Source organism: Nocardioides sp. (genome assembly GCF_030149505.1).
GTDB lineage: Bacteria > Actinomycetota > Actinomycetes > Propionibacteriales > Nocardioidaceae > Nocardioides.
Window position 1 is genome coordinate 1 of sequence record NZ_JASBRN010000074.1, and the last position, 56,658, is coordinate 56,658.

Annotated in this window: 54 protein-coding genes; 29 read left to right on the top strand and 25 right to left on the bottom strand. The window is 72.6% G+C overall.

What is annotated here, in order from left to right; all coding sequences use genetic code 11:
* Positions 1–137: excisionase family DNA-binding protein (locus tag Q1V71_RS16795; RefSeq protein WP_300645380.1), on the bottom strand; the 137-nt coding region annotated here is incomplete at its 3' end.
* An 86-nt stretch (positions 138–223) separates the two neighbouring features.
* Between Q1V71_RS16795 and Q1V71_RS16800 the strand changes: the two genes are divergently transcribed.
* Positions 224–769 (top strand): DUF4245 domain-containing protein, encoded by a 546-nt coding sequence (locus Q1V71_RS16800; RefSeq protein WP_300645280.1) that lies wholly within the window; start codon positions 224–226, stop codon positions 767–769.
* Positions 770–814: 45 nt separating this feature from the next.
* Here the strand turns inward: Q1V71_RS16800 and Q1V71_RS16805 are convergent, their stop codons facing one another.
* Together Q1V71_RS16805 and xseA are read right to left on the bottom strand one after the other, a co-directional pair.
* Positions 815–1,051, bottom strand: coding sequence for an exodeoxyribonuclease VII small subunit (locus Q1V71_RS16805; protein WP_300645282.1), 237 nt, complete (start codon positions 1,049–1,051; stop codon positions 815–817).
* Positions 1,048–2,340, bottom strand: coding sequence for an exodeoxyribonuclease VII large subunit (gene xseA, locus Q1V71_RS16810; protein ID WP_300645283.1), 1,293 nt, complete (start codon positions 2,338–2,340; stop codon positions 1,048–1,050). Before xseA ends, Q1V71_RS16805 begins: the two co-directional genes overlap by 4 nt.
* A 45-nt stretch (positions 2,341–2,385) precedes the next feature.
* Here xseA and Q1V71_RS16815 point away from each other — a divergent pair, with 45 nt between their 5' ends.
* Positions 2,386–3,393, top strand: coding sequence for a 4-hydroxy-3-methylbut-2-enyl diphosphate reductase (locus Q1V71_RS16815; RefSeq protein ID WP_300645284.1), 1,008 nt, complete (start codon positions 2,386–2,388; stop codon positions 3,391–3,393).
* 51 nt (positions 3,394–3,444) lie between these two features.
* On the opposite strand, the gene Q1V71_RS16820 is transcribed toward Q1V71_RS16815, so the two are convergent.
* Positions 3,445–5,445 (bottom strand): hypothetical protein, encoded by a 2,001-nt coding sequence (locus Q1V71_RS16820; protein WP_300645285.1) that lies wholly within the window; start codon positions 5,443–5,445, stop codon positions 3,445–3,447.
* 88 nt (positions 5,446–5,533) lie between these two features.
* Between Q1V71_RS16820 and Q1V71_RS16825 the strand changes: the two genes are divergently transcribed.
* Both Q1V71_RS16825 and Q1V71_RS16830 read left to right on the top strand, forming a co-directional pair.
* On the top strand, positions 5,534–6,157 hold the full coding sequence (locus Q1V71_RS16825; RefSeq protein WP_300645287.1) for an L-threonylcarbamoyladenylate synthase: 624 nt from the start codon (positions 5,534–5,536) through the stop codon (positions 6,155–6,157).
* Positions 6,158–6,182: 25 nt separating this feature from the next.
* Positions 6,183–7,334: a hypothetical protein gene (locus Q1V71_RS16830; protein ID WP_300645289.1), complete on the top strand. Its 1,152-nt coding sequence runs from the start codon at positions 6,183–6,185 to the stop codon at positions 7,332–7,334.
* Between the two features lie 6 nt (positions 7,335–7,340).
* Here the strand turns inward: Q1V71_RS16830 and Q1V71_RS16835 are convergent, their stop codons facing one another.
* Together Q1V71_RS16835 and Q1V71_RS16840 are read right to left on the bottom strand one after the other, a co-directional pair.
* Entirely contained in the window at positions 7,341–8,405 is a 1,065-nt protein-coding gene (locus tag Q1V71_RS16835) for a DNA recombination protein RmuC (RefSeq protein ID WP_300645291.1), read from the bottom strand.
* 85 nt (positions 8,406–8,490) lie between these two features.
* Positions 8,491–9,291, bottom strand: coding sequence for an exodeoxyribonuclease III (locus tag Q1V71_RS16840; protein WP_367280157.1), 801 nt, complete (start codon positions 9,289–9,291; stop codon positions 8,491–8,493).
* Between the two features lie 89 nt (positions 9,292–9,380).
* On the opposite strand from Q1V71_RS16840, the gene Q1V71_RS16845 reads away from it, so the two are divergent.
* The 10 genes from Q1V71_RS16845 to Q1V71_RS16890 all read left to right on the top strand — a co-directional run bounded on the left by Q1V71_RS16845 (position 9,381) and on the right by Q1V71_RS16890 (position 17,806).
* A complete protein-coding gene (locus tag Q1V71_RS16845; protein ID WP_300645292.1) occupies positions 9,381–10,208 on the top strand; it encodes a M57 family metalloprotease in 828 nt (275 codons plus the stop codon).
* An 87-nt stretch (positions 10,209–10,295) separates the two neighbouring features.
* Complete coding sequence (gene ychF / locus Q1V71_RS16850; protein ID WP_300645293.1) at positions 10,296–11,387, top strand: redox-regulated ATPase YchF; 1,092 nt, start codon at positions 10,296–10,298, stop codon at positions 11,385–11,387.
* A 392-nt stretch (positions 11,388–11,779) separates the two neighbouring features.
* The gene (locus Q1V71_RS16855; protein ID WP_300645383.1) at positions 11,780–12,043 is read left to right on the top strand and encodes a metal-sensitive transcriptional regulator; all 264 of its coding nucleotides are present in this window, start codon (positions 11,780–11,782) and stop codon (positions 12,041–12,043) included.
* Between the two features lie 31 nt (positions 12,044–12,074).
* The gene (locus tag Q1V71_RS16860; protein WP_300645295.1) at positions 12,075–13,079 is read left to right on the top strand and encodes an SGNH/GDSL hydrolase family protein; all 1,005 of its coding nucleotides are present in this window, start codon (positions 12,075–12,077) and stop codon (positions 13,077–13,079) included.
* 42 nt (positions 13,080–13,121) lie between these two features.
* On the top strand, positions 13,122–13,829 hold the full coding sequence (locus tag Q1V71_RS16865; protein WP_292607207.1) for a YoaK family protein: 708 nt from the start codon (positions 13,122–13,124) through the stop codon (positions 13,827–13,829).
* Between the two features lie 75 nt (positions 13,830–13,904).
* Positions 13,905–15,011 carry an ABC transporter substrate-binding protein gene (locus Q1V71_RS16870; protein WP_300645296.1) on the top strand — a complete coding sequence of 369 codons (1,107 nt, stop codon included), beginning with the start codon at positions 13,905–13,907 and terminating at the stop codon, positions 15,009–15,011.
* A 10-nt stretch (positions 15,012–15,021) separates the two neighbouring features.
* On the top strand, positions 15,022–15,849 hold the full coding sequence (locus Q1V71_RS16875) for an ABC transporter ATP-binding protein (protein WP_300645298.1): 828 nt from the start codon (positions 15,022–15,024) through the stop codon (positions 15,847–15,849).
* 13 nt (positions 15,850–15,862) lie between these two features.
* A complete protein-coding gene (locus Q1V71_RS16880) occupies positions 15,863–16,663 on the top strand; it encodes an ABC transporter permease (protein WP_300645300.1) in 801 nt (266 codons plus the stop codon).
* Positions 16,660–17,526: an ABC transporter permease gene (locus Q1V71_RS16885; protein ID WP_300645303.1), complete on the top strand. Its 867-nt coding sequence runs from the start codon at positions 16,660–16,662 to the stop codon at positions 17,524–17,526. Before Q1V71_RS16880 ends, Q1V71_RS16885 begins: the two co-directional genes overlap by 4 nt.
* A gap of 70 nt (positions 17,527–17,596) precedes the next feature.
* A complete protein-coding gene (locus tag Q1V71_RS16890) occupies positions 17,597–17,806 on the top strand; it encodes a hypothetical protein (RefSeq protein WP_292607219.1) in 210 nt (69 codons plus the stop codon).
* A 165-nt stretch (positions 17,807–17,971) separates the two neighbouring features.
* On the opposite strand, the gene Q1V71_RS16895 is transcribed toward Q1V71_RS16890, so the two are convergent.
* The 12 genes from Q1V71_RS16895 to Q1V71_RS16950 all read right to left on the bottom strand — a co-directional run bounded on the left by Q1V71_RS16895 (position 17,972) and on the right by Q1V71_RS16950 (position 30,944).
* A complete protein-coding gene (locus Q1V71_RS16895) occupies positions 17,972–18,466 on the bottom strand; it encodes a nucleoside deaminase (protein WP_300645305.1) in 495 nt (164 codons plus the stop codon).
* Positions 18,451–21,141, bottom strand: a complete 2,691-nt coding sequence (locus Q1V71_RS16900) for a molybdopterin cofactor-binding domain-containing protein (protein WP_300645306.1) — start codon at positions 21,139–21,141, stop codon at positions 18,451–18,453. The genes Q1V71_RS16895 and Q1V71_RS16900 overlap by 16 nt, the downstream gene beginning before the upstream one ends.
* Entirely contained in the window at positions 21,138–21,887 is a 750-nt protein-coding gene (locus tag Q1V71_RS16905) for an FAD binding domain-containing protein (RefSeq protein WP_300645308.1), read from the bottom strand. The genes Q1V71_RS16900 and Q1V71_RS16905 overlap by 4 nt, the downstream gene beginning before the upstream one ends.
* A complete protein-coding gene (locus tag Q1V71_RS16910) occupies positions 21,887–22,741 on the bottom strand; it encodes a MurR/RpiR family transcriptional regulator (protein WP_300645310.1) in 855 nt (284 codons plus the stop codon). The genes Q1V71_RS16905 and Q1V71_RS16910 overlap by 1 nt, the downstream gene beginning before the upstream one ends.
* Complete coding sequence (locus Q1V71_RS16915) at positions 22,738–24,024, bottom strand: allantoate amidohydrolase (RefSeq protein WP_300645311.1); 1,287 nt, start codon at positions 24,022–24,024, stop codon at positions 22,738–22,740. The genes Q1V71_RS16910 and Q1V71_RS16915 overlap by 4 nt, the downstream gene beginning before the upstream one ends.
* Positions 24,021–25,244: an alanine--glyoxylate aminotransferase family protein gene (locus tag Q1V71_RS16920; RefSeq protein ID WP_300645313.1), complete on the bottom strand. Its 1,224-nt coding sequence runs from the start codon at positions 25,242–25,244 to the stop codon at positions 24,021–24,023. The genes Q1V71_RS16915 and Q1V71_RS16920 overlap by 4 nt, the downstream gene beginning before the upstream one ends.
* On the bottom strand, positions 25,223–26,569 hold the full coding sequence (gene allB / locus Q1V71_RS16925) for an allantoinase AllB (RefSeq protein WP_300645314.1): 1,347 nt from the start codon (positions 26,567–26,569) through the stop codon (positions 25,223–25,225). Before allB ends, Q1V71_RS16920 begins: the two co-directional genes overlap by 22 nt.
* 2 nt (positions 26,570–26,571) lie before the next feature.
* Positions 26,572–27,402, bottom strand: a complete 831-nt coding sequence (gene pucL, locus Q1V71_RS16930) for a factor-independent urate hydroxylase (RefSeq protein WP_300645315.1) — start codon at positions 27,400–27,402, stop codon at positions 26,572–26,574.
* A 3-nt stretch (positions 27,403–27,405) separates the two neighbouring features.
* Positions 27,406–27,702 (bottom strand): hydroxyisourate hydrolase, encoded by a 297-nt coding sequence (locus Q1V71_RS16935; protein ID WP_300645317.1) that lies wholly within the window; start codon positions 27,700–27,702, stop codon positions 27,406–27,408.
* A complete protein-coding gene (gene uraD, locus Q1V71_RS16940) occupies positions 27,699–28,220 on the bottom strand; it encodes a 2-oxo-4-hydroxy-4-carboxy-5-ureidoimidazoline decarboxylase (RefSeq protein WP_300645318.1) in 522 nt (173 codons plus the stop codon). The genes Q1V71_RS16935 and uraD overlap by 4 nt, the downstream gene beginning before the upstream one ends.
* Positions 28,221–28,353: 133 nt before the next feature.
* Entirely contained in the window at positions 28,354–29,871 is a 1,518-nt protein-coding gene (locus Q1V71_RS16945; protein ID WP_300645320.1) for an AtzH-like domain-containing protein, read from the bottom strand.
* Positions 29,868–30,944, bottom strand: coding sequence for an acetamidase/formamidase family protein (locus Q1V71_RS16950; RefSeq protein WP_300645321.1), 1,077 nt, complete (start codon positions 30,942–30,944; stop codon positions 29,868–29,870). The genes Q1V71_RS16945 and Q1V71_RS16950 overlap by 4 nt, the downstream gene beginning before the upstream one ends.
* A gap of 583 nt (positions 30,945–31,527) precedes the next feature.
* Between Q1V71_RS16950 and Q1V71_RS16955 the strand changes: the two genes are divergently transcribed.
* The 3 genes from Q1V71_RS16955 to Q1V71_RS16965 all read left to right on the top strand — a co-directional run bounded on the left by Q1V71_RS16955 (position 31,528) and on the right by Q1V71_RS16965 (position 33,231).
* Positions 31,528–32,490, top strand: coding sequence for an alpha/beta fold hydrolase (locus tag Q1V71_RS16955; protein ID WP_300645323.1), 963 nt, complete (start codon positions 31,528–31,530; stop codon positions 32,488–32,490).
* Between the two features lie 167 nt (positions 32,491–32,657).
* A complete protein-coding gene (locus Q1V71_RS16960; protein ID WP_300645324.1) occupies positions 32,658–32,939 on the top strand; it encodes a type II toxin-antitoxin system RelE/ParE family toxin in 282 nt (93 codons plus the stop codon).
* On the top strand, positions 32,914–33,231 hold the full coding sequence (locus Q1V71_RS16965; RefSeq protein ID WP_300645326.1) for a HigA family addiction module antitoxin: 318 nt from the start codon (positions 32,914–32,916) through the stop codon (positions 33,229–33,231). The genes Q1V71_RS16960 and Q1V71_RS16965 overlap by 26 nt, the downstream gene beginning before the upstream one ends.
* 20 nt (positions 33,232–33,251) lie before the next feature.
* Here the strand turns inward: Q1V71_RS16965 and Q1V71_RS16970 are convergent, their stop codons facing one another.
* Together Q1V71_RS16970 and Q1V71_RS16975 are read right to left on the bottom strand one after the other, a co-directional pair.
* Complete coding sequence (locus Q1V71_RS16970) at positions 33,252–33,440, bottom strand: hypothetical protein (protein WP_300645328.1); 189 nt, start codon at positions 33,438–33,440, stop codon at positions 33,252–33,254.
* 61 nt (positions 33,441–33,501) lie between these two features.
* Positions 33,502–36,042 carry a response regulator gene (locus Q1V71_RS16975; protein ID WP_300645329.1) on the bottom strand — a complete coding sequence of 847 codons (2,541 nt, stop codon included), beginning with the start codon at positions 36,040–36,042 and terminating at the stop codon, positions 33,502–33,504.
* A 176-nt stretch (positions 36,043–36,218) separates the two neighbouring features.
* On the opposite strand from Q1V71_RS16975, the gene Q1V71_RS16980 reads away from it, so the two are divergent.
* From Q1V71_RS16980 to Q1V71_RS16990, 3 genes are all read left to right on the top strand, one after another.
* Positions 36,219–36,479, top strand: coding sequence for a metal-sensitive transcriptional regulator (locus Q1V71_RS16980; RefSeq protein WP_300645331.1), 261 nt, complete (start codon positions 36,219–36,221; stop codon positions 36,477–36,479).
* 59 nt (positions 36,480–36,538) lie between these two features.
* Entirely contained in the window at positions 36,539–37,543 is a 1,005-nt protein-coding gene (locus Q1V71_RS16985; RefSeq protein WP_300645332.1) for an SGNH/GDSL hydrolase family protein, read from the top strand.
* Between the two features lie 189 nt (positions 37,544–37,732).
* Positions 37,733–38,452, top strand: a complete 720-nt coding sequence (locus Q1V71_RS16990) for a DUF1275 family protein (RefSeq protein WP_300645333.1) — start codon at positions 37,733–37,735, stop codon at positions 38,450–38,452.
* 23 nt (positions 38,453–38,475) lie between these two features.
* Here Q1V71_RS16990 and Q1V71_RS16995 read toward each other — a convergent pair whose 3' ends face one another.
* Positions 38,476–39,978 (bottom strand): AtzH-like domain-containing protein, encoded by a 1,503-nt coding sequence (locus tag Q1V71_RS16995; RefSeq protein ID WP_300645334.1) that lies wholly within the window; start codon positions 39,976–39,978, stop codon positions 38,476–38,478.
* 49 nt (positions 39,979–40,027) lie between these two features.
* Positions 40,028–40,609 carry a hypothetical protein gene (locus tag Q1V71_RS17000; protein WP_300645335.1) on the bottom strand — a complete coding sequence of 194 codons (582 nt, stop codon included), beginning with the start codon at positions 40,607–40,609 and terminating at the stop codon, positions 40,028–40,030.
* A 155-nt stretch (positions 40,610–40,764) separates the two neighbouring features.
* On the opposite strand from Q1V71_RS17000, the gene Q1V71_RS17005 reads away from it, so the two are divergent.
* Complete coding sequence (locus Q1V71_RS17005; RefSeq protein ID WP_300645336.1) at positions 40,765–44,001, top strand: hypothetical protein; 3,237 nt, start codon at positions 40,765–40,767, stop codon at positions 43,999–44,001.
* A 226-nt stretch (positions 44,002–44,227) separates the two neighbouring features.
* Complete coding sequence (locus Q1V71_RS17010; protein ID WP_300645338.1) at positions 44,228–45,037, top strand: thioesterase family protein; 810 nt, start codon at positions 44,228–44,230, stop codon at positions 45,035–45,037.
* A 13-nt stretch (positions 45,038–45,050) separates the two neighbouring features.
* Here Q1V71_RS17010 and Q1V71_RS17015 read toward each other — a convergent pair whose 3' ends face one another.
* The gene (locus tag Q1V71_RS17015; protein WP_300645340.1) at positions 45,051–46,748 is read right to left on the bottom strand and encodes a hypothetical protein; all 1,698 of its coding nucleotides are present in this window, start codon (positions 46,746–46,748) and stop codon (positions 45,051–45,053) included.
* 54 nt (positions 46,749–46,802) lie between these two features.
* Here Q1V71_RS17015 and Q1V71_RS17020 point away from each other — a divergent pair, with 54 nt between their 5' ends.
* A complete protein-coding gene (locus tag Q1V71_RS17020) occupies positions 46,803–49,715 on the top strand; it encodes an Ig-like domain-containing protein (protein ID WP_300645341.1) in 2,913 nt (970 codons plus the stop codon).
* Between the two features lie 271 nt (positions 49,716–49,986).
* On the opposite strand, the gene Q1V71_RS17025 is transcribed toward Q1V71_RS17020, so the two are convergent.
* On the bottom strand, positions 49,987–50,934 hold the full coding sequence (locus Q1V71_RS17025) for a hypothetical protein (protein ID WP_300645342.1): 948 nt from the start codon (positions 50,932–50,934) through the stop codon (positions 49,987–49,989).
* A complete protein-coding gene (locus Q1V71_RS17030) occupies positions 50,931–51,833 on the bottom strand; it encodes a DMT family transporter (protein WP_300645344.1) in 903 nt (300 codons plus the stop codon). Before Q1V71_RS17030 ends, Q1V71_RS17025 begins: the two co-directional genes overlap by 4 nt.
* Before the next feature lie 160 nt (positions 51,834–51,993).
* On the opposite strand from Q1V71_RS17030, the gene Q1V71_RS17035 reads away from it, so the two are divergent.
* From Q1V71_RS17035 to Q1V71_RS17060, 6 genes are all read left to right on the top strand, one after another.
* Positions 51,994–52,278 carry a type II toxin-antitoxin system Phd/YefM family antitoxin gene (locus Q1V71_RS17035; protein WP_300645346.1) on the top strand — a complete coding sequence of 95 codons (285 nt, stop codon included), beginning with the start codon at positions 51,994–51,996 and terminating at the stop codon, positions 52,276–52,278.
* Positions 52,275–52,544, top strand: a complete 270-nt coding sequence (locus Q1V71_RS17040; RefSeq protein ID WP_300645347.1) for a type II toxin-antitoxin system RelE/ParE family toxin — start codon at positions 52,275–52,277, stop codon at positions 52,542–52,544. Before Q1V71_RS17035 ends, Q1V71_RS17040 begins: the two co-directional genes overlap by 4 nt.
* Before the next feature lie 307 nt (positions 52,545–52,851).
* Entirely contained in the window at positions 52,852–53,574 is a 723-nt protein-coding gene (locus Q1V71_RS17045) for an NUDIX domain-containing protein (protein WP_300645348.1), read from the top strand.
* On the top strand, positions 53,571–54,488 hold the full coding sequence (gene mshB / locus Q1V71_RS17050) for an N-acetyl-1-D-myo-inositol-2-amino-2-deoxy-alpha-D-glucopyranoside deacetylase (RefSeq protein WP_300645350.1): 918 nt from the start codon (positions 53,571–53,573) through the stop codon (positions 54,486–54,488). The genes Q1V71_RS17045 and mshB overlap by 4 nt, the downstream gene beginning before the upstream one ends.
* Positions 54,489–54,495: 7 nt before the next feature.
* Positions 54,496–54,843 (top strand): hypothetical protein, encoded by a 348-nt coding sequence (locus tag Q1V71_RS17055; protein WP_300645352.1) that lies wholly within the window; start codon positions 54,496–54,498, stop codon positions 54,841–54,843.
* Positions 54,844–54,852: 9 nt separating this feature from the next.
* Positions 54,853–56,610, top strand: a complete 1,758-nt coding sequence (locus Q1V71_RS17060) for a VanW family protein (RefSeq protein ID WP_300645353.1) — start codon at positions 54,853–54,855, stop codon at positions 56,608–56,610.
* Positions 56,611–56,658: the final 48 nt, after the last annotated feature.

Consider the following 56,658-nt stretch of genomic DNA (forward strand, 5'->3'; position numbering starts at 1 on the left):
ATCACGGTCCGGCCGGACTCGCGGGAGGCTTCGATCCGGCCGGCGTCGATCCAGCGCCGAAGGGTGTCGGTGCTCACGCCCAGCAGTTCCGCCGCCTCAGCAATTCGGAAGGTGCTCACGCTCCAAGTGTGCCGCATCTGCGGCTGAAACACCCATCTGATGTCGCATGTGCGTCTCCGGCCCTGGTTGCGGCCTGCCTGGATCGCCCTGCGACGATAGGAGGGTGAGTCAGCAAGCAGGGCGGTACCAGCGCTCCGCCTCGGGCATGGTCGGAGCGATGATCGTGCTGCTCGCGATCATCGCCGTCTTCGTGGTGTTCCGGGCGGTCAACCGGACCGAGCCGGAGAGCGCCGTCCGGACCGTCGACTACCAGCCCGTCGTCGCGGCGGCTCGCGAACAGGTCGACTTCCCGCTGCTGGCGCCACCGGAGCTGCCCGCGGGTTGGCGCGCGACGGTCGCCGAGTTCACGGTCACCCCGCCGTCGTGGCACCTGCGCGTGCTGACCGAGGAGCAGCGCTACCTCGGTCTCGAGCAGTCGCGCTCGTCGGTCCGTGACATGGTCGCGACGTACGTCGACCGCGACGCGGTCCGCGGCGAGGCCGTCGACGTGGGCGGGGAGTCGTGGCGGACGTGGACCGACTCCGGCGGCGACACCGCACTGGTCAAGACGGACCGGGAGGTCACCACCCTGCTCGTCACGACCGGCGACGTAGACCTGCTGATGCGCTACCTCGGGCTGCTGCAGGAGCAGCCGGCTGCCCTGCAGTAGCGACGGGTCGGCGCGGTCCGCGGTGCAGTAGCGCCGGGTCGGCGGTCACTCGGTGGGGGTGTCGCGCTCCTCGATGGCGGCGTCGAGCCGGCGCCGGGCGCCGTCGAGCCAGGCCTGGCAGATCCGGGCGAGCTTCTCGCCGCGCTCCCAGAGCGCCAACGACTCCTCGAGGTCGGTCCCGCCGGCCTCGAGGCGCCGGACGACGTCCACCAGCTCCTCGCGGGCCTCCTCATAGCTGAGCCCCTCGGTCGGGTCCTCGGCCTCGGTGCTCTTGTCGCTCATGCCGTGCGCTCCTCGGAGTCGTCGTCGGGTGGGCCGGGGTCGGCCGGCGCGCCGGAGGGCTTCGCGGCCGGGTCGGGCAGGACCTCGCTGACGACCGCGGCGAACCGGCCGTCGTGCACGCGGACCGAGACCGGGTCGTCCCGCTCCACCTGGGCCGCTGCCGTCACGACGTGGCCGTCGCCGTCCTGCACGACCGCGTAGCCGCGCTCCAGCGTGGCCAGCGGGGACAGGCTGCGCACCCGTGCCAACCGGTGCTCCAGGTCCCCGTGCGAACGGTCGAGCTGGTGGCCGAGCGTGCGGCGTGCCCGGTCACGCAGCTCGAGAACCTGGCCCGTCTGGTCGGCCAGCCCGCGATGGGGGTCCGCCAGGCTGGGCCGCTGCCGGACCGCGTCCAGTCGGGACTGCTCCTGGTCGACCCAGCCGACGATCACGCGGCGGCCCTGCTCGCGGAGCGCGGCCACGCGCTGGGTCTCCTCGGCGACGTCGGGAACGACCAGCTTCGCCGCGTCGGTGGGGGTCGAGGCGCGATGGTCGGCCACCAGGTCCAGCAGGGGACTGTCCTGCTCGTGTCCGATCGCGGAGACCACCGGCGTTCTCGTGGTGTGCACGGCACGGACCAGGCCCTCGTCGGAGAACGGCAGCAGGTCCTCGACCGAGCCGCCGCCGCGGGCGACGACGATGACGTCGACCTCGTCGTCGCGGTCCAGCGAGGCAAGACCCTCCATCACCTCGCGGGCGGCGTTCTGGCCCTGCATCGCCGCGTAGCGGACCGCGAACCGGACCGCCGGCCACCTCCGGCGGGCGTTCTCGAGGACGTCGCGCTCGGCCGCGGAGTTGGGGGCCGTGACGAGACCGACCGTCCCGGGCAGGAACGGCAGCGACTTCTTCAGCTCCCGGACGAACAACCCTTCCGCCGCCAGCAGCTGCCGCCGGCGTTCCAGCCGGGCGAGCAGCTCCCCGAGCCCGACCATCCGGATCTCGGTCGCGTAGAGGCTGAACGTGCCGCGGTTCGCGTAGTACGACGGCTTGGCGAGGACGACCACGCTGGCTCCCTCGACCACCGGCGGGTTCAGCGAGTCGAACACCTGCCGGCTGCACGTCACCCGGACGGAGATGTCCGCGACGGAGTCGCGCAGCGTGAGGAAGACGGTGTTGGTGCCCTGCCTCCGGTTGAGCTGCGCGACCTGCCCCTCGACCCAGACCGCGCCGAGCCGGTCGATCCACCCGCCGATGGCGTTGGCGACCGTGCGCACCGCGACGGGCGCGGCGGGGGAGGTCTCCAGGGCCATGCGGCGAGGTTAGAGGGTGGTGCCGACGCCCGTACGATGGCAGGCATGACGACCGACATGGGCATGCCGCCGGTGCTGACCCCCGACGAGGCCGACAAGGCGGTGCTGCTCGCAGCTCCCCGGGGCTACTGCGCCGGTGTCGACCGGGCCGTCGTCACCGTCGAGAAGGCGCTCGACCTCTACGGCGCCCCGGTCTACGTCCGCAAGCAGATCGTGCACAACAAGCACGTCGTCTCCGACCTCGAGGCCCGCGGCGCGATCTTCGTCGAGGAGCTCGACGAGGTCCCGGAGGGCCAGACCGTCGTCTTCTCCGCGCACGGCGTCAGCCCCGCGGTGCACGACCAGGCCGCCGAGCGGCAGCTGAAGACCATCGACGCCACCTGCCCGCTGGTGACCAAGGTCCACCACGAGGCCCGTCGCTTCGCCTCCGACGACTACGACATCCTGCTGATCGGCCACGCCGGGCACGAGGAGGTCGAGGGCACCGCGGGCGAGGCGCCCGAGCACATCCAGCTGGTCGAGGGCCCCTGGGACGTCGACAAGATCGAGGTCCGCGACCCCGCCAAGGTCGCCTGGCTGTCGCAGACCACGCTCTCGGTCGACGAGACCCTGGAGACGGTCGCCGCGATCCGCGAGAAGTTCCCGCTGCTGCTCGACCCGCCCAGCGACGACATCTGCTACGCCACCCAGAACCGCCAGCTCGCGGTCAAGGAGATCGCCAAGGACGCCGACCTCGTGATCGTCGTCGGCTCCGGCAACTCCTCCAACTCCGTGCGCCTGGTCGAGGTGGCGCTCGAGGCCGGGGCCAAGGCCTCCTACCGCGTCGACGACGCCAGCGAGATCGACGAGGCCTGGCTCGACGGCGTGCGCACCGTCTCGGTAACCTCCGGCGCCAGCGTGCCCGAGGCACTGGTCGACGGCGTGCTGGAGTTCCTCGCCGAGCGCGGCTACCCCGACGCGAAGGCCGTGCAGACCGCCGAGGAGTCGCTCATCTTCGCCCTGCCCAAGGAGCTGCGCCGCGACCTCAAGGCCGCGGCCGCAGCCCAGGGCTGAGCCCGGGCCCCTGCCCGACCCCGCGGTACGCCGCCGGGCGGTCGTCCCGCATCAGCGGCTCCCGCTCGCACCGGTCGCCGTCGTGGCACGTCGGCGGCGCTCGCGGCGCACCATGGCGACGACCTGCGTGACCAGCAGCAGCCCGAGGACCACCGCGGCGGCGACGAGGTAGGGCGCGTAGGTGTTCTCCCGCTCGGGCTCGGTGGTCGGGTCCGAGGGCGGGGCCGGGTCCGTGGTGATCGGGTCGCCGGAGCCGGGCAGGACGAGCGCGCCGCCGGCCCAGGCGGCCGCGCCGCGGTCGGTGACCCGGTCGAGCAGCAGGTCGACGAGCGGTCCGACGTCGGCCTGCGCCTCCCGGGGCGCCCAGGCTCCCAGCAGCAGCAGGTCGCGGTCGCGGTGCCGCACGGCCTGGAGCGCGGCGAACGGCTCGTCCAGGGGCAGCGCGTCCAGCCCGCCGCCGGCCTCGAGCGCCACCGGTGCCTGCACGGCCAGGGTGTCCTGGTCGTCGGCGCCGACGAGGAGGCCGGGCCGGTCGTCGGCGAGCAGGTCGTCGGCGTCCACCAGCTCGATCGCGAGCGGCAGGCCGGCGAGGCGCTGGAGCGCGGCGACGAGCCGGGCGGCCCGCATCGTCTCCGTGACACGCGAGCGGCCGTCGGTCGCCACCCCGACGGGCAGCCTCCCGTTGAGGGCTGCGGGGAACCGGTCGAGCCCGGCGCGCGGGGTGGCGTCCGGCTCGTCCGGGGCGACCGGGGTGACGGTGCTGCGCGCACCGTCGAGCTCCACGGAGACCGGGAGCGTCGAGGTCGCCTCGGCGCAGCCGCCCGCCGGCGCCGCGGTGAGGGAGATCTCGAGCGTGCTGCCGGGGCCGACCCGGTCGGCCGGCACCGTGATGGGGAGGTCGAGCGTGCTCCCCTCGTCGGCTGCGAGGTCGCGGGACTCCAGCAGCACACCGTCGACCCGCACGTCCACCCGCGCGGTCGTGCCGTCGGCCACTGCCGTGCGGGACCCGACCAGCCGCACGTCGAGGTCGATCCCCGGGCCGCCGAGCAGGTCCCGGGGGAGCGGCACCTCCAGGACGGTGGTGCCCCAGCCGGCCAGGGTGGCGGCGGGCGTGCCGAGCTCGTCGAGGGTCAGGGGCTCGCCGCCCGTGGAGGTCGCCGGACCGCGCGCTGCAGCTGGCTCGCGCACGGCGTCGCGCACGACCTCGACCAGCTCGGGACCGGGTCCGCGCAGCGCGAGGGTCCACAGCCCGAACCGCTGCTCGATGCCGCGGCTGAGGGTCCCCCCGGGCTCGAGCCGCACGACCCGCTGGCCCGCACCGACGCGGGGCAGCACGGCGTCGGCGGTCGACATCGCGACGGGCACGTCCTCGCCGTACCTCCTGCTGAGCAGCGCGACCACCTGCAGGCCTGCCTCGAGCAGGTCGTCGCGAGCCGAGCCCGGCACCACGACGTCGACCCGGCTGACGGCCTCGCCGAGGAAGGCACGCTCGGTGCTGGGAGGCCGCTCCGTGCCGCCGTGGAGCAGGCGCAGGTCGGTGAGGGTGGCGGCCACGCCGGGCGGGGCGCACCCACCGGTCCACTGCAGGGTCACGGGGAGCCGCCCGTCCCGGTCGAGGTCCGAGCGGCGCACGACCGTGCGCAGCGGCTGCCTCGGCTGGGCGGGGAGGGTCGCGGCGACGCGGTCGCCGACCAGCACCTGGAGCCGTCCGGCGCCGGTCGGGGCGGGAACCCCCGGCTCGACGGCGGCCACGCGGACCGTGCCGACGAGCCGCCGAAGCACCACGCCCTCGGGCACCGGCACCAGCACGGTGCGGCGCTCGGCCTGCGTGGTCGACAGCGCGCCGGGCAGCCGTGCCTCGGCGGCGTACGCCGCCGCCGGCCCGCCCGGGAAGTCACCCGGTCCGGGCACCAGCCCGACGCCGACGACCAGTGCCGCCGCCGCGGCGACGAGGGCCGCGACGGGTCGGCTGCGTCGTGGGCGAGCGCCTCCGGCCGAGCCCCGGCGTGCGGACCGTCGATCGTCCGGCCGCGTGACGGCACCCTGCTCCACTGCTGCACCCCCCAGTGCTGGCGCCGGCCCGGTGCGCGACGTCCTCGGGTGAGAGAAGTACCCGTTGCGGGCTTAGGATCACACCCTTGTGGCGCGTTACCTGGATCTCCATCCCATCGACCCCCAGCCCCGGCTCGTGGGGCAGGTGGTCGCGGCCCTGCGCGACGACGACGCCCTGATCGCCTACCCGACCGACTCGGGCTACGCGCTGGGTTGTCGGGTGGGCAACCGCGACGGCCGAGACCGGATCCTGCGGATCCGCGGCCTCGACGACCGGCACCACTTCACCCTGGTCTGCGCCGACTTCGGCCAGCTCGGCCAGCTCGTGCACGTCGACAACGCCGCCTTCCGGGCGATCCGCTCCTGCACGCCCGGGCCCTACACCTTCATCCTCCCCGGCACCCCGGAGGTTCCGCGGCGACTGCTGCACCCGAAGAAGAAGACCGTCGGCGTGCGCATCCCCGACCACCCGGTCGTGGCCGCGATCCTCGCCGAGCTGGGGGAGCCGCTGCTCTCGAGCTCGCTGATCCTGCCCGGCGAGACCGAGCCGCGCACGATGGGCTGGGAGGTCAAGGAGGACCTCGACCACCAGGTCGACATCGTCCTCGAGGCCGGCGAGGTCCCGGCCGAGCCGACGACCGTCGTGGACTGGTCCGCCGGCGCCCCCGAGGTGCTGCGCCACGGTGCGGGAGACCCGTCTCGGTTTGAGTAGACGAGACGGGTGGGAGGAACGCCCTGTGACCTGGAACACCCGCGCCCGTACCCGCACGCTCGCCCCCGTCCTCCTGACTGCTGTCACCGCCTGCGCCGTCGCCGCCGTGCCGATGCAGGCGGCCTCGGCCTCCGACTCCTCGCCGACCACTTCCACGGTGACGGGCGCTGGGACAGGGGCTCAACCGGCGTTGACCGCCGAGAACCAGGCCGTGGTCGATGCCTTCGAAGAGCGTCTGCGGGCGGCGAGCGACGAGACCGCGGCTGCCGCGCAGGTCGGTTGGGAGGCGACCCGCACCGACGACTTCAGCGGCGAGGTGCTGACCTACACCACCGCCCTCGACCCGGTGGCCAAGGTCGCGCGGGAGCAGGCTCCGGCCGAGCTGGGGTCGGGAGTCACCCTGTTCGACCTCCGACGCTTCCGGGCGTTCGAGGACCTGCCTGCGCTGACCGACAAGGTCGACATTCGTCGCGTGCGCAGCGTGCTGCCGGACCAGCGGGTGTGGGTGCGTGACGAGTTCGAGCCTGACCGGTACAGCATCGAGCACCCCAGCCGCTTCCTGCTGCTGCTCGCCGGTGACCTGGGTGCCAGCGGGGTGGCGGCGATGGCCCGGACAGCCGAGGCCGAAGGACTCCCCCTGACCTCGACCAGCGCGCCCACCGAGACGGGTGGTGAGCAGCTGCGGCTCGAGGCCGGTGAGTCCGGTGAGGCGGGTCTGCTGGTCTTCACCTTCGACGCCGACGGCGCGCTGGTGTCCTACGAGGAGGAGTTCACGAGCCCGGCCGTCGACGGTGGGCGGGTGACGACGACCCTGACGCATACCTGGGAGTACGGCGACCAGCAGCTGGCCCTGCCCGAGAAGGGCACGAGCGTGCGCCAGGAACGCGTCGTCGACCTGCTGCGTGCCCAGTCACGTGCCGACGTGGCCGACGAGGTCATCCTGTTGGCCCTCGGCACGTCGAGCACCCCCCGGCAGCTGGTCCGGCGCGCTCGTGGCGGCGACGTCCCGACCTACACCCGGCTCACGGCGCGGGTCCTGCCCGGCCGCCTGGTCTCGCTGCGGTACCGCGACGCGGAAGCGGGGCTGACCCACACGATCCTGTTCCGGGTGGAGCGGGGCGAGGTCAGCATCGTGGACCGCACCACGGAGGCCTTCCAGCCCCTGTGGGTCGGCTGACCCCGGTCAGCCGACCTCCGGCACCGGGTCCTCGCCCGCCCGGCGCTCCTCGCCTCTACGTTCCACGGCCCGCAGGTCCACCGGCCTCGGGGCCGGCAGCTCCTCGTCGGTGACGGCGAGCTCGCTGAAGCGTCGCGCCGAGACCAGCACCCGCGAGTCCAGCGAGCCCATGGCGGCGTTGTAGGAGCCCACGGCGGCGTTGAGGCTGCGCCCGACCCGGTCGAGGTGGCCGTCGAGGGTCTGCAGCCGCCCGTGCAGCTCGCGTCCGAGCCGGTGGATCTCCTGCGCCTGGGCGGCGAGCGCCTCGTGCTGCCAGCCGTGGGCCACGGTGCGGAGCAGGGCGATGAGCGTCGTGGGGGAGGCGAGCACGACCTGGCGGGTGGCGGCGTGCTCGAGCAGGCCGGGATCGGCGTCGAGCGCGGCGGAGAGGAAGGACTCGGCGGGCACGAACAGCACGACGAACTCCGGTGTCGCCTCCAGCGCCCGCCAGTAGGCCTTCGACCCGAGCTGGTCGACGTGCGTGCGCACCTGGCGGGCGTGGCGCTGCAGGTGCTGGTCGCGCTCGGCGTCATCGCCGGCCGCCGTGGCGTCGAGGTAGGCGTCCAGCGGGACCTTGGCGTCCACGACCACGTCGCGCCCGCCCGCGAGGTGCACCACCAGGTCGGGCCGCAGCGCGCCCTGCTCCAGGCGAACCTGCTCGGAGAAGTCGCACCGGTCCACCAGGCCGGCGAGCTCGACGGTGCGCCGCAGGTGCAGCTCGCCCCAGCGCCCGCGCACCTGCGGGCGGCGCAGCGCGGTCGTGAGCTGGTGGGTCTCGCGCCGCAGGCCCTCGGCGCTGCGGCGTACGTCGTCGACCTGCTGGTGCAGCTGGCCCTGCCACGAGGACCGCGCGTGCTCGAGGTCGCGCAGGTGGTCGTGGAGTCGGTCCAGGCCCTCCAGCACGTCGTGCACCTCCGGGTCCACCGCGGAGGCCGGGCGCCGCAGCACGCCGAGGGCCAGCCCCAGCGCGAGGCCGAGGCCGATCCCGACGAGCAGCACCAGGAGGAGCGCGAGGGTGGTGGAGAGGCTCATGGCGCCATGGTGGCGGCGGCCACCGACAACGGCGCCCGCGCGGCTCCCGTGCGTGTCGCGACGACCGCGGGGAGGCGCAGTCGGGTCAGTCGGCCAGGTCGACGACCACCGGCGCGTGGTCCGAGGGGTTGCCGGTGCCCTGGGCCGGGTCGCGCTCGTCGCGGTCGACGAAGGCGCCGGTCACCCGCGCGGCGACCTCCGGCGACCCGAGCACGAAGTCGATCTTCAGGCCCCGGTCGCGCTCGAAGCGCTGCCGGTAGTAGTCCCAGTAGGTGTAGCCCGGTGCGTGCTCGCGGGTGACCTCGGCCCAGCCGTCGTCGAGGAAGCGCTGGAACGCCTCCCGCTCGGGCGGCGTGACATGGGTGCTGTTCCTGAACTGGCTGACGTCGAAGACGTCGTCGTCGGTCGGGCAGATGTTCCAGTCGCCGACCATCGCCGTCGGGGTGCCCAGCCAGTCGCCGGCGGCCTCGCGCAGCCGCGCCAGCCAGTCGAGCTTGTAGACGTAGTGCGGGTCGGCCGGCTTGCGGCCGTTGGGGACGTACAGGCTCCACACCCGTACGCCGCCGCAGACCGCCCCCAGCGCCCGGGCCTCCGCGGCGACCGGCTCGCCGTACCCCGGCATCCCGGGGAAGCCCACCGTGACGTCGTCGAGGCCGACCCGGCTCACGATCGCCACACCGTTCCACTGGTCGTGCCCGACGGCCGCGACGTCGTACCCGCGCGACTGCAGCCCCATCAGCGGGAGCTGGTCCTCGCGGGCCTTGGTCTCCTGCAGGGCCAGGACGTCGACCTCGTGCCGGTCGAGGAAGGCCTCCACGCGGTCGATGCGGGTGCGGAGGGAGTTGACGTTCCAGGTGGCCAGGCGCACTGGCTCATCTTCCTGCATTGCAGAAAGGTGGTGCGGCCGGGCCCTTCCTGGCCGGGGACGCAGCGGGTTGGACTGCACGGCACACCGACCCTGGAGGGAACACACCCATGAAGCACCGCACCACCGGCGCCCTGGTCGCGGCCACCGCCGCCCTGGCCGCCACCGCCTCGATGCTCGGCTCCACGACCGCGAGCGCCGCCACCGAGGACAGCGCCCCCACCTACCAGCAGTTCAAGGCCGAGACCTTCGTCGACAGCGACCGCCAGTACATCGTCAACGGCGACGAGCCGGTGATGAGCGACGGCGGGCTGCGCCAGTTCTACGACGACCTGGTGCGCGACAAGCACACCGGCCGGAAGATCGACGACGGCCTCGTGGTCAACACCGTCAGCGGCCGCGACGACAAGTGGAGCCAGGCGCAGGTCGGCAACCTGACCTACTGCGTGTCCACGAAGTTCGGCTCCGACTACACCCGCACCGTGCAGGCGATGGCCGACGGTGCGGCGCAGTGGGAGGCCGCCTCGTCGGCGATCGACTTCGTCCACGTGCCCAGCCAGGACAGCAGCTGCTCGACGCGCAACAACAGCGTGCTCTTCTCCGTCGAGCCGGTGCGCACCTCGCAGTACATCGCACGCGCGTTCTTCCCCAGCACCCCGAAGCGCTCGCGCAACGTGCTGGTCGACGACTCGATCTGGACCTCCGGGTCCTGGACGCCGTCCAACATCATGGCCCACGAGCTCGGGCACACCCTGGGCTTCCGCCACGAGCACACGCGGCCCGAGTCCGGCACCTGCTTCGAGGACAACAACTGGCGTCCGCTGACCGCCTACGACTCGGCCTCGATCATGCACTACCCGCAGTGCAACGGGTCCTCGGACGACCTGAGCATGACCGCGACCGACCGCCAGGGCGCGGCGGCGCTGTACGGCGCGTGAGGCCCTGCTCTTGAGGGGCTGACCGAGCCGGCGTACGCCGGCCTGTGATTGGGAGGGCCACGGGCGCGAGACCTAGACTCGCCGCCCGTGGCCCTCACCATCGGCATCGTCGGACTGCCCAACGCCGGCAAGTCCACCCTCTTCAACGCCCTGACCAAGAACGACGTGCTCGCGGCGAACTACCCGTTCGCCACCATCGAGCCCAACGTCGGCGTGGTCGGCGTGCCGGACCCCCGGCTCCCGGTGCTGGCCGAGATCTTCGGCTCCGAGCGGCAGCTCCCGGCGACCGTGGAGTTCGTCGACATCGCCGGCATCGTCCGCGGCGCCTCCCAGGGCGAGGGCCTGGGCAACAAGTTCCTCGCCCACATCCGCGAGTCCGCGGCGATCTGCCAGGTGACCCGGGTCTTCCGCGACGAGGACGTCACCCACGTCGACGGCGAGGTCAACCCCGCCAACGACATCTCGACCATCCAGACCGAGCTGATCTTCGCCGACCTCGAGACCGTGGACCGAGCGATCGCCCGCCTGGAGAAGGAGTCGCGCAAGGTCAAGGACCTCGTGGCCAACCTCGACGCGGCCCGCGAGGCCAAGGAGGCGCTGGAGTCGGGCACCCCGATCATCAGCACCTCGATCGACCGCTCCCTGCTGCGCGAGCTGTCGCTGCTGACGGCCAAGCCGTTCATCTACGTCTTCAACTGCGACTCCGACGAGCTGGCCGACGAGGAGCTCAAGGCCCGGATGCGCGAGATCGTCGCGCCCGCCGAGGCGATCTTCCTCGACGCCAAGTTCGAGTCCGAGCTGGTCGAGCTCGACGACGAGGAGGCCGCGGAGTTCCTGGCCGAGGCCGGTGTCACCGAGCCCGGACTGGAGGTGCTGGCCCGCGTCGGGTTCGCCACGCTGGGCCTGCAGACCTACCTCACCGCCGGCCCCAAGGAGTCGCGCGCCTGGACCATCAAGCAGGGCGCCACCGCCCCGCAGGCCGCCGGCGTGATCCACACCGACTTCGAGAAGGGCTTCATCAAGGCCGAGGTCGTCTCCTTCGACGACCTCGTCGCCGCGGGCTCGATGGCCAAGGCCAAGGAGGCCGGCAAGGTCCGCATGGAGGGCAAGGACTACGTCATGGCCGACGGCGACGTGGTGGAGTTCCGATTCTCTGCAACAGGTTCTGGCAACAAGTGAGCCCGACCGCTAGGCAGGCCCTTGGGTCGCGCGGAGAACTGGTTGTCGCCAAGAACGTCACCTGTCCCGGTTGCAAGACCGCCAGTCGGACACTGCGTGTGCTGCCCGCCAACTTCAAGTGCGCTGATGTCGTCTGCGACTTCTGCGGCTACCTCGCGCAGGTAAAAACGAAGACCGCACGCGGCTCCCAAGTCGATGTCGTGCAGTCCGTGGGCCGGGTCATGCGACGAGCCCCCGGCAAAGAACTCGGATACATCGTGCTGCCCATCGTCGTGCCCTCCGGCCAAGCACCCGAGGAAGCCCTGAGGGACAACCAGAAGTACAAGGTCGTCTGGCAGGTCCTCCAGGCACTGCGGTCCCACGACGACCGCTTCCACGCGATGATCAACCAGATCGAGCTGAACAAGACACAGGACATCCGCGCGATCATCCTGCGCATGAAGCGTGCCCACGGGCACCTGGCCAGCGTGATCCGGATGATGGAGGAGGGGTCGGACTGCGAGTCGGTCCTGACCCAGCTCGCGGCGGTCAACAAGGCGATCGCGCGCAGCGGCTTCGCCATCGTGGCCACCGGGCTGCAGGACTGCATGGCCGACGGCACCCCGGCCGAGGAGGACCTGAAGAAGATGGAGAAGCTTTTCCTCTCCCTCGCGTGACCTCGAGGCGGGGTGTGGCGTTGGTCACTACGTGTCCGACCTCCGCCGCCACCGCTCGCGCCGAGTCGCAGGGCTGACCGCCGCGGTCGCGCTGCCGCTGTCCCTCGCCACCACCCTGCTCCCGGCCCCCGGAGCCGCTGCGCCCACCCCCGAGCGTCGCCTGCCGCCGGCCGGGATGGAGTACGTCGCACTCGGCGACTCCTGGACCGCCGACGTCGTCATCCTCAACCGCGACGGGGTGCCCGACACCACCCACGCACCCATCGACTGCGCCCAGTCGCACCGCAACTACCCCAAGATCCTCGCCGAGGCCCTCAGCGTCGGGGAGTTCCGCGACGCCTCGTGCGGCTCGGCCACGACCGACGACTTCTACGAGCCGCAGACGGGTCTCCCGCTGGGCGGCACCAACCCGCCGCAGTTCGACCGGCTCAGCCCCACCACCGACCTGGTCACCGTCGGCATCGGCGGCAACGACGCCGGGGTCGCCAGTGCGGGCCTGGACTGCCTGGGTCTGATCCCCGTGGACAACCCGATCACCGACTCCGGTGCCGGCCTGCCGTTCGGCGGGTGCAAGGCGAAGTACACCGCCGACGGCTACGACCAGATCGGCCGCAACATCCGGCAGTCGACCAAGAAGCTCGTACGCGCCTTCCGCACCATCCACGACATCTCGCCCGGTGCACGCATCCTGGCCATCGACTACATCGACGTCGTGCCCGACCACGGGTGCTACCCCACGGTCCCGGCCTCCGACGAGGACATGGCCTGGATCTCCCAGAAGTTCCGTCAGCTCAACAAGATGGTCAAGCGCGCGGCCCGCCGCGGCGGCGCGGAGTACGTCAACACCTACCGCCGTACGCCGGAGGGCGTCGACCTGTGCGGTGACCCCAACGTCCGCTGGGCCGAGGTCTACGGTCCCTCGGCCAACGACCCGGCGATGGGCGTCCCGGCCCACCCCAACGCGGCCGGCGCCCGCGGTCAGGCCGCCGCGATCCTCGACCACCTCCGCCAGCGGGACCCCGACATCTTCGACTGACCGGCCACCGCCTCGGAGCGGCCCTGCCCCCACAATGGGAGCGTGACGAACCGACTCGCCGCCGTCCCCGCCGATCGGCTGCACCTGGTGCTGATGCTGGTGCTCACCTTCACGACCGGCATCGTGGACGCGGTGGGCTTCCTGGGCCTGGACCGGGTCTTCACCGGCAACATGACCGGCAACGTCGTGATCCTCGGCATGGCGGTCGTCGGCGCCGAGGACCTGCCGGTGGTCGGCCCGGTGCTGGCGCTGGTCGGCTTCATGGCGGGGGCCGCGCTGGGTGGCCGGGTGCTCAAGCGCGCCGCCGGCAAGTGGACCGGCCTGACCACCGCGCTCTTCCTCACCGTCGGACTGGTCTGCCTGGGGCTCGCCGTGGTGCTGCTGGTGGTCGGGGACCACCCCGACCCCGCGGTGGGGCTGCCGGTCACGACGCTGCTCGGTGCGGCGATGGGGCTCCAGGCCGCCACCGCGCGCTTCGTCGCGGTCAAGGACGTCACCACCGTGGTCGTCACCTCCACGATCACCGGCCTGGCCGCCGACTCCCGCCTGGGCTCGGGGAAGTCGCGCACCGACGGGGGTGGCTCGGGACGTCGCTTCCTGGCCGTGGTGCTGATCCTGGCCGGCGCGGCCGTCGGTGCCGCGCTGCTGAAGATCCACGTCGGCGCGGGGCTCATGCTCGCCGCGGTGCTCATCCTGGCGGCCACGCTGGTGGGCTCCACGCACGGGCGGCTGCACATTTCACAACCCTGAAACGAACGTGCCAGTGCGTGAAACGCGCCCTGGATACGTTGCGGCGAACCCGAGACCACACCCGGAGGGAACGCCATGTCCATCACCCCCCGCTCGCGCTCGATGCGCGGGCTCGCCGCGGTATCCGCGGCCCTCGTCCTGAGCCTCTCGGCCTGCGGGTCCGACGACGGCGAGATCGCCGGGACCGGATCCGACGGGGAGGCGTCGTACGGCGAGATCTCCATGCAGTACTCCTGGATCAAGAACGAGGAGTTCGCCGGGGAGTTCTACGCCTACGAGAACGGCTACTACGACGAGGCCGGCTTCGACGAGGTGTTCGGCATCTCCGGCCCCGACACCGGTGTGGCCAAGCTGCTCAGCGGCACGGTCCAGGTCGCGCTCTCCGACGCAGCGTCCGTGGGCGCCGCGATCGCCGAGCAGGACGCCCCGCTGAAGATCATCGCCGCGACCTTCCAGAAGAACCCCTTCACGATCCTTTCGCTGGCCGACGGCGCCGACATCGCGACGCCCGAGGACCTGGTCGGCAAGAAGATCGGCGTGCAGGACTCCAACGCCAGCGTCTTCGCCGCGATCCTCAACGCCAACGGCATCGACCCCGACGACGTCGAGGTCGTGCCCGTGGACTTCGACCCCACCCCGCTGATGGAGGGCGAGGTCGACGGCTTCATGGCCTACCTCACCAACGAGGCCATCACGGTCGAGAACGCCGGCTTCGACATCACGAACCTGCCGTACGCCGACAACGGCGTGCCCTACGTCGCGGAGACCTACACCGTCACCGACCAGTACCTCGCCGAGAACCCCGACCTCCTCGAGGCGCTGCTCGTCGCGGAGATCAAGGGCTGGAGCGACACCTTCACCGAGCCCACCGACGACACCGTCGCGCTCGTCATGAAGTACTACGACCAGGCGGCCTCGGAGAACGAGGAGGGCCTCGAGGCGGTCTTCGGCGCCCTCGACCCGGCCAAGACGGCCCAGGGCCTGGCGGCGCAGGCGGACCTGATCTCCACTCCCGACACCGAGGCCAACGGCCTGTTCACGATCACCGACGAGCTCAAGCAGCAGACCGTCGACTCGCTGGCCGCGGCCGGCTGGGAGGTCAGCGTCGACGAGCTCTTCGACACCACGATCATCGACGGCATCTACGAGGAGTACCCCGAGCTCCTGGACTACCTCGACTGATCGACCACCGATGACCGCTGAGCACACACCCGGTGCCGGTGCCGCCCGTCGGGGCGGCACCGGCATCCAGGTCGACGGACTGGGCAAGACCTTCAAGGTCGGCGCGGGCAGGAGCGTGACCGCGCTGGAGGACGCGCACCTGCACACCGAGCAGGGGTCGTTCCTGGCGCTGCTGGGGCCCTCGGGCTGCGGCAAGTCGACGATCCTGCGGGTGCTGGCCGGGCTCGAGGAGCCCACCAGCGGCCAGGCCCTGGTCGACGGGCGCACCCCCGCGGAGCTGCGCAAGGACAGCGAGCTCGGCATCGCCTTCCAGGACCACGCGCTGCTGCCGTGGCGCAGCGTCGTGAAGAACATCGCGCTGCCCTTCGAGGTCGCCGGCCGCCCGGTCGACAAGGAGTACGTCGCCGAGCTGATCGCCCTGGTGGGGCTCACCGGCTTCGAGAACGCCAAGCCCGCCCAGCTCTCCGGCGGTATGCGGCAGCGGGTCTCGATCGCCCGCGCGCTGGCGCTCAAGCCGTCGGTGCTGCTGCTCGACGAGCCCTTCGGTGCCCTCGACGACATGACCCGGCAGAACCTCAACCTGGAGCTGCTGCGGATCTGGACCGAGAAGCCGGCGACCACGCTGCTGGTCACCCACGGCGTCTCCGAGGCGATCTTCCTCTCCGACCAGGTCGCGGTGATGAGCCCGCGCCCGGGCCGGATCAAGGAGGTCATCGACATCGACCTCCCGCGTCCGCGCACGCCGGAGATGATGCGGACCCCGGAGTTCCACCACTTCGTGGACCGGGCCTCCGAGCTGCTCTTCGGCGCCGACGGCCGCGCGGCGGCCGAGGCCTGAGGGCGGGGGAGGGATGGGCGAGCGTCGGATCCCCGGCTGGCTCTCCGGCGTCATCGGCGTCGGGGTGCTGCTGGCGGCGTGGTGGCTCTTCGCACTGGCCTTCCGCCCCGACACCGGGACCTACACGCCGGTGCCGTCACCGGGCGCCGTGCTGGGCCAGCTGGTCGAGGACGGCTTCTCGGCGTACTGGGGCTCCTTCCGGGTCACCATCACCGAGGCCGCCTGGGGCTTCCTGTGGGGCAACCTGGGGGCGCTGCTGCTCGCGGCGACCGTCCTGCTCGCGCCGCGGCTGGAGCCGATCATCGTGCAGGTCGCGGTCGTGTCGTACTGCCTGCCGCTGGTGGCGGTCGGCGGCATCTCGATCGTGGTGCTGGGCGGGGCGACCCGGCCCGGGGACCCGTCGACGACGGCGATCTTCCTGGCCGCGCTCGCGGTCTTCTTCACCACCGTGGTCGGCGCGCTGCTGGGCTTCAAGGCCGCCGACCGGGCCAGCCTCGACGTGATCCGCGTCTTCGGCGGCGGGAGGTTCACCCAGCTGCGCAAGGTGCGCCTGGTCGCCGCGCTCCCGGGCATCCTCAACGCGCTGCAGATCGCGGTGCCCACGGCGTTCCTCGGGGCGGTGCTGGGGGAGTACATGGGCGCCACCGACCGCAGCGTCGGCATCCTGCTGATCCGGTTGCAGGGCAACCTCGACTCCGAGCGGGTGTGGGCGGTGTTCCTGCTGTGCGCGCTGGTCGCGATGGCCGGGTACGGCGCGCTCGGGCTGGTCTCGCGCCTGATCACGCCCTGGGTCTCCGGACGGAGCACGCCATGAGCGGCGGGACCGGCCCCGCGGTCGCGACGGGGAGCGTCGCCGGCACGTCGCGTGCCGTGCTGACCGCTGTGGGCAAGGGCCTGCTCAACGCCGCGATCACCGTCGGCATCGTGCTGGCCGCGTGGCAGGCCCTGATCATGAGCGGCAAGATCTCGCCGTACGTCGCCAAGGGCCCGCTCGACGTGTGGCGCTTCCTCTTCGTCACCGACCCCGACGCCCGGGCGACCGCGGAGGAGCGCCGCGAGCTGCTCTTCGACCTGGCGGCCGTGTCGCTGAAGGACGCAGCGATCGGCTTCGTCGTCGGCATGGCGATCGCGATCGTGCTGGCGGTGCTGTTCACGCTGTCGAAGACCGTCGAGGCGGGCGTGATGCCGCTGGCGCTGCTGTTGCGCTCGATCCCACTGGTCTCGATCGCACCGGTGATCATCCTGCTCACCGGTCGCGGCACCACCGCCTCGGTCGCGGTGATCGGCTCGATCGTGGTGCTGTTCCCCGCGCTGGCGTCGGTGCTCTTCGGGCTCTCACGAGCCAACAAGGAGAGCCTGGACCTGGTGCGCGTCTACGGCGGCGGCAACCTCGCGGCGCTGCTGAAGGTCGCCATCCCGGGCGCCCTGCCCTCGCTCTTCGCCGCGGCGCGCGTCTCGGTGCCGGGCGCGGTCACCGGGGCGCTGCTGGCCGAGTGGCTCTCGACCGGCAAGGGGGTGGGCGGTCAGATCGTGAAGTTCAACGCGGCCGCCCAGTTCGACAACCTGTGGGCCTCGGTCGCGATCATCACCCTGGTCACGCTGCTGCTCTACAACCTCGTGCAGCTGGCCGAGACCGTCGTGCTCGCCCGGATGGGGATGAGCCAGTCCCAGCTGTGATGGGGCACCCTGTGCTGTCGGTCGGCCAGTCGGTCAGCACGTCTCGGGAGCACGTCATGGGGGTGGGAGCGTGAGGGAGCGTCGCCGCCTCATCGCGATCGGCTTCTACCTCGTCAGCTCGATCCTGTGCGTGCTGCTCATCGCCGGCCACGGCCCGTGGGCGGGTCAGACGCTCTGGGAGATCTCGCTCAGCCACGGGCTCAACACCGGCGACCTGCCGGTCCTCGCGCTGTGGGGCGCCTCGCTGTGGATGTGCTGGCTGCTCTGGCGCGACGCCTGAGCGCCTCGCCGGTCGAGAGGTCTCGAGGCTCGGCCGTGGGGCGTCGCTGGTCGAGGTGCGACGAGCGCCAGCGAGGAGCCTCGAGACCCCGGTCGGGATGTCGCTGGTCGAAGGGGTCTCGAGGCTCGGCCGTGGGCCGGCCTCGCACCTCGACCAGCGGTGGGGCTAGTAGTGCGTGCGGTCCGCCTTGGCCAGCCACGCGTCGAACGGCGCGAACGAGCCGGCGAGGCTGAGCGCCCCGACGGGGGTCTCCCACTGCTCGCGCGGGGTGTCGAAGAGGTCGTAGAACGCCCGGTCGTCGAAGCCGCCCCGCGCGGCGTCGTCCCGGTCGGCGGCGAAGGCGACCCTGTCGAGGCGTGCCCACAGCGCGGAGGCCAGGCACAGCGGGCAGGGCTCGCAGGAGGTGTAGAGGACGCAGCCGGCCAGCGAGAAGTCGCGGATCTCCCGGCACGCGGCACGGATCGCGACGACCTCGGCGTGCGCGGTGGGGTCGAGGTCACGGGTGACCCGGTTCTGCCCGGTGGCGAGCACCTCGCCGTCGCGCACCACGAGCGCCCCGAACGGTCCGCCGCCGGCCGCGACGTTGGCGACCGCCAGGTCGACGGCCTGTTGCAGGAAGTCCTCGTGGGTCTGCAGGGTGCGGGTCAGGGGATCGGGCACGGGTCCTCCTCGGACGTCAGGAGCCGCCAGACCCGGTCGCGGCTCATCGGGAGCTCGCGGGGGCGGCGGCCGGTGGCGTCGCGGACGGCGTTGGCCACGGCGGGGGCGACGGGGTTGTAGGGGGCCTCGCTCATCGACTTCGCGCCGAGCGGCCCGACCGGGTCGACGGTGTCGGCGAAGAGCACCTCGGTGTGCGGCACCTGCCCGATCTGGGGCACGCGGTAGTCGCGGAACGTGCGGGTCGTAACCACACCGTCCTCGAGCCGCACCTCCTCCTGCAGTGCGGACCCGAAGCCCTGGGCCACACCGCCCTCGACCTGGCCGCGCAGCTGCTCGGGGTTGAGCACGACCCCGGCGTCGGCGGCGTGCACGCTGCGCAGCACCCGCACCTCGCCGGTCGGCGGGTGCACCGCCACCCGGACGCCGTGCACATTGAAGGCCACCGAGCGCGGGGTGCCGTGGTGCTCGCCGGTGCCGACCAGCGGGCGCCGGGTCTCCCCGGCGTCGAGGCGACGGGCGAGGTCCTGCGCCGCGGCGTGGACCGCTCCGCCCGCGACGACGGACCCGGTGGAGCCGTAGGCCCCGGTGTCGTACGCCGCTGCGTCGGTGTCGCCGCCGCGGACCCGGATCCGGGCCGGGTCGACGCGGTCCCCGAGGGCCGTGGCGACCAGCTGCACGTGGACCGTGGCGGACCCGTTGCCGAACTCCGCGCTCCCGACCCCGACCTCGACCGACCCGTCCTCGGTCAGCGTCACGGTGGCGGTGCTGTGGTGCCCGCGCGGCGGGATGGTCGCGATCATGGCGGCGGCCAGCCCCTCGCCGACCAGCCACCCCGGACCCGGCGGCCCGTCCTCGGTGGCGGCCAGCGCCCGCTCGACGAGGTCCAGGCACTGGGGCAGCCCGTCGGTGGCGTGCACGATGTCGTCGACGGCCGGTCCGTTGACGACCAGCTCGTCGCCGGGCACGACCGCGTTGCGGCGCCTGATCTCCGCGGCGCTGAGGCCGACCTCGCGGGCCAGGTCGTCCAGCGCGGACTCGATCGCGAAGATCACCTGTCCCAGGCCGTAGCCGCGGAACGCCCCGGCCGGGACGGTGTGGGTGTACACCGCCTCGGCGTCGACGCGCTTGTTGGCGCAGCGGTAGAGCGCGACCGACTCGTGGCAGCCGTGGAAGAGGACGCCGACGGCGTGGTTGCCGTAGGCGCCGGTGTCGCTGAGCACGTCGAGCCGCATCGCGGTCAGCACCCCGTCGTCGTCGGCCCCGAGCTCCACCTCGACCCGGAACGGGTGCCGACCCGGCACCAGCGTGAACTGCTGCTCCCGGGTCAGCTCCCACTGCACCGGCCGGTGCACGCCGCGCTCGGCCAACCGGAGCACCGCCAGCGCCACGAGGTCCTCGACGAGCATCTCCTGCTTGCCGCCGAAGCCGCCGCCGACCCGACCGGTCGTCACCCGCACCTGCGACGGCTCCAGCTCGAGCACGTGCGCGAGCTCGTCGCGCACCAGGAACGGCACCTGGCTCGACGAGCGCACCACCAGCCGCCCACCCTCGGCCAGCGGCGCGTCCAGCCAGGCCCGCGCCGCATGGGTCTCCATCGCGGCCTGGTTGACCCGGGCCGTGCGCCAGGTCCCGTGCACGCGGTGGGTGGCGGCCGCGAGCCCAGCGGCTACGTCGCCGACCTCGCCGTGCGTCTGGGCGACCACGTTGCGACCCGGCTCGCTGATGCGGGACGTGACGGGGTCCTTCTCCCCGTGCACGAGCGGTGCACCGGCCGCGCGGGCGGACTCGGGGTCGTGGACGGCCGGCCTGACGTCGTACTCCACGTGGAGGAGGCGGAGAGCGGCCTCGGCGATGGCGGGGGAGTCGGCGACCACGGCGGCCACGCGCTGCCCGGCGAAGCGGACCACGTCGTCGAGGACGCGGGTGTCGTCGGGGTCGTCGAGCCGGCTGTCGTGGCGCGCGGTCGAGAACAGCACACCGGGGTCGTCGCGATGGGTCAGCACCAGGTGCACCCCGGGCAGCGCCTCCGCCGCCGCGGTGTCGATGCGCGTGATCGCCGCGTGGCTGTGCGGGCTCTGCAGCACGGCGAGGTGCAGCGTCTCGGTGGCGGGGTCGTCGGCGGGCAGGTCGAGCGTGTACGCCGCCCGGCCGGTCACCACGTCGACCGCGGCCGGCGGGCGGGTCGACTCCCCGATGGCCGTCTCCGGTGGTCTCGACGCCCGCTCGTCGCTGGCGCTCCTCGCTGCTCGACCACCTGGGGCGACCTCGGCCGACTGCTGGGCGATCGCGTCGCGGATGCTGCGGTACCCGGTGCAGCGGCACAGGTTGCCCTTGAGGTCGCGATCGCTGCAGGCACCTGTGGAGGCCGTGACCACGAAACCGGCGGTGCAGAAGCCGCACTGGAAGCCCTGCGCCTCGAGGAAGGCCCGTTGGGTGGGGTGCAGGTCGTCCGGGGAGCCGAGCCCGGCGAGCGTGGTGACCTCGGCGTCGGCAGCGCGGACCGCGGGCACCAGGCAGGACTGCCGCGGCTGCCCATCGACGAGCACGGTGCAGGCGCCGCAGTCGCCGGCGTCGCAGCCCTTCTTCACGTCCAGGTGGCCGGCGGCGCGCAGGTAGGTACGCAGGCACTGACCGGGGGCCGGCGGAGTGTCGGTGGGGGAGCCGTTGACGATCATCCGAGCTCCTCGCGGACCTCGGCGAGGCAGCGGGCGGTCTGTGCCACCCGCCAGTCGCGCGCACCGTGGGCGTCCTCGTGCCAGCAGTCGATCGCCTCGACGCCCTGACCGTCGGCGAGCACGACCGGTCGGGTGGTGGAGCCGGTGACGGTGACCCGGACGCCGTCGGCCGTGCGCAGCCCGATGACGACTCCGGCGGAGCGGCCGAGGTCGGCCAGCGAGAAGCGGCGGTGGGCGACGGGCGCGGCCAGGGACGCGGCGGGGACGTCGAAGCAGCGCACGACCTCGCCGGAGGTGAGCGACGTGGCCGCGTTGCCGACCACGAGGTCCGCGACGGCGACGAGCCGCTCGTCGCCGTCGGGGGTCCACACGACGGCCGTCGCGTCGAGCCCGGCCAGCAGCGAGGTCATCGCGCCGGCCGGCAGCCCGAGGCAGACGTTGCCGCCGACGGTGGCGACCGCCTGCACCTTGGGAGACATCAGCAGTGCGTCGGCGCACCACGCGAAGAGGCCGCCGCGCTCACGCAGCACCGCGACCGGACAGGTCGCGGCGATCCGCAGCGAGCCGTCGGGCAGCTGCTCGAGGTCCGGCCAGCCCAGCGTGGTGAGGTCGACGAGGCCGGTGGTGGCCGGCTGCGGCTCGGAGAAGAGCCAGGTGCCGCCGGCGAGCAGGGTCTCGCCGACACCGAGGAGCAGGTCCTCGCGCCGGCGCGCGAGCCGGTGGGAGGAGACGGTCGTGAGGTCCATCAGCCGCCCTCCACCTCGGCCATCCGCTCGTAGGCGCGGCTGATCGCGCGGACCCGCTGCTGCGCGGGGTCGCCGAGGGTGGCCAGCACCCCGTCGGCCAGCACGCTGACCAGGCTCATCGCCGCGGCGTAGGAGTCGAAGGCCAGCGCGCTGGAGACCGGGCACTCCAGCCACAGCGTGGCCGTGCGGGCGTGCTCGATCGCGGTGGGGTCCGCGACCAGCACCACGTCGGCCCCGCTGGCCGCGGCCTCGCGCAGCACGTCGCCGAAGCCGGCCGGGCGGCGCCGGAAGCCGACCACGACCACGGCGTCCCCGGGCCCCACGTCGGCGAGCTCCTCGCCGACGACCTGACCGGGCAGCGGCGCGAGCCGCACGTCGCCGCGGGCGTGGGCCAGCTGCTGGCGCAGGTGCAGCGCCACGGGGTGGCTGTTGCGCCAGCCCACGACGGTCACCCGTCGGGCGGCGGCCAGCAGCGCGACGACCTGCGGGACGACGGGGTGCTCGACCGCGTGGCGTACGACCTCGGCCTCGCGGGCCAGGTGCGTGGGCAGGTCGCCCCAGCCACCGCCGTCGCGGCTACGGGGCTCACCGGTGGAGGTGCGCAGGGTGCGCAGGTGCTCGCGGACCTCGTCGAAGTCGGCGAAGCCCAACGACCGGAAGAGCCTGCTCATCGTCGCCTTGGAGACCCCGGCCAGCTGGGCGAGCTCGGCCGCGCGGTAGGTCGCGAGGTCGTCGAGGTGCTCGAGCAGGGTCGCGGCGGCCTTGCGCTCCTGGGGGGAGAGGTCCATCCGGGTGGCGGCGATCCGCTCCTCGATGCGCAGCTCGGTCATGTCGGGCGAGGTCGGGACGCTCATGCCGGGCTCGATCGCAGGTCGCGGGCGGCGTACGTCGCGGCGGTGGCGCGCACGGCGGCCTCGAACGCGTCCAGGCCGACCTCGACGTCCTCGAGCAGCACCGCCTCGTCGGGGTGGTGGCTGATGCCGTCGTGGCAGCGCAGGAAGAGCATGCCGATGTCGGTGATCCGCGCCATCGCCATGGCGTCGTGCCCGGCGCGGCTCCACAGGCCCAGCGGGTCCTGCTGTCCCGTGGACCCGATGCCGGCGACGACGGCGTCGGTGAGCCACGGCGCGCACGGGGCGGCGGGGGCGCGGTGCCGCTCCTGGGCCTCGAAGCGCAGCCCGCGGGCCTCGCACATCTCCTCGAGCCGCCGCTCCATCCGCGCCCACATCGCGTCGCGCGCCTCGTCGGTGGCCGCGCGCAGGTCGAGGCTGAGGTCGGCGCGACCGGGGATCACGTTGACCGCGCCCGGCTGCACCTCGATGCGGCCGACGGTCGCGATGCAGCCGTCGTGCTCGTCGGCGTCCCCGGACGCGCGCGCCATCCGCTCGATCTCGGTGATCACCTCGGCGGCGCCGACGAGGGCGTCGCGACGGCGGGCGTACGGCGTGCCGCCGGCGTGCCGGGCCTCGCCCACCACCGAGAGGCGGAACCGCCGTGCCCCCGCGATCGTCGTGACGTAGCCCAGCGGCTCGTCGCGGGCCTCGAGGTAGGGGCCCTGCTCGATGTGTGCCTCGAGGTAGCCGACGAGCTCGTGCGGCTGCCGCGCCGCCTCGTGGACCCGGCGTGGGTCGAGACCGAAGTCGAGGAACGCCTGGTGCAGCGTCACCCCGTCGCGGTCGCGCAGGTCCCACCAGTCCTCGAGCCAGTGCCCGGCGACGGCCTGGGAGCCGAGCAGCGCGGTGCCGAAGCGCGAGCCCTCCTCGTCGCTGAAGCCGATCAGCTCCAGGGCGAAGGGGAGCTCGACGTCGTGCAGCCGCTGGGCCACGGCGATCGCCATGACGACCCCCAGCATCCCGTCGTAGGAGCCGGCGTCGGGGACGGTGTCGAGGTGGGAGCCGAGGAGCAGCGCGGGCAGTCCGGGTTCGCGGCCCTCGCGTCGGCCGCACACGTTGCCGGCGGCGTCGACCCAGGTGCGCAGACCGGCGTCGGCCATCCAGCCGGCGACCACCTCGTTGGCCTGGGCGTGCTGGCGGGTCAGGTGGGTGCGCTCGAGGTGGACCGGGTGGGCGGAGTAGCGGGCGAGCTCGTGGCAGCGGTCCAGCACCAGGGCCGCGTCGCTGGAGGTCCCGCCGCTCACGCGTAGACCTCCGACGCAGCGCCCGTGCCGCCACCGGCGGTGACCGGCACGCCCGCGGCGCGCAGCACCGCCTCGAGCGCGGCGAGGGTGGCGAGCACGGCGTCGCGGCGGGCGTTCCAGCCCATCGTGCCGATCCGCCAGACCCTGCCGTGCAAAGGGCCGAAGGAGGTGCCGATCTCGATGCCGAAGTCCTCCAGCATCGCCGCGCGGGCTGCGTCCCCGTCGACGCCGTCGGGGATGTGCACGGCCACGACGTTGGTCATCTTGTGCTCGACGTCGCCGAAGACCTCCAGGCCCAGGCCGCGCACGCCCTCGAGCATCGCGGTGCCGTGCAGCCGGTGCCGCTCGATCGCCTGGTCCAGGCCCTCCTCGAGCAGCACCTGCGCGCAGGCGCGGGCGCCGTAGAGCATCGTCGTGGCCTCGGTGTGGTGGTTGAGCCGGCGCGGGCCCCAGTAGTCCATGATCTGCGCGAGGTCGAGGTAGTTCGATGCGATCCGGGTGCCGCGCGGCCGGTCGTCGTCGGTGCGCAGCCCGGCCTCGACGTGCTTGCGGCCCTCGATCACCTCCACCGCGCGCGGCCCGATGGTGATCGGGGCGGATCCGGACGGCCCGCCGAGGCACTTCTGCAGCCCGGCGCTGGCCACGTCGATGCCCCAGGCGTCGGTCTCGAACGGGTTGCCCCCGAGGCTGGCGGTGGCATCGACGTAGAGCAGCACCCCCTCGCGGCGGCAGATCTCCCCGATGCCCGCGAGCGGCTGGCACATGGTGGTCGAGGTGTCGCCCTGCACGGCCGCGACCAGGCGCGGTCGCACCCGGCGTACGGCGTCCTCGACCGTCTCGTCGGGCACGACCTCGCCCCACGGCACCTCGACGGTGTGCACCTCCGCGCCGCAGCGCTCGGCGATCTCGACCAGCAGGTGGCCGAAGCGTCCGAAGACCGGTACGAGCACCCGGTCGCCCGGCTCGAGCAGGCTGACCAGCGCGGCCTCGATGCCGGCGCGGGAGGTGCCGTCGACGAGCAGCGTGTGCTCGTTGTCGGTGCGGAAGACCTTGCGGTAGAGCGCCATCGTCTCGTTCATCGCCGCGGTCATCGACGGGTCGAACTGGCCGACCAGCTGCATCGACATCGCCTGCAGCACCCGGGGGTGGGCGTTGATCGGGCCGGGGCCCATCAGCAGCCGCGGCGGCATCGGTGGGCTCAGACGTGGTGGTGTGGGCATGCTGCTGCCTCCCGAGTGAGCAGACGGCCGGCGGTCGGCTCCTCGCCGCGCAGCCAGGTGTGGGTGACCGAGCCGGCGAGCCGGCGGCCGTCGTAGGCGCTGATCGGGTGCCGGTGGGCGAGGTCGGCGGCGCGCACGTCGAGGGGTGCGGCGGTGTCGAGGACGGTGAGGTCGGCATCGGCACCGACCGCGATCCGACCCTTGTGCGCCAGCCCGACGAGGTCGGCTGTGGCGGTGGCCATCCACCGGCTGACCTGCTCGAGGCCGATGCCGCGGGCGGCGGCCTCGTCGGCGACGGCCGTGAAGCCGACCTGGAGCCCCGAGATGCCACCCCAGGCCTGCTGCAGGTCGCCGTCACCGCGCCCCTTCTCCTCCGGGGTGGAGGGGGAGTGGTCGGAGACGACGCAGTCGATGACGCCCTCGACCAGCGCGTCCCACAGGGCGTCGCGGTTGCCGCGGTCGCGGATCGGCGGGCAGCACTTGAACTGCGGGGCGGCGTCGGGCAGGTCCTCGGCGCTGAAGCAGAGGTAGTGCGGGCAGGTCTCGACGGTCACGGGCAGGCCCTCGGCGCGGGCGTCGGCGAGCAGGTCGAGGGCGCGGGCGCTGGAGAGGTGCAGCACGTGCACGCGGCATCCGGTCGCGCGGGCACCGTCGAGCAGCCGGCGGATCGCGTCGGTCTCGGCGTGGTCGGGGCGGGAGAGCAGGAAGTCGGCGTACGCGCGGCTCGGCGGGTGGGGCGCCTCGTCGAGCACCCGGGCGTCCTCGGCGTGCACGATCGTCAGCCCGTCGAAGCCGGCGATCTCGGCCAACGCGGCGTCGAGCTCGTCGGGGCTCAGGGGCGGGAACTCGTCGACGCCCGACGGGGCGAGGAAGCACTTGAACCCGAAGACACCGGCCTCCCACAGCGGCCGCAGGTCGGCGAGGTTGCCGGGCACGGCGCCGCCCCAGAAGCCCACGTCCACGCGCGCCTTCTCGGCCGCCACCTGCTGCTTGAGGCGGAGGTGGTCGACGGTGGTGGTGGGCGGGACGGAGTTCAGTGGCATGTCGACGATCGTGGTGACGCCGCCGCGGGCGGCGGCCGTCGTCGCCGTCGCGAACCCCTCCCACTCGGTGCGACCGGGCTCGTTGACGTGCACGTGGGTGTCGACGACACCGGGCAGCAGTCGGGCGGTGTCGGGCAGGTCCACCGCGTCGGGGGCGTCGCGCCCGTCGTCGTACGCCGCCACCTCGGTGATCCGGCCGTCGGCGACGCGCACCGTGGCGGGACGGAGGGCACCGTCGACCAGGACGTGGCGGGCGCGCACGGCCGTGAGGGACCGCGCCACGCTCAGTCCTCCCTCATGACCCTGGCCTGGATAAGACCGTAGGGCCGGTCCGCGGCGAAGAAGACCTCACCGGGGTTGTCGAGGCCGAAGGGCTCGAGGTCGACGAGGAAGTGGTGCTTGTTGGGGCAGCTGAGGTCGATCGAGGTGACCGCGTCGTGGGTCTCGAGGACCGCGCGGCCCATCGCGTAGATCGTCTGCTGCAGCGCGAGGCTGTGGTGGCCGGCGAAGGTGTCGAGCAGGGTGCTGGTGATGCTCGCGTGGAGGGCGTCCCAGTCGTGGTCGGTGCCGTTGTAGGTCCAGGTCGCGGTGAGGCTGGTGGCGAGGATGCGGTCGTCGGTCTCGACCAGGGTGGTGTAGCGGTCGCGCGGGAAGCCGTGGAACTCGGAGTCGGTGGACTTCAGGATCGTGCAGTCGCTGACCCCGGCGGTGACGCTGGTGCCGTCCGCGCCCCGCTCGACGCGGGCCGTGCGGGTGCTGGTGCCGTCGCGGAGGAACGCGTGGTCACCGAGGCGCCCCCAGGTGTGGGACAACGCGGTCATCTCCGCGCCCGTGACCTGGTCGAAGCCGTCGACGAAGTGGTCGGCCAGCCGCAGCATGAAGGCCTCGGGGGAGTCGATGCCGTCGCGGGCGAAGGCGTAGACGGTGTTCTTCTGGGTGTCGGTGGCGACGACCAGGCTGTTGTCGCCGTCGAGGTGGCAGGCCTCGAAGTCACCGCGCAGCTGGGTGGTGACGGTGAGGTCCTCGACGGTGTGCGCGTCCTGGTCGCGGTTGACCCGGACCAGGCGGCACTCCGCCTTGCCGTACTGGTTGGGCCCGAGCACGATCCGGCTCATCTCTCAGCTCCCGCGGTAGGTCGAGTAGGCGAACGGGCTCAGCAGCAGCGGCACGTGGTGGTGCGGGCGCGCGGCGTCGGCGACGAAGGTGAGGACGACCTCGGGGAAGAAGTCGCTGATCGCCGCGGTCTCGAAGCGCAGCGTCGTCGCCCCCTCGACCTCGGTCGCGAACCTGGCGCGGCCGTCTGCGTCGGTGACCTGCTCCTCGGTGGCGCCGGTGAGTGTGCGCAGGGTGACGGTGACGCCGGCCGCGGGCTCGCCCCGGCCGGTGTCGAGCACGTGGGTGGACAGGCTGCTCATCGGTCCTCCTCGACCTCATCGTCGGGATCTTCGTCGGGCTCTTCGTCGACCAGGTCCTCGAGCCGCAGCATCGCGATCTCGGTGAGCTGCTGCTTGGTGACGGCCAGTTCCGTGGCGTCGTCGTGGGTCAGGCGCTGCTCGAGCAGCTCGAGCATCTCGGCCGCGGAGCGGCCGGCGGCGCGGACGAGGTAGATCCGGTCGAACCGCTCCTCGTAGCGACGGTTCGCCTCCACGAACGCCTCCCGGTCGGCGTCGGTCACACCGGCCTGCTCGCGGGCGGAGGTCGCCGCGGTCGAGCCGGTGCCGCGCTCGCCGATGCGGGGGTGGTCGGCCAGCGCGTGGTCGAGCTCGGCGTCTGACCAGGTGGCCAGGAGGTGGGCGGTGTCGAGCAGGGTCCGGCGGTCGGCGTACGGCCGGCGGACCAGGAGGGCGGCGACCCACCGCTCCACGTCGGCGCAGCCGCGCAGCGCACGCGCGGCCTCTGGCGCCTCCATGGCGTTGAGCTCCCCGAGCCGCACCGCACCCTCCTCACCGGACCCGGCCCCACCTCGGGCCGGCTCTCCTGGGGTGAAACTAGTGCTCCGATGTTAAGCGCGTCTGGAACTCGTGTTTCAGCGTCATTTCGTCTCTCCGCGGAGCGCGGCAGGACCGTCAGCCCAGGGAGACGGCGAGGTCGAGCAGCGCGCGGTCGCGGCCGGGGGCGGCGACGAGGCTGACGCCGCAGGGCAGGCCGGCGCGGGTGGTGAGCGGGAGCGAGACGGCGGGGGCGCCGGCGAGACCGGCCACGCAGGTCAGCCGCATGGTGGCGTCGCGCACCGCCTGGAGGCCCTGGCCGAGCAGCGGGGCGACCGAGGAGGACGACGGCAGCACCAGGACCCGGTCGCCGATGAGGTCGCGCAGCCGGGCGCGTGCGGAGACGACGGCGTCGTACGCCGCGTCCGCGTCGGCCTTGTCGATCGAGGCGGCGTGGCGGAAGCGGGTGCGGACGTCGGCGCCGAGGGTGTCGAGGCGGTCGGCGAGCCAGCCTCCCCGCACGGCCCAGGCCTCCCACGCCTGCCACGTCTGGAACGCCTGCAGCCACGAGGTCAGCTCGCCCAGCGGCCAGCCCTCGCGCACGATGAGGCCCTGGTCGGCGACCCACGCCTCGACGGCCGAGCGGACGTCGGGCTCGGCGAGCGCGAGGAGCTCGGGGACGACGACGAGGTCGGTGCCACCGCTCCCGCTGTCGGGCGGCAGCAGCACGTCGCCGACCTCGCGCAGCAGCGCCGCCGAGCGGGTCAGCCAGCCGACGGTGTCGAAGGTGGGGGAGAGGGCCAGGACGCCGTTCATCGGCAGCGAGCCGTGGGTGCTGCGGATGCCGGTCAGGCCCTGGTACGCCGCCGGCACCCTGATCGAGCCACCCGTGTCGGTCCCGAGGCCGATCGTGGCGTGCCCGAGGGAGACGGCGGACGCGGAGCCCGACGACGAGCCGCCGGGGACCCGGCGTGGCGCGCGCGGGTTGGGCGGGGCGCCGAAGTGCGCGTTGGTGCCGGCCAAGGAGTAGGCGAACTCGTCGGTGCGGGCGATGCCGCGCAGCGAGGCGCCGGCCTCGACGAGGGTGTCGACGACCGTCGCGTCGGAGCGCTCGACGGGGGCGGCGGCCTCCCAGGTGGGGTTGCCGGCGCCGACCTTCTGCCCGGCGACGGCGAAGAGGTCCTTGACCGCGACGCTCTCGCCGACCAGCGGACCGGCCGGGGCGCCGGGCACGAGCGGGTCGCCGACGACCCGCCAGATCCGGGTGTCGAGGGCGGGGGCAGGCACCGAGACGTGGGCGGCGGTGACCTTCCAGCCGCCGCAGAAGTCGTCGTCGGTGCGGGCCCAGAGCTGGGTCTGCTGGCCGCGGCCGCCGCGGGCGAGCTCGGTCACCGCGACCACGAGAGCGTGGTCGGGGTCGGTGACCTGGACGTGGGTCTGCACCAGCCGGCGGGCCGGCGCACCGCCACGGCCGGAGCGGAAGGCGGCGATCTGGTCGTGGCCGACGAGCAGGCCGTCGGCGTCGCCGCGGAGGGTCGTCGTGGCGGGCGCGAAGAGCCGGTCGAGGACCTCGACGTCGTCGCTCATGAGCGCCTGCTCGTAGGTGCGGAAGGCTTCGACCAGGCCCGGCGGCACCGGCAGGGAGGGGCCGCTCATCGGGCGAGCCCTGCGAAGTCGCTCTTCCGGATGCGCGCGTGCACGCCCTTGACCACGTCCACCACCTGGGAGATCTCGAAGTCGGTCGCCGCGGAGAGGTAGGCGTAGGCCATCCGCGGGTCCATGCCGTAGCGGGCGACCAGCAGGCTGATCGCGTGCCGGACGCACTGCTGCACCGCGACGTCGAGGTCCTCGTCGAGCCCGGTGGGGACGAGGTGGTCGACGGTCTCGGCGAGCGGGGAGACGACCTCGCCGAACTGCGCCACCGCGTCGGCCGCGGGCACGACGTCGAGCCGGACGGTCGCGCGCAGCGAGGCCTCCAGCGCGGTCAGCGCGACCTCGCCGTCGCCCTGCGCGAAGTGCGGGTCGCCGGCGTAGAAGAGGGCGTCCTCGACCTGCACGGGCAGGTAGAGCGTGGCGCCCGCGGTCAGCAACGAGATGTCGAGGTTGCCGCCGTGCACCCCGGGCGGCACCGAGTGCGGCCGCTGGTCGCCGGCCACCGCGACCCCGAGGATGCCGAGGAACGGCGCCATCGGGAAGCGCACGACCGGCCCGTCCCCGATCGGGCCGGGGACCAGGCCCATCTCCGCGTGCGTGCCGTCGTCGGCGACGCGGGCGAAGGCGGAGAAGACGTCGCCCTCGAGCGGGTACTCCCCGGGCAGGGCACCGCGCCCGTGCCGGTTGGACACCACGCCGTACGGCACCCGCGGCGCGGTCTCGAGGAGCGTGATCGCGAGCAGGTCGCCCGGCCGTGCGCCGGTCACCGCCACGGGGCGGCTCACCACGTGCGGCCCGTCGACACCGACGACGTGCGGGGCGTCGGAGGCCGCGAGGGCTCGGGCGTCGGCGAGCACCGGCACGTCGTACGCCGCGAAGAACCCGTCGGGGTCGCGACCCTGGTCCTCGAGGATGCCCTCGTGGCTCAGCGTGTCGAGGGTGACCTCGTCACCCGGCTCGACCCGCAGCACCGGCGCGTCGGCAGCGCAGGGGAGGCGTCCCCACAGGACGTTCTCGACCGTGGAGGGCAGGTAGGCCCCGCGGATCGGGCCGGTGCCGATTTCCAGAGGGTCCATGCCAGAACCCTAGGGGGACGTGACGTGGCTCAGGCGTCCCAGGTCCAGGAGTCGAGCACCTGCTGGTTGACCGCGGTCGTCAGATCTTGATCAGAACGCAGAAGCTCGAAGCGAGGCCTTGGCGCGCCGGGGCCCGCGATGGCCGTGAACGAGATCAAGTCTGGCGCTTGCCTTCTGTAACTCTCGTCTACCTGGACGTCCCACCCCTGTCCCTGACGCCGCACGCGGGTCCCGGCCTCGGCAAGGAGGGCTCGTGGGTCGCCGCCCCAGGCCCAGTTCGGGAGCTGAATGACGGCTCGCGGGGGGCGGGTCCAAGGCACGGGCTTCACCTTAGGCTGAGCAGGCGAGACCTCCCCGGCCACCGAGTCCGTCGAGAGTCCGCGCGCAGTCCGCAGAACGTCCGTACGCAACCGACCAGAGGCAACTGCACTCAACAACGTCGTTGCAGGTCAGAGCCAACTATCGACAAGCACCGACGACTGCCAATAACTGCGACTACGTTCCGCTTCAACGTCTGAGGCACGTCGCGGCCCCCTGAGACGGGGCTGGCACGAGCGGCGCCGGTGCCGGTTGGCTGGCCGGCATGACCCCCACCCCCTGGCGCACCGTCCCGCTCACGGACGACTACGGCCTCCCTGGTCGCCGGCCGCCGGGGGCGACCGACCCGACGGCGTACCTGCGCACCGTCGAGGTGCTCGGCGCGGACGTCCACCACCTCGACCTGCCCGGCCCGACGCCGGACGCCCCGGTGGTGCTGCTGGTCCACGGGCTCGGGGGGCGCTGGCAGCACTGGGCCGAGAACCTCGCCGGCCTCGCGGAGCACGCGCGGGTGGTGGCGCTGGACCTGCCGGGTTTCGGGCGGTCTTCGCCGCCGAGGGGTGGGTACGCCGTGGACGGGTTCGCCGACGTGGTCGCCGCCCTCGCCCGGGAGCTCGCCCTGCCGCCGCTCACCGTGGTCGGCCACTCGCTGGGGGCGCTGGTGGCGCTGCGCCTGGCACACCGGCACCCCGACCTGGTGTCCTCGGTCGTGCTGGCCGGTGGCACCGTCGGCGCCTTCGCGGAGGTGCTGGGGCTGCGCCGTGCCGGCCACCAGCTGCGGCACCGCCCCCGGACGGTGGCGGCGACGCTGCTCGAGGTGATGACCGCCGGGCTCCCGGTCCCCGGCCTCGTGCGCCGCCAGGTCGTGGCGCGCGCGTGGCTGCGCCGCCTGCTGCTCTGGCCCTACCTCCACCGGCCCGCGGACATGCCCGCCACTGGCATCGCCGCGCTCGTCGACGGCGTCGGCACCCACGGCGTCCTGCGGATCGCCCGCTCGGTCGCCACCATGCGCGTCGACCGGTGGCTGCACGAGGTCGACCACCCGGTGCTGGCGATCGGCGGCGAGCGCGACCACGTGGCGCCCCTGGACCAGCTGGCCGCCTTCGCGCGTGCCGTGCCGTCCGCGGAGACGGTGGTGCTCGCGGGGGTCGGTCACATGGTGATGCTGGAGTGCGCCGACGCGTTCACCGACGAGGTGCTGGCGTTCCTCCAGCAACCGCGCTCGTGACCGGTCGTGGGCCCCGGGTCCTCCACAGGGTGACGCTCCGCGCGCCTGTCCACCACGGCGGCGATGACGCTGGACCGAGGCTGGCGCATCGACCAGTCTCGCTCCATGCAGAGGGACGACGTTTTAACGCTATCCGTTATTAACGGAGCGCGTTATGCTGGTGGCACGTGATCAGGTCCTTCGCCGACCGGGACACGGCCGCGTTGTGGCAGCACGAGCGCGTTCCTGGTCTGGACGCCAGGATCCTGCGCGTGGCGCTACGCAAGCTGGTCCAGGTGCATGCGGCGACGAGCCTGCAGGACCTGCGGGTCCCGCCCGGCAACCGGCTCGAGCTCCTGCGGGGTTCCAGGCAGGGGCAGCACAGCATCAGGGTGAACGACCAGTGGCGGATCTGCTTCAGGTGGAAGGACGGAGGGGCTGAGGATGTCGAGCTCGTCGACTACCACTGAGCCGCAGGGATTGGAGCCGATCCACCCCGGTGAGGTGCTGATGAGCGACTTCATCGAGGGCTTCGGCATCACCCAGCACCGCCTGGCCGTGGCGATCGGGGTCCCGCCGCGGCGCATCAACGAGATCGTCCACGGCAAGCGGGGCATCACCGCCGACACTGCCGTGCGGCTGGCCCGCTACTTCGCGACGTCACCGGAGTTCTGGATGAACCTGCAGACCCACTACGAGCTGGTCGTCCAGCAGCGCGCCCTGGGCGACGTGGTGGAGGGCATCATTCCGATCTCCGCCTGACGACGGGTCGCGGATCCGCGTCAGATCACCAGGGCGACGACGACCCCCACCAGTGCGACGATCGCCAGGACGATCAGCACCGCGGGCCACAGCGGTCGTCGCTGGGCGTTGAGCGGCTGGTCCACGCTCGGACGGCGGCGGTGCTCCTCGGGACGCAACGGGTGGTCGGGGTCGTAGGGACGGCGCGGGTGCTCGGGATCGACGGTCATGACCGATCCGTGCCCACTGGGAGCGGCGAGGCATTCGCCCGGGAGGGTGGGTCGGACCTGCTCAGGACGCCGAGGCCACCCAGCGGTCCAGGGCTGCCCCGAGGTCGGCAGGCGTGACCGGCTTGGGCACGAAGTCGTCCATGCCCGCGGCGGCGCACCGCTCGCGCTCGCCCTCGGTCACGCTGGCCGTCATCGCGAGCACCGGCACCCGCGGCCGGCCCTGGGTCAGCTCGCGCAGGCGCAGCTCGCGCGTGGCGTCGTACCCGTCGAGGACGGGCATCTGGCAGTCCATCAGCACCGCGGCGTACGCCGTGTGCTCGAGCGCGTCGAGCGCCTCGCGGCCGTCCCCGGCTACGTCGGAGTCGTAGCCCAGCGAGGCGAGGATGCCCTCGGCGACGATCTGGTTCACGTCGTTGTCCTCGACCACGAGCACCCGGGGACGGACGGGGCCGCCCTCGGCTGGCGGCGCGGAGCCGACCGCGGCCGGGGTGACCGGGGCGACGGCCTCCGGGGTCTGCGGGGCCAGCAGCGCCGAGAGCAGGCCCCGCAGACGTGACATCGGCAGCGGCTTGGCCAGGATCTCGCGCACCCCGGCGTCCCAGGCCTCGTCCTGGTCGACCTCGGTGTCGGAGGTCAGCAGCACCAGGCGCGGTCCGGAGAGGTCGGGGGTCGTGGTGATGGTCCGCGCCAGCTGCAGCCCGTCGACCTCGGGCATGCACAGGTCCAGCAGCACCACGTCGTACGCCGCCTCGGACCCGCGCATCCGGGCGACCGCCTCCGCGGCGGACCCGACGGTGTCGACGTCCATGCCCCAGGCACCCAGCTGCCCGTCGAGCACCATGAGGTTGGTGGCGTTGTCGTCGACGACGAGCGCGCGCAGGCCCTCGAGCGGCTCCTGCGAGGCGGGCCGGACCGCGGGCGGGTGCTCGGCGGCGAGCAGCGGCAGCCGGAACCAGAAGGTGCTGCCCTCCCCGGGGGTGCTGTCGACGCCGATGGTGCCGCCCATCGCGGCGGTGAGCCGGGCGCAGATCGCCAGTCCGAGCCCGGTGCCGCCGTAGCGACGTGTCGTGGAGGAATCGGCCTGGGTGAAGGGGTCGAAGAGCCGCTCGCGTCGGCTCTCGGCCAGGCCGATGCCGGTGTCGCGGACCTGGAACCGGACGACAGGGGCGTCTGGCGTGCCACCGTCGAGGTGGGCGCTGATGACGACCTCGCCGTCGTGGGTGAACTTCACGGCGTTGGTGGCGAGGTTGAGCAGCACCTGGCGCAGCCGGCCGGGGTCACCGCGCAGGGCGGCCGGCACCTCGGGGGAGCAGTAGGCCAGCAGCTCCAGCCCGCGGGCGCGCGCCGGCTCGGCGACGATCGCGGCGACGTCCTCGACGACCTCGGTGAGCAGGAAGTCGATCGACTCCAGCTCGACGGCGCCGGCCTCGACCTTGGAGAAGTCCAGGACGTCGTTGATGATCCCGAGCAGCGCGTCGCCGGCGGTCTGCACGCCGCGGGCGTACTCCCGCTGCCGCTCGTCGAGGTCGGTGCCGAGCAGCAGCCCGGTGAGGCCGATGACGCCGTTCATGGGGGTGCGGATCTCGTGGCTCATCGTGGCCAGGAAGGCCGACTTCGCACGCGAGGCGGCCAAGGCCTCGTCGCGGGCCCGGGCCAGCTCGAGCGCAGTGCGGCGCTGCTCCTGCAGCAGCGACCAGGTGCGCAGCATGGCGAGCCCGACGAGCACGACCATCCCGCCGCCCGCGGCGACCGCGCTCGGGAGCTGGTCGTCAGCGGCGTCGAGCACCAGCATCGCCGTCGGCACGAGCAGCGGCAGCACCGCGACCAGCAGGCGCGGGGTCACCGAGGGGAGCGGGTCCGCGGCGCGGGGCGAGGAGGGGCGGGTGCGGGTCAGCACCGCCCACGCCATGGCGAGCGCCCCCAGCATCCAGCCGAGGTCGAGCGCGGCGTCGACGACGGTGCTGGACTCCACCAGGAGGAAGCCGATGTCCGAGAGCAGCCACGCGGCGACACCCAGCCCGAGGGCGGGCCCGACGACGGACCGCGCCTCGCGCACCCACAGCACGCGCAGGATGAGTCCGAGCAGCGTGCCGTCGAGGACCGGGTAGGCCGCCCAGACCAACCGGGTGCCCCAGCCCACCGAGGTGTCGTCGAGGATCCCCTGGACCGCCAGCTCCCAGAGCACGAGCAGGCAGACGACCACGATCGTCGCGGCGTCGACGGCTCCCTCCAGGCGCTGGTGGCCGCGGTCGGTGTTGAGCAGGCTGAGCACGAGCGCGGCGCCGAGGAGGACGTAGGAGAACAGGTAGAGCGGGTCGGCCCACGAGACGTCCGGCTCTCCGGACGTCCAGTAGTACCCGTACCAGACGACGTCGGCCAGGGCCGTGGAGGCGATCGCGCCAGCCACCAGCAGGCTCAGCGTGCGGGCCAGGCCGGTGCGCCCGCGGCTGCCCCACCAGCCCAGGGCCGCTGCGGCCAGCATCACGACCAGGTACCCCACGTCGTACGCCGTGCCGTAGGCGACCACGTGCAGGACGAAGAGCGCGAGGGCGAGCGCGACCAGGGCGGCGATGGCACCGCGAGCGTTCACCCACCCCTGCATGTGGTCGGCTCCTCTCCGGCGGCAGCGCGTCCGTGTGCGGACCCTGTCCCCACCCTGCCGCATCCGGGGCGTCGGCGCCGGGGTATCCGCCTGCGGGGACCACCTGGCGCGACGTACGGTAGGTACGAAGACCTCGGGGGCCCACGTGCCAGGCTCCTGCTGAATTGGGAGCAAGCATGGAACTCGACGCGCAGGACATCCGCGCCATCATCCTGAGGATGAAACGGGCCCACGGCCACCTCGCCAGCGTGATCCGCATGATGGAGGAGGGCTCGGACTGCGAGTCGGTCCTCACCCAGCTTGCGGCCGTCAACAAGGCCCTCGCGCGCAGCGGGTTCGCGATCGTCGCCACGGGCCTGCAGGACTGCATGGCGGACGGGCAGGCCGACGAGGCGGACCTGAAGAAGATGGAGAAGCTCTTCCTCTCCCTGGCCTGAGCGCGCCACGAGACCCTGTCGGGCGTGACCTTCTGACGGGTTGTGGCGTTGGTCACGCCATGACCCGCCTGCGCCTCCTCCTCGCCAGTACCGCCACCGCGGCCCTCGCGGCCGGGCTCCTCCCCGTGGGAGCGGCCTCGTCGGCCTCCCCGGACGCGTCCGGAGGCCTGGTTGACGGCGATGAGCGGCTGCTGCCGGCCGGCCTGGAGTACGTCGCGCTCGGTGACTCGTGGACGGCCAACGTGGTCCTGGTCAACCGGCAGGGCGTGCCGGACACGACGTACGCGCCGATCGACTGCGCGCAGTCGTACACCAACTACCCCAAGCTGCTCGCGGAGGCCTTGAGCGTGGGGGAGTTCCGGGACGCCTCGTGCGGATCGGCGACGACCGACGACTTCTACGAGCCGCAGACGGGGCTGCCGCTGGGCGGGACCAACCCCGCGCAGTTCGACCGGCTGACCCCCACGACCGACCTCGTGACCGTCGGCATCGGCGGCAACGACGCCGGCATCTCCAGCGCCGGGCTCGACTGCCTCAACGTCGTGCCCGCCGAGACGCCGCTGTCGGACTCCGGCCAGGGCCTGCCGTTCGGTGGCTGCAAGGCCAAGTACGTCGTCGACGGCGAGGACTCCATCGCGCAGCGGATTAAGGAGTCGGAGACCAAGCTGGTGCGGGCGTTCCGGGCGATCCACCGGATCGCCCCCGGCGCGCGGATCCTGGCGATCGACTACATCAACGTGGTCCCTCGTCGCGGCTGCTACCCGACGGTGCCGGCCTCCGACGAGGACATGCGCTGGATTTCCACTAAGTTCCGCCAGCTCAACCGGATGATCAAGCGCGCCGCCGAGCGAGGCGGCGCCGAGTACGTCAACACCTTCCGCCGTACGCCGCAGGGCGTCGACCTCTGCGGTGACCCCAACGTGCGGTGGGCCGAGGTCTACGGTCCCTCCGCCAACGACGCGGCCGTCGGCGTGCCGGCGCACCCCAACGCGGCCGGCGCCCGCGGCCAGGCCGCCGCGATCCTCGACCACATCCGCGACACCGACCCGGACGTCTTCCGCTGAGCTGCGGCAGGGACGTGCGTCATGGAGCTGTCTCGATGACTCGTCAATAGACAGACCAACCTGCGGTGGCTGGCCAAAGCCCCCGCGTGAAGTCGCCTCGGGAGAGCGCCGTTCCTCGACTTCGGTCTGCGTTTTGACGATGGCCACCAGGCAGACGACTGCCGGACCGGGTGCTGCCACCATGGGCGCGTGACCGCCCGCCTCGCCGCCGTCCCGACCGAGCGGATGCACCTGGTGCTGATGATGGTGCTGACCTTCACCACCGGGATCATCGACGCCGTCGGCTACCTCGGCTTGGACCGGGTATTCACCGCCAACATGACCGGCAACGTGGTCATCCTCGGCATGGGTCTGGTCGGCGCGGAGGACCTCCCGGTGCTCGGGCCGACGGTCGCGCTGGTCTGCTTCATGGGCGGCGCCGCGCTGGGCGGTCGGGTGCTGCGTCGGGCGGCCGGCCCGTGGACGTGGCTGACGACGCTGCTGTTCGTGTCGGTCGGGGTGGTCTGCCTCGGGCTGTCGGTCGTGCTGCTCGTGGCCGACGAGGCCACCCCACCGCCGCTGGCGCTCTCCCTGCCGGTCACCGCGGTGCTCGGCACGGCGATGGGGGTTCAGGCGGCGACCGCGCGGTTCGTGGCGGTGCGCGACGTGACGACCGTGGTCGTCACCTCGACGATCATCGGCCTGGCCGCCGACTCGCGGCTGGGCTCCGGCCGGGCGGTGGCCGAGGGTGGCGCGGGTCGCCGGTTCCTGGCCGTCGCGCTCATCCTCGTCGGTGCCGCCGCCGGCGCCGCACTGCTCAAGGTCGGCGTCTGGGTCGGCCTGCTCGTCGCCGGCGTGCTGATCCTGCTCGCGACCGGGGTGGGCGCGCTGCATGGTCGGCTCGGTCGTGTGGCCGAGCGCGCGGCATAGCGCGCGCTCAGGGGCACGACTCGTCAGGACAGGCTGACCGCGAGGTCCAGCAGCGCCCTGTCGCGACCGGGGGCAGCCAGGAGCGAGACGCCGCAGGGCAGCCCGTCGCGGGTGGCGAGGGGCAGCGAGACGGCCGGTGCGCCGAGCAGCGGGGCCAGGCAGGTCAGCCGGAGGGTCGCGTCGCGGACGGCCTGCACGCCGGCGCCGGGGAAGGGCGCGACCGACGAGGCCGTCGGCAGCACGAGCACCCGGTCGCCCAGCAGGTCACGGAGGCGCTGACGGGCGGTCTGCACGACGTCGTACGCCGCGTCCGCGTCGGGCTTCTCGACCGAGGCGGCGTGGCGGAACCGGGTGCGGACGTCGGCGCCGAGGGTGTCGAGCCGGTCGGCGAGCCAGCCGCCGCGCACCGACCACGCCTCCCACGCCTGCCAGGTGCCGAAGGCACGCACCCACGACGCGAGCTCGCCGAGCGGCCAGCCCTCGCGGACGACCAGCCCCTGGTCGGCGACCCAGGTCTCGACGGCTGCACGCACGTCGGGCTCGGCGGCAGCGAGCAGCTCGGGCACGACGACGAGGTCGGACCCGTCGACGGCGGCGTCGGGCGGCAGCAGCACCTCGCCGACGTCGCGCGCGAGCGTGGGGGAGCGGGTCATCCAGCCGACGGTGTCGAAGCTGGGCGCCAGCGCCATGACGCCGTGCATCGGGACGGTGCCGTGGGTGGGGCGGAAGCCGGTGAGCCCCTGGTACGCCGCGGGCACGCGGGTCGAGCCGGCGGTGTCCGTCCCGAGGCCGATCGTGGCGTGGCCGAGGGAGACCGCGGACGCGGGGCCGTTGGACGACCCGCCGGGGACCCGGCGCGGGGCGCGCGGGTTGGGCGGGGTGCCGTAGTGGTGGTTGGTGCCCCCGAGGGACCAGGCGAACTCGTCGGTGCGGGCGATCCCGGTGATCGCCGCACCGGCCTCGACGAGGGTGTCGACGACCGTGGCGTCGGCGCGCTCGACAGGGGCGGCGGCCTCCCAGGCGGGGTTGCCCGCGCCGACCTTCTGGCCGGCCACGGCGAAGACGTCCTTGACCGCGACGGTCTCCCCGACGAGCGGCCCGGCCGTGGCGCCGGGGACGAGCGGGTCGCCCACGACCCGCCACACGCGAGTGTCGAGGGCGGGCGCCGGGGTGGAGACGTGGGCGGCGGTGAGGCGCCAGCCCTCCGGCGTACGCGCCCAGAGCTGGGACTGCTGGCCGCGGCCGCCGCGGGCGAGCTCGGTGACCGCGACGACGAGCGCGTGGTCGGGATCCGTGACCTGCACGTGGGTCTGGACGACGCGGCGCGCGGGCTCGGTGCCGAGCGTCGGCGCGATGGCGTCGTGGCCGACCAGCAGGCCGTCGGCGTCGCCGCGCAGGGTGCTCGAGCCGGGGGCGGTCAGCTGCGCAAGCGTCTCGGTGTCGCCCGCCGTGAGGGCCTGCTCCCAGGCGCGGAAGGCCTCCACGAGCCCCGGCGGCACGGGCAGGGCGGGACCACCGGTGGACATGGCGCCCACCCTAGGGGCGGGCGCCACGGCCCGGGAGTCAGCCCAGGGGTCAGGCCCAGGACCAGGACGCGAGGACCTGCTCGTTGACCGCGGCGCGCTCGGCCTCGTCGTACTCTGCGTCGGCGAGGCGGATCGTCAGGCGCACCGAGGTGCCGTCGACGACCGCGCCGTAGACATCGGCGTAGTTGCCCTTGGACTCCTTGCCGGAGACGTGCCACATCTCGATGCCGTCGACCTCGACGACGTCCTCGGCGGCGAACTTCTCGCCCAGCCCGTCGAGCGCGATCTCCTGCTGCCGGTCGATCTCGGGTGCCTCACCGGGGAACTCGATCTCCACGAGCGAGACCAGCGCGCCGGACGGCCCGGTGGCGATGACGGCGGGGGACTTCTTGGAAGGCTCGCCGAGCTCGAAGCCGCTAGGCGCCTGGAAGGTCGCGGTCTCGGCCTCGACCTCGGGGCCGGGCTCGGCGGTCTCGGTGGCCTGCGCGGTGGCGTCGGGGTCGCTGGGCTCGTCCTCGCCGGAGCAGGCCGTGGCGCCCAGGGCGAGCGTCACGCCGAGGGCGGCGGCGCCCAGCCGGGCGCGGGTGGAGCGGGTGGTCGAGCGGGCAGGAAGGGCAGTGCCGAGTCGCATGCCACCAGTCCTACAGGACATCGTCGACGAGCCCCGCATCGGCCCGACCGGGTGAATCCGCGTAACGGGTTGGCTCCTACGGTCGTTGCTGGTCTAGACAGGTGCGAGTCGTCTGCGGACGCCTCGCCATGCACCCCATCCGGGAGGAACGACACATGTTCAGCACGGGAACCAAGCGCGGCCTCGCCGCGACCGCGACCTCGGCCCTGGCGATCGCCGGTCTGCCGATGCTCGCGGGGTCCGCGAGCGCGGTCACCCACACCAGCACCCTCGACGCGAACGCCGTCGACCTCGTGCAGCCGGTCTCCACGACGGTCTCGGCCAAGCCCGACGGCCAGAACGCCACGCAGCGGCTCACCGCCCTCGGCGGGAGCAACGTCACCGGCGTGCGCTTCGAGTACCGCATCGGCGACGGTCCGTGGACCGCGATCGGGACCGCCACGACGCGCAACGACGACGGCGCCTTCTTCGTCGAGTGGAACCCGACCGTCATCGCCGGCTCCACCAACGTGACCCTCCGCGCGACCGGGATCGGCCCGGCGACCGAGCCGACCGACACCCTGGGTGGCGTCTCGGTCAACAACAACGCCGACACGGTCAACGTCACGGACGGAGCGACGCTCGACGTCTTCCAGGCGCCCTACACCAACGGCGCGAGCGCGGGTCAGTACGCCGTCGTCGAGGGCACGTCCTCGGCGCCCGGCGCCACCCCGACGCTCGACTTCTACGACCCCAGCGCCGACGGCTTCGCTGGGGCGGGCGACACCACCACCTCGACGACCCCGCAGGCCGGGGTCACCGGCACCTGGCGCGGCGTCCTCGACGTCACCGGCTACGACTACGGCGGCGGCACCGACGAGATCCTGGTCAAGGCCGCCGGCGGCAACGGCACAGCCGACGACGCCGAGTCCTTCGTGATCGACCGCCAGGAGCTCGGCACGGTCACCGCGGAGCCGACGAACGCCAACGTCCCCGGCACCGGCAACGCCGACATCACCATCACCGTCGTGGACGCCGAGGGCGACCCGATCGCCGGCGCCGAGGTGCGCCGTGAGGGTGGGGCGTACGTCGGGCAGACGAATGCGCTCGGCCAGGTCGAGACCACGCAGGCCGGGGGCACCCGCGCCTTCTACTACGCCAACGCCACCGACTCCGACCCCTTCGAGGCGGGCCTGGGCGACAAGCGCTCCCAGGACGTGACCGTCGGCCAGTACGACCCGGAGCCGACCGCGCTCGAGGCCACCTCGGCCAACGGGGAGGCCTTCGACTACGACGAGTACGACGCCGACGACATCCAGGTCCAGGTCAAGGACCAGGAGGGCAACGACGTCCCGTTCGAGCAGGCGACGCTGCAGACGGTGGAGTACACCTGGACCTTCCGCGCCTTCGACGGGGCACCGACCGCCCGGGAGACCGAGGGCACCACGGTCGTCGGCCTGGACGGCAACGCGAACATCCCGCTGCCGCAGGACCGCTCCGAGGGAGGCACCTACACGCTGCGGGCCGCGCTCGTGGCCAACCCGGTCACCGGGGAGGGCGCCGTCGCCGAGTCGGAGGTCCTGGCCGTCAAGGCCGGCCAGGCGGCGATCGAGCTCGCCGACGAGGTCTCCGGCGCGGCAGGCGCGGACGCCGCGGTCGCCGGGACCCTCGCGCTCGAGGACGGCACCGGCCTCCCGGGCCGGCCGGTCACGCTGACCTACACGCCGGGCCAGGGCGGTGACGCCGCCTTCGACCAGCAGAGCGGCGCCGACGACGAGGTCCGCACCGTCACCACCGGCGAGGACGGCTCCTTCTCGGCGACGCTCGACGACCCGGCCGCGGCCCAGGGCCAGCCCCAGGCCACCGAGACCGGGTCCGTGACCGCGGCGACGGCCGACTACGACGACCCCAACACCCCGGTCGACCAGGACAACGCCGACGCGGAGGCCACCGCCCCGGTGACCTTCTTCAACGACGCTGCCCCGGCAGGTGCCGAGGTGGAGGTCACGGGGCTCACGGGCACGGGCAAGCCCGGCGCCCCGTCGTACGGCACGGCGACGGTGACCGACGCCGACGGCGACCCGGTGCCGAACGTCGCGGTGCGGCTCACAGTCGACGGCGACTCCTTCTTCACCAGCGGTCCGGAGAACGGCACCGCAGGCCAGCCGGCCGGCGACCTGGCCGAGCAGGGCCAGGCGATCACCCGGGTCACGAACGCCCAGGGCCAGGTGTCCTTCGCCGTCGGCATCGAGCGCAGCGAGGACTTCGACGACGACGGGGCCGCGACCGACACGGTCACCGCGACCGTCGGTGGCGCCGGCGGCGCCAGCGACACCGCTGACGTCGCGTGGAGCAGCGCCGACCCGCTCAACGCCGGCGAGGTGCTGATCGAGCTCGCGGCGGACCGGTTCCAGGAGTCCGGCGTGCTGCCGAAGGCGCCGACGACCGACGACGTCGCCTACGACGTGAAGGTCACCGACCAGTTCGGCAACCTCGTCGGTGGCGAGGACGTGGCCATCAGTACCGACGGCGGCGAGGTCGTGCGGCCGGGCAACAACGGTCAGGGCGGTCTCACGATCGAGTCGGACTTCGACGCCGACCCGGAGTTCTCGCTCTCCTCCGACAGCGAGCAGGACGCCACCCCGACCGGCACGTGGGCCGCGGACACCTCGGTGTACGCCGCAGACAGCACCGGCCCGCAGGGCGACGCCGACGACGACGCCGACATCGCCACCACGCAGGGCACCGACCCGACGACGGGGGAGGGTCCGACCGCGCAGTTCTACGAGGTCGACTTCGCCGCCGGCACCTACACGCTGGCCCAGCAGGGCGCAGAGCAGCGCGAGGTCGGGGAGACGGTCGTGATGACCTACACGGCCACCGACCAGGAGGGCGAGCCGATCGAGTTCGAGGTCGCCTTCTTCCGCACCGGCCCCGGCAACGACGACGACGGGTCGGCCAACGACCGGGTCGCCACGGGCGAGGACGGCCAGGCGTCGTACGTCTTCTCCGGCAACGCCGAGGGCCGGGCGCGCGTGTCGGGCATCGGGTACGTCGGCAACGAGGTGCAGCCGGAGTCCGAGGCCAGCGACACCGTGTCGTTCGGCCGGGTCGACGAGCCGGGTGACCCGATCACCATCACCCTGGCCGCCGACAGCAACGGTCCGCGTAAGGACATCGTGCGTGCCGACGTCGACAACGCCGTCGGCGAGACGATCCGGCTCTACGTCATCCGCGGCACCAAGGCGAAGGGCAACAAGCGCCTCGTCGAGGTCCGCGAGGACGTCGTGCCAGACGGGGGTCAGATGACCTTCAAGAAGGCCGACCGCAACGGCAACAAGAAGACCCGCTTCATCGCCAAGATCCGCAGCGGTGGGGTCGTCTACAAGTCGAACACGCAGAAGCCGCGCTGACCTGCCGATAGGTCACCCATGACGGCCCGGGTGCTGCTGCCGCTGGCAGCGCCCGGGCCGTCGTCTGTCCGGGTCGGCGGTTGAGGAGGTTGCGCAGCAACCGTCTCGAAACCCCGACGTCGTACTGATGGTCGAGCAGGCGAGCGCCAGCGAGCCGTCGTCGAGACCGCGTGGGCTGCCCGCCCACCGCGACCCCCGCCCAGAGCCCCCCAGTACCGTCCCGCCTATGACTTCCGAGTGGGACCGCCATTTGTCGCTCGAGCCCCTGGGCGAGGGCCGGTACGCCGGCGCGCTGGACGCCGGCTGGTCGGTCGGCGGCGGCATCAACGGCGGCTTCCAGCTGGCCCTGGCCGGTGCCGCGATCAGCGCCCACCTGCCCGGGAAGCCCGACCCGGTCACGGTCTCGGCCTACTACCTCTCCGCCGGCACCCCCGGGCCTGCCGAGGTGAGCGTCGACGTACGCCGTGACGGCGGCCGGCTGGCCACGGTCTCGGCCGACCTCGTGCAGGACGGCCAGACCCGCCTGACCCTGCTGTCGACGTACTCCGACCTCGACCGGTTCGAGGGCGACGTGCGCACGACCGCCGTCGAGCCGGAGCTGCCGCCGCAGGAGGAGTGCGCGGGACCGGAGGACGTGCCGGAGTTCGTGCTCGAGATCGCGCCGATGATGCGGCGCTTCGAGATGCGGTTCCCGGTCGAGCAGACCGCGTGGGTCCGCGGCGAGACGCGCGGGGAGGGGCACTTCTCGGCGTGGTTCCGGTTGAACGACGGGCGGGAGCCGGACCCGGTCGCGCTGCTGATGGTCCTCGATGCCCTGCCGCCGGTGACCTTCGACCTCGGGATGGTCGGGTGGGCGCCGACCCTGGAGCTGACCTGCCACGTGCGCGCCAAGCCGGCGCCGGGGTGGCTGAAGGTGCAGCACCACACGCGGAACTTCGCGGGTGGGATGTTCGAGGAGGACTGCGAGGTCTGGGACTCCACCGGGCGTCTCGTCGCCCAGTCGCGGCAGCTGGCGCTGGCGCCCCGGGTGGGCTGAGGCTGGCCGAGTCCTACTCCTCGAGGAGGACCGGCGCGGGCTTCGGCGCCGGGCGCCCGAGCCCGTCGCTGTCGCGGATGGCGGGACCGACCCGACGCCACCAGGTGACGACAGGGGCGTCGGGACTCGCCTTCGCCCCGAGCGGCTTGGGCAGGTGGTGGGGGGCCTGGAGCCCCGTGGCGTAGAGCGCGGCCCGGCGTACCGAGGCGTTGTCGTGCTGCATCGCGACCTTGATCCGCTCCTGCTCCGCGGTCGTGAGCCGCTGGGGTGAGCGAGCCAGGCTGATGAGGGCGCGGCGCTGCGTGCGCGGGTGGTCGGTGTCGACGAGGGCGACGACGTCCTCGCGCCGCCGACCGTGCCCCAATGCCCAGACCGCCTCCCACGCGCGCTCGTCGAGGAGCTCCCGCTCGGAGCGGGCGAGGCTGATGAAGCAGTCGGCCACGGCAGGGGCGTAGGGGCTCAGGCCGAGGGCATAGGTCGCGAGCCGGCGCCGGTTGCCGCTGACGTGGCACAGCGCCTCGCGCACGAGCCGCTGCAGCAGCTGGTCGGGCTCGGCGGTGTAGACCGCCGGCGTCATCGCCTGCACCTGGCTGGCGACGGTGCGGCTGATCTGGCGGCTGGCGTCCTTGCCGGCGAGGTCCTTGGTCTCGCGCGCGGTGAGCACACGGGTGCGCAGCGGCCCGTCCTTGAGGGTGCGGGCCACGCGGGCGAAGGAGTCGTCGGGCAGGTGGGTGAGCAGGTCGAGCAGGTCGGCGCCGCGCTTGTACGCCGGCACGAGCAGCCCGCGGATCGCGTGCTGCTCCAGCTGGGCCAGGGGCGCGCCGTCGAAGTGGCCGCGGGCGACCTTGGTCGCGGCGACCTGGATCGCACCCAGGGCGAGCGCCTTGTTGTCGGAGTCGAGCAGCTTGAGCACCAGCGCGCTGGCGGCCGGGTCCTCCAGCTGCTGCAGCAGCCCGAGCATCGGGTTGACGACCTGGACGTCGTCGTCGGTGAGCCAGGCGCCGAGGGCGTGCAGGACGTGCCGCTGGCCCACGGGGTGGTTGATGAGGGTGCTGAGCGCCTCGAAGCGCCTCAGCTGGTCGATGCCGGTCGTGCGGGCCAGCTCCTGGACGAGTCGCTCGCACAGGAGCGTCCAGTGGCGCGTGGGCAGGAGGACGAGCTCGAAGTGGTCGAGCTCGGTCACCAGCGTCAGCCAGTCGCCTCCGGTCATGGCGTCACCGGACGCGGTGGCCTTGTCGATCAGACCCATGATGAGGGCGTCCGGAGCGGTGTCGCTGCGCTCGGCGAAGGAGACCCGCTCGGGGGCCTTGCCCGCGGGGTCGCTGTCGCGCACCAGCTGGCGGTTGGCGGCGACCAGGGCCCCCTCGGGGAGACCGAGGACGGTCTCGTAGCCGCGCAGGGCCTTGAACGTGATCGGGTGCTGCCCGGACTCCCACCGGCTGAGGCGGCTCAGGTCCGTGGTGACCCCCGCGTCGCGCAGCGCCCCGACGAAGACCGACCGCTCGGCGTACGCCGTCTCGCGACCGAGCGAACGGCATGTGACCAACAGCCATGCCGTACGTGCCCAGGGGTCGTAGTACCCCTCGTCCATGGAGGTCAGATCGTCCGGCATCTGCGGGGGGCGGCCGCGCCGCTTCTTGCGGGCGCCGTTGCCGTCGCCCGGGCCGCCTGCGCCGCCTGTGCGGCCGTCGCGAGGCGCGGCTGGGCCCACTCCCACTCCTCTGCCGTGGCGTCCGGGTTACGGGTACGCCGGTGAAATCTGCTGGTGACCTGGCGCACACGTTATTGCATGGCAGAAAGTAAAGAACACAAAACCCGCGTGCCGACTCGGGGAGTCCCTAATGTGCCACCCGTCCAGACAACTGCCTCTGTGGTTGTCCGGATCCGGCCTCGGGGTCGGTGGCTCGGGATCTGTGTCGAGCCAGTCCTTACAACCTTCAGAAGGGTTACAACCAGAATGAACAGCAGCGGCATCAAGCGGGGCCTGGCCACCACGGCCGTCTCCGCTCTCGCGATCGCGGGTCTCCCGCTCTTCGCTTCCTCGGCATCGGCGGACGTAGCCAACAATGCGGAGATCAAGGTCGTCTCAGTTACCAACGTCCGCAATGCCGGCACCTACGGTGGCCAAGTCGTCCTGAACGTCAAGGGCATCTGGGAGGACGTAGTTGCTCCCGGGAACGCGAACAACGTTCGCGACGCCGGTGAGCTGCCTGACCAGGCCAAGTTCCTCCTTCGAGCGGAGAACCCGGCGGACGGTAGCGAGGACAAGGCCGGCGTTCAGGACCTGGACCTCAAGGCTGCCTCTGTCATCGCGGATGGCGCCAACGGCGACACCACCAAGAACGACGGTTTCGACACGGTCGTGCTTCGAGTTGCCGCCACCACCCAGCAGGTGGGCGACACGGCCAAGTTCTCGGTCATCTACGACGAGGCGAACGCCGGCACCTACAACCTCGGCGAGCCCTTCGTGAAGACCGCGGTCACCACCGTCGGCGCCCCCACCACCTTCGCGCTTTCCCCGGCCTCGCAGACTGGCGCCCTCAACCAGGCGGTCGACTACAACGCTCGTCTGACCGACGCAGCAGGCCGTCCGACCCAGCTCAACGCTGGTGAGACCGTTGCGCTCACGTCCGACACGGGGGCTGTCGACTTCAACACCGCGACCGGCGCCCTCGACGCCAATGGCGCTCTCACCGCTGCGGACCTCATCACCGGCTCCGCGACGGTGACCGTCGCGGGTACGACGACGGTGGTGCACACCATCACGGGTGACCCGACCGAGGCGGGCGTGTCCAACGGCACCGCCAAGCTCGACGTCCTCAAGGGTGCGACGATCTCCAACACCGAGGTCGACTTCGTTACCGGAGCTGACAGCTGGGATGGCTTCGGTGGTGACACCTTCGGCAACGGCGTGCTCGTGCGGGTCGACCAGCCCTCCATCACCGTTAACATCAAGGGCGGCGCTGCTGACGCCGGCGGCACCGTCCCGGTGACTGTCTCCTCGGCGAACGGCATCACCTTCGGCGGCAAGACGAGCCAGCAGTTCCTCGTCACCCTCAACGGTGACTCGGTGGGCTCGTTCACCATCACCCCGGACGCCGGCACCATCGCCGACGGCCGCACCATCAGCGTCAAGGGCTTCGACGCCGACACCACGATCGCCTACGCGATCGCTCGTGTGAACAACGCGAACACGAAGACCGACGCCGGCACCTACATCTCGTCCTACACCGGCACCGTGTCGCCGAAGGTCACTGTGCGTGACCAGTTCGGCAACCCGGTCTCGGGTGTCTGGGTCTCGGTCCAGCGCACTGGTGGCGCGAACGCCGACGCCTCGCCGTCGGCGCGCAAGCAGACCGGCGCCGACGGCACCGTGTCCTTCGACCTGACGTCGACCAAGGCGACTGCCACCAACAACACCAAGGACGACCTCGTCGTGCGGGTGTACCCGAACGAGTTCTCGGCGGCCGGCGACTTCCTTGTTCAGGCTGACAAGGCGGACATCGTCTACACGGCTGATGGCAAGGGCTCGGAGTTCTCGCTCCGTGGCGACAACATCGCCCTGGCTGGCGCTGCCTACGACCCCAAGTCGGTCTTCGCGGAGCCGCTGACCGACGCCAAGGCCGACACCGACGCGAACGAGTACATCAAGCTCGACGTCACCGGTGGCACCGGCGGCGCTCCGGTCACGATCTCGGTCGACGGTGGTGCCAAGGTCATCGACCCGGCCGCCACCCCCTCGGTGTGGCTGTCTGACGGCAAGGACTCCATCTCCACCTCGCTCGACAACGGTGGCGCCAAGACCTTCCGGATCGTGGGCACCAAGACGGGCACCGTCAACGTGACCGTCACCAGCGGTGGCTTCACCAAGACCAGCCAGGTGACCATCCGCGCCGCGGCCGCTCCGGTTGCTCGCAACGTCGCCCTCACCGGGCCGACGGCGGCCACCTCCGGCAGCACCGCTGTGTTCGTCGCCAAGGTGACCGACGCCTTCGGAAACCCGGTTCCGGGCTTCGGTGTTGGTGGTCTGTCGATCCAGGTTGCGGGCCCCGCTCGCCTCCAGGGAACTGACGCGGTCACCGACGCGAACGGTGAGCTGAAGATCAACGTGGCGCTTGACAGCGACGCTGACGCCCCGGTCACCGTCTCCGTCCTTGCCACTGGTGGCCAGTTCGGTGCCAACGCGAACAGCACCACCGCTGCTCCGGGCGACGCCAACAACGCCCGCGGCCTCACGGCTTCGGTGCGCCAGGCCTCTGCTCAGATCGCCGAGGTCACCGACCTGGCCGCTCTCGAGCAGGCCGTGGCCGACGCCGAGAAGGCTCTCGCGGACGCTGAGGACGCTCTTGCCGCTGCGCAGGGCAACCTGGACGTTGCTCAGACCGAGCTCGCGGTTGCTCAGGCGAACGTCGACACGCTGAAGGCCAAGAAGGCGAAGCTCCGTAAGAAGCTCAACAAGGCCAAGGCCAACGACAACAAGCAGAAGGCCAAGACGACCCGCAAGAAGCTGCGTGCCGTCAAGCGCAACCTGTCTGCTGCTCAGGACCAGGTCACCATCGCCACGGCGAAGGTGGCAGCTGCCCAGGGTGTTGTCGACAACCGTACCGAGGACGTTGCCGAGGCCCAGGCCGACCTGGACCAGGCTGAGCAGAACCTCGAGGACGCCCAGAACGGCTGATTCGACTGGGATCGAGACGCTCTGAGCATCTCGAACACGGGGAGGTCCCCGGGGCTCCGGCCCCGGGGACACTCCTCCTCCGGGAGGGCAGTTTGACTCCCACCCTCTAGCTCTCTGAGCCGGAGACACAGACGCGGTCCGGGCCTTTCTTTGTTGCCGCTGCTCAAGAAAGGTCCGGACCGCCTGTCACACCCTAGGGCAGACAGGTCCTCTGGCTAGGTCACCGGGGCCGCACACACTGTGTGCGGCCCCGGTGGCTATTTCGGCGTGTCTAGTGACTAACGGTCGGCCGCAGCTGGACGATCGCTCGGCGGCCGGGGTGCTCGGCGGGGGTCCAGAGGTGGCCGCTCTCGTCTCTCGTCAGGTCCTCTACGCCGATAGGCAGGGCGCCGCGGTCGGGGTTTCGAGACGGTTGCTGCGCAACCTCCTCAACCGCCGACACGTGATGGAGGGAGCCGCGGGTCCAGGGGCCGTGGGAGGTGGACACCACCAAGCCGCTGTCGGTCGCCGTCACGCCTTGCATCCCCTTGGGGCCGGTGGCTAGCAGCTCGACGGGGCCGGCCGGCTGGCCGTCCGCTACCGGTAGGAGCCAGACGCGGGTCGTCCTGTTCCCGCGGCCGTACTCGCCGGCGTACAGGTGGGTGGGTCCGGGGTTTCGAGACGGTTGCTGCGCAACCTCCTCAACCGCCGGACCGACGGGCGGAGCAAGTTCCTGGACGGCCGGACCGCTTGCGTCGAGAAAGGACCAGCGGAGGGGTGGGCCGTCGGCTGGGGCAGCGGGGCGGTGGACGGCCGTTGCCTGCCAGGTCGCGGGGTTTCGAGACGGTTGCTGCGCAACCTCCTCAACCGCCGCTAAGTCGTCCGTATGGAATGTCCAGAAGCCTTTGCCGGTGGCGGCGACGTACAGCCAGCCGTCGGCCCAGGCGAGGCCGCCGGCGTGGATCTTCAGCGGGTCACCAGTGGGAGTCAGCAGCGTGACGTGGGCGTAGCGGCGGGTCTCGAGGTCGACGACCGAGACGCGGGAGCCGCCGGACTTGGCGTACCAGGAGACCAGCAGCCGCTCGCCGGCCCAGGTGATGCCCTGGGGCCACCACTCGCGGGTCCACTGGTCCTCCCAGTCCCAGGACCACGCACGCTCGGCCAGGCGGCCGTGGAGGAGTCGCACGACCGGGACCCGGTGCAGGCGCCGGGTCAGCGGCACCGAGAGCAGGGCGTTCACGCGCGCCTCCGGGTCGCGATCGCGACACCCACCGTCGACAGCGCGAGGCCGACCAGGGCCAGCGGGGACAGGGTCTCGTCGAGCACCAGCCAGGCCGAGACTGCCGTGACGGGCGGCATGAGGAAGAAGAGCGACGCGCTCGCGCCTGCTCCACCGCGGCGTACGAGCAGGCCGAGCAGGAGCAGGCCGCCGAGCGAGTTCACCCCGGCCATCCACAGCACCGACAGGCTGGCCGCCAGGGGAGCGGACACCGAGGGAGCGCCCTCGAGCACCACCGCCAGCAGCAGCAGCGGCGGCACGCAGACCGCGCACTGGAGCGTCGCCGACCACACCGCGTCGGTCCGCACGCCGATCCAGCGCTGCCCGAGCGTGCCGAGCGAGAGTGCCGCCAGCGAGACCAGGCCCAGCAGCAGGCCCCACAGGCCGCCGGCGCTCGAGATGTCCGGCCCCAGCACGACGAGCACTCCGGCCACGCCCAGGCCGAACCCCAGGACCTGGCGCTGCGTCAGGCGCTCCCCGAGCAGGACCCCGGCCAGCACCGCGGTCAGCACCGGCGACAGCGCGTGCAGCAGTGCGGCGATGGTGGCCTGCAGGCCCAGCTCGAACGCGGCGTACACCGAACCGAAGAAGACCGCGTTCATCACCAGCCCCGACGCCGAGACCCGCAGCAGGTCCTGGCGCGAGATCCGCAGCGCCCCGTGCCGGAAGCGGGCCAGCGGGTAGAGCAGCAGCGCGGCCACGGCGAAGCGCAGCGTCACGACCCAGAACGGCGAGACGGCCTCGACCCCGATCGGACCCGCGATGTAGCCCGAGGCCCACACGAAGACGAACAACGCCGCCGGCAACGCGGGCAGCCCGCTCACCGGGGCGAGCGGGGTTGGCGCGGTCCGAGAGGTCACCGGCACAGCGTGCCGCACGAGGGTTGCCTCAGGGGTGGTCGCTCGTCGGCGCACCGGCGTCAGCTGGTGCGGGCCTGTGGACGACGCCCGGCCGTGCTGCTCCGGACGTGCTGGACTCGAGCCCTGATCGAGGAGGGGCATGAACGCTAGAATTCTGCTCATGGAGTCATACCCGTTGGCCGAGGTCCGACAGGACCTGTCGAAGTTCGTCGAGGCAGCGGTCACCACCCACGCCCGGATCGACATCACCCGCAACGGCAAGCGCGCCGCCGTGCTGCTCGCCGCCGACGACTACGACGCCCTGGTCGAGACCCTCGACGTGCTGTCGGATCGCGAGCTCGTCGCCGAGCTGCAGGAGGCGATCGCCGAGGTGGAGCGGGGTGAGGTCTTCACCCTGGAAGAGGTCGAGGCCGAGATGCGTGAACGTCGGGCGCGAGGGAAGTGACCTACCAGGTCGTCCTGTCGCGGGCTGCGAAGCGAGCGCTGTCGCAGCGACTGCCCGAGGGGGTTGCCGCGGCCTGTGTCGAGTTCCTGCGCGGTGATCTGTCCTCCAACCCGCGCCGCGTCGGGAAAGCCATGCGCGGTCCCGAGGCCGCGGGCGTGTGGACGGCACGTCGCGGAGCGTTCCGCATCCTCTACCGGATCGAGGACGACCGGTTGGTGATCCTGGTGCTCACCATCGACCACCGGCGCGACGTCTACCGCCGGTGAGGGGCCGCCGCGCGCTTCCAGGCGGGGCCAGCGCTCCAGATCAGGCTGGTGAAGGGGCCTCGTGGCTCGCTTCGATCGCACCTCGACCACCGGGCGCCGGGTCTCGACGACGCTCCTCGCTGGCGCTCGTCGCTGCTCGACCAACGGCGACGTCCTTGGTTTCGAGACGGCGCTGGCGCGCCTCCTCAACCGGCGGACCAGTCTGCTCGACCAGCGGCGACGTCCTTGGTTTCGAGACGGCGCTGGCGCGCCTCCTCAACCGGCGGACCAGTCTGCTCGATCATCGCTGCCCGATAGGGTCCGACCCGTGAGGAAGGTGGTGGTGGCGGCCGCGATCGTGCGCGGTGGGCGGGTGCTGGCGGCCCGGCGTACGACGCCACCGGAGGCCGCGGGGCGCTGGGAGCTCCCGGGGGGCAAGTGCGAGCCGGGCGAGCCGCCGGCGGCGGCGCTGGAGCGCGAGGTCGCCGAGGAGCTCGGCTGCGAGGTCGAGGTGACCGCGTGGCTGCCCGGAGCGACGCCGATCGGGGAGACCCACGAGCTGCGCGCCGCGCTCGCCCGCCTCACCCGCGGCGAGCCCGCGCCCACCGAGCACGACGGCACCCACGACGAGGTCCGCTGGCTGACGGCCGACGAGCTCGACCCGGCCCATGAGAACGCCGTCGACTGGCTCGAGCCCGACCGCCCGTTCCTGCCTCACGTCGCCGCCGCCCTGCGCCAGCAGGCCAGGGACACGCGCAGGATCATCGTCTTCGAGGCCGAGCACGCCGAGGCGATCGAGCAGCGGCTGCGCCACGACGGGTTCGACGCCGAGGTCGTGCGCGAGCGGCTGCAGGGCGAGGACGACGACGAGGACCACCCCTGGGCGGTGCTGACCGACGCGCCGAGCATCGTGGCCGAGGTGCTCACCGACGAGTACGACGGGTGGCTCGACGAGGACGGACCCGACAGCACCCCGGAACAACGAGGCCCCGCAGCGGGTTCACCGCTCGACCTCCCGACCGCCCCGCGCCGCATCAAGAGGACCCCATGACCCTGCAGCCCAGCGACCAGCGTCTCCTCCTCGTCCACGCTCACCCCGACGACGAGGTCATCGGCAACGGCGCGACGACGGCGAAGTACGTCGCCGAGGGCCGCCACGTCACGATCGTCACCTGCACCGCGGGCGAGATGGGCGAGATCCTCGTGCCCGAGTTGGCCCACCTGGCCGCCGACCGCGACGACGCGCTGGGCGAGCACCGACGCGGCGAGCTCGAGGACGCCATGGCCGCCCTCGGCGTCACCGACCACCGCTGGCTCGGCGGCTTCGGCCGGTTCCGCGACTCGGGCATGAAGTGGCACGAGGCCGGCTACGCCGTGGCGGCCGACGAGACCGACGAGCGCGCCTTCGCCAACGCCGACCTCACGGTCGCCGCCGACGAGCTGGTGCGGATCATCCGCGAGGTCCGCCCCCAGGTGATGGCGACCTACGACCAGTTCGGCGGCTACGGCCACCCCGACCACATCCAGGCGCACCGGGTGGCGACGTACGCCGCACACCTCGCCGGCGTCCGCTCCTACAGGCCAGAGCTCGGCGAGTCCTGGGAGATCAGCAAGATCTACTGGAACGCCATGTCGGAGTCGCGGATGCGCGAGGGCCTGCGCAAGCTGCGCGAGGCCGGCGAGGACACGTTCTTCGAAGGCATGGACCCCGACGGCCCGATGCCGCACTTCGTCACCCCCGACGAGCTGCTCACCTGCGCCGTCGACGCCACGGCGTACGTCGATCGCAAGATGGCCGCGATGAAGGCGTACCCCACCCAGATCCAGCTCGACGGGCCGTTCTTCGCGCTGTCCAACAACGTCGGCGACACCGCGTGGGGCGTGGAGTTCTACCGGCTGGCGCAGGGGCCGCTCGGACCGGTCGGTGAGGACGGCCTGGAGACCGACCTCTTCGCCGGTCTCTGAGGCGCCCGTGGCCCGCGTCGGACTGCTGCTGCTCGGCCTGGTGACCGGGCTGGCCGGCGCCGTGCTGCACCAGTCCTGGGTCTGGCTGGCGGTGACCGCGGTCGCCGGGTCCCTGATCCTCGTGGCCGCCCCGGCACGGGCGCGGGTCTGGTGGGCCGTCGGCTTCGCGGCCGTGCCGCTCGTGCTGTCCTGGCCGCGCCCCGAGGGTGACGCCGTCATCTCCGGGACCGGTGGGTTGCTGCTGGCCTGCCTGGTCGCCGCGTGGCTCGGCGTCTCCGTCGCAGGCCTGCTGCCCGGCGCCTCACGATCCCGCCCTGTGGCGGAGGAATCGGCTTCTGTCGCCCCTTCTTCCTAGACTCGCGGCATGGCAAAGGACTCCGGACGCGAGACGTTGGGCGGCAAGGCGGTCCTCGTCGCCCTCGCCACCGTGCTCCTCCTGGCCGGGGGGCTGTACGCCGCTGCGGGGGCGTTCGCGAGCGACCGGGTGCCCCGGGGCACGACCGTGGCGGGGGTCGAGGTCGGCGGGAAGTCGCCCGAGCAGGCCCGCCGCACCCTCGAGCGCGAGCTGGCCGAGCGCGTCGAGGCGCCCCTCACCGTGACGGTGGAGGGTGAGTCCGTGGAGGTCAGCCCCCAGGAGGCCGGCCTCGCGCTCGACCTCGACGGCACCGTCGAGGCCGCGGGCGCGGGGGACTCCTGGGCCCCGGACCGCCTGTGGGACTACTGGACCGGCGGCGACGAGGTCGAGCCCGTCCTCGACGTCGACGAGTCCGCCCTCGAAGCGACGATCGAGCGCCTCGACTCCGAGCTCGGCACCGAGCCGGTCGACGCGACGGCGACCTTCACCGCCAGCACGGTCCGCACCACGCCCGCCACGACCGGTCGGCTGCTGGACGAGGAGGCTGCGCGCGAGGGCCTGCTGTCGGCGTACCTCGCCGAGGAGCCGACCGTCGAGCTGGAGCTGGTCGACGTCGAGCCGACGATCACCGACGCCGAGATGGAGGAGGCGGTCAGCGAGCTGGCCAACCCCGCGCTCTCCGGCCCGGTGACCCTGGTCTTCGGCGACAGCCCGGTGACCCTGCGACCGCGCGACTACGCGCCGGCGCTGAGCCTGGAGGCCGACGGCGACGAGCTGGAGCTGGCCACCGACCTCGACGTCGTGAAGCGGCTGGTCGGTGACGCCACCGGTGCACCGGTCGACGCGACCTGGCGCCTGGTCGACGGCAAGCCTCGCGTGGTCCCCGCCAAGCCGGGCGTGTCCTACGAGGACGGCGCGGTCACCGACACCTTCCTCGAGCTGCTGACCCGCCCCGAGGGCGAGCGCACCGGCGAGGTCGAGGCCGAGGTCGAGGAGCCGGACGTCAGCACCAAGGAGGCGCGCTCGTGGAAGATCCGGGAGCGGGTGTCGACCTTCACGACCGAGTACCCCCACGCCGACTACCGCAACACCAACATCGGCCGCGCCGCCGAGCTGGTGAACGGCACCGTGCTGGCGCCGGGCGAGACCTTCTCGATGAACGACATCGTGGGGGAGCGGACCCGCGAGAACGGCTTCACCGAGGGCTTCGTCATCTCCGACGGCATCCTGCGCGAGGACCTCGGCGGCGGCGTCTCCCAGCTGGCCACGACGCTGTTCAACGCGATGTTCTTCGCCGGGCTCGAGGACGTCGAGCACAAGCCGCACTCCTTCTACATCGACCGCTACCCGGTCGGTCGCGAGGCCACCGTGGCGTGGGGCGTGCTGGACCTGCGGTTCAGGAACGACACCGACCACGGCGTGCTCGTGCAGTCCTTCATCAACCCCAGCACCCCCGGCACCACCGGGTCGGTGACGGTCAACATGTACTCCACGAAGACCTGGGACGTCACCGCCCGGGCCAGCGAGCGCTACAACTACACCTCGCCCGACGTGCGCTACCTGCAGACGCCCGACTGCTACGCCTACACCGGGTCCTCGGGGTTCACCATCGACGTCTTCCGCGACTTCCGGCGCCCGGGCGAGTCCGAGGTCGTGCGCACCGAGAAGTTCAACACCGTCTACACCCCCAGCGACTCGGTGCGGTGCGGGCCGCCCCCGGGCCAGGGCGGCGGGAACGGCGGCGGGAACGGCGGCGACGACACCTGATCTCCGGGGCCGGGGTTTCGAGACGGTTGCAGAGCAACCTCCTCAACC

What these genes read in the sequence shown, in the direction of transcription:
- xseA (WP_300645283.1), bottom strand. Translation starts at nt 2,340, where the DNA reads ATGGCCCTGGAGACCTCCCCCGCCGCGCCCGTCGCGGTGCGCACGGTC.
- Q1V71_RS16845 (WP_300645292.1), top strand. Translation starts at nt 9,381, where the DNA reads ATGAAGCACCGCACCACCGGCGCCCTGGTCGCGGCCACCGCCGCCCTG.
- Q1V71_RS16935 (WP_300645317.1), bottom strand. Translation starts at nt 27,702, where the DNA reads ATGAGCAGCCTGTCCACCCACGTGCTCGACACCGGCCGGGGCGAGCCC.
- Q1V71_RS16905 (WP_300645308.1), bottom strand. Translation starts at nt 21,887, where the DNA reads ATGGACCTCACGACCGTCTCCTCCCACCGGCTCGCGCGCCGGCGCGAG.
- Q1V71_RS16875 (WP_300645298.1), top strand. Translation starts at nt 15,022, where the DNA reads ATGACCGCTGAGCACACACCCGGTGCCGGTGCCGCCCGTCGGGGCGGC.
- Q1V71_RS16980 (WP_300645331.1), top strand. Translation starts at nt 36,219, where the DNA reads ATGGAACTCGACGCGCAGGACATCCGCGCCATCATCCTGAGGATGAAA.
- Q1V71_RS16985 (WP_300645332.1), top strand. Translation starts at nt 36,539, where the DNA reads ATGACCCGCCTGCGCCTCCTCCTCGCCAGTACCGCCACCGCGGCCCTC.
- Q1V71_RS16900 (WP_300645306.1), bottom strand. Translation starts at nt 21,141, where the DNA reads ATGATCGTCAACGGCTCCCCCACCGACACTCCGCCGGCCCCCGGTCAG.
- Q1V71_RS16870 (WP_300645296.1), top strand. Translation starts at nt 13,905, where the DNA reads ATGTCCATCACCCCCCGCTCGCGCTCGATGCGCGGGCTCGCCGCGGTA.
- Q1V71_RS17060 (WP_300645353.1), top strand. Translation starts at nt 54,853, where the DNA reads ATGGCAAAGGACTCCGGACGCGAGACGTTGGGCGGCAAGGCGGTCCTC.
- Q1V71_RS16910 (WP_300645310.1), bottom strand. Translation starts at nt 22,741, where the DNA reads ATGAGCGTCCCGACCTCGCCCGACATGACCGAGCTGCGCATCGAGGAG.
- Q1V71_RS17005 (WP_300645336.1), top strand. Translation starts at nt 40,765, where the DNA reads ATGTTCAGCACGGGAACCAAGCGCGGCCTCGCCGCGACCGCGACCTCG.
- mshB (WP_300645350.1), top strand. Translation starts at nt 53,571, where the DNA reads ATGACCCTGCAGCCCAGCGACCAGCGTCTCCTCCTCGTCCACGCTCAC.
- Q1V71_RS17010 (WP_300645338.1), top strand. Translation starts at nt 44,228, where the DNA reads ATGACTTCCGAGTGGGACCGCCATTTGTCGCTCGAGCCCCTGGGCGAG.
- Q1V71_RS16805 (WP_300645282.1), bottom strand. Translation starts at nt 1,051, where the DNA reads ATGAGCGACAAGAGCACCGAGGCCGAGGACCCGACCGAGGGGCTCAGC.
- Q1V71_RS16955 (WP_300645323.1), top strand. Translation starts at nt 31,528, where the DNA reads ATGACCCCCACCCCCTGGCGCACCGTCCCGCTCACGGACGACTACGGC.
- Q1V71_RS17000 (WP_300645335.1), bottom strand. Translation starts at nt 40,609, where the DNA reads ATGCGACTCGGCACTGCCCTTCCTGCCCGCTCGACCACCCGCTCCACC.
- Q1V71_RS16995 (WP_300645334.1), bottom strand. Translation starts at nt 39,978, where the DNA reads ATGTCCACCGGTGGTCCCGCCCTGCCCGTGCCGCCGGGGCTCGTGGAG.
- Q1V71_RS16840 (WP_367280157.1), bottom strand. Translation starts at nt 9,291, where the DNA reads ATGCAGGAAGATGAGCCAGTGCGCCTGGCCACCTGGAACGTCAACTCC.
- Q1V71_RS16945 (WP_300645320.1), bottom strand. Translation starts at nt 29,871, where the DNA reads ATGAGCGGCCCCTCCCTGCCGGTGCCGCCGGGCCTGGTCGAAGCCTTC.
- Q1V71_RS16965 (WP_300645326.1), top strand. Translation starts at nt 32,914, where the DNA reads ATGTCGAGCTCGTCGACTACCACTGAGCCGCAGGGATTGGAGCCGATC.
- Q1V71_RS16920 (WP_300645313.1), bottom strand. Translation starts at nt 25,244, where the DNA reads ATGCCCACACCACCACGTCTGAGCCCACCGATGCCGCCGCGGCTGCTG.
- Q1V71_RS16950 (WP_300645321.1), bottom strand. Translation starts at nt 30,944, where the DNA reads ATGGACCCTCTGGAAATCGGCACCGGCCCGATCCGCGGGGCCTACCTG.
- Q1V71_RS16885 (WP_300645303.1), top strand. Translation starts at nt 16,660, where the DNA reads ATGAGCGGCGGGACCGGCCCCGCGGTCGCGACGGGGAGCGTCGCCGGC.
- Q1V71_RS16880 (WP_300645300.1), top strand. Translation starts at nt 15,863, where the DNA reads ATGGGCGAGCGTCGGATCCCCGGCTGGCTCTCCGGCGTCATCGGCGTC.
- Q1V71_RS16815 (WP_300645284.1), top strand. Translation starts at nt 2,386, where the DNA reads ATGACGACCGACATGGGCATGCCGCCGGTGCTGACCCCCGACGAGGCC.
- Q1V71_RS16970 (WP_300645328.1), bottom strand. Translation starts at nt 33,440, where the DNA reads ATGACCGTCGATCCCGAGCACCCGCGCCGTCCCTACGACCCCGACCAC.
- Q1V71_RS16835 (WP_300645291.1), bottom strand. Translation starts at nt 8,405, where the DNA reads ATGAGCCTCTCCACCACCCTCGCGCTCCTCCTGGTGCTGCTCGTCGGG.
- Q1V71_RS16975 (WP_300645329.1), bottom strand. Translation starts at nt 36,042, where the DNA reads ATGCAGGGGTGGGTGAACGCTCGCGGTGCCATCGCCGCCCTGGTCGCG.
- pucL (WP_300645315.1), bottom strand. Translation starts at nt 27,402, where the DNA reads ATGAGCCGGATCGTGCTCGGGCCCAACCAGTACGGCAAGGCGGAGTGC.
- Q1V71_RS17035 (WP_300645346.1), top strand. Translation starts at nt 51,994, where the DNA reads ATGGAGTCATACCCGTTGGCCGAGGTCCGACAGGACCTGTCGAAGTTC.